The 57,671-nt window shown below is 55.3% G+C and carries 48 protein-coding genes, 4 tRNA genes and 2 pseudogenes (1 of these 54 running past the window's edge); 23 read left to right on the top strand and 31 right to left on the bottom strand.

The features are described 5' to 3' along the window. Nucleotides 1–634: the 5' portion of an MFS transporter gene (locus NUX24_RS13220; protein WP_257832071.1), read on the bottom strand. The gene continues 551 nt to the left of window position 1, outside the view; only the first 634 of its 1,185 coding nucleotides appear in the window; it begins with the start codon at nucleotides 632–634; its stop codon lies off the left edge, out of view. A gap of 259 nt (nucleotides 635–893) precedes the next feature. Here NUX24_RS13220 and NUX24_RS13215 point away from each other — a divergent pair, with 259 nt between their 5' ends. Further along, nucleotides 894–1,811, top strand: coding sequence for a zinc-binding dehydrogenase (locus NUX24_RS13215; protein WP_050887337.1), 918 nt, complete (start codon nucleotides 894–896; stop codon nucleotides 1,809–1,811). 180 nt (nucleotides 1,812–1,991) lie between these two features. Continuing rightward, a complete protein-coding gene (locus NUX24_RS13210; RefSeq protein WP_044614187.1) occupies nucleotides 1,992–2,873 on the top strand; it encodes a LysR family transcriptional regulator in 882 nt (293 codons plus the stop codon). 191 nt (nucleotides 2,874–3,064) lie between these two features. Here NUX24_RS13210 and NUX24_RS13205 read toward each other — a convergent pair whose 3' ends face one another. Beyond that, a complete protein-coding gene (locus NUX24_RS13205; protein WP_044643620.1) occupies nucleotides 3,065–4,327 on the bottom strand; it encodes an integrase arm-type DNA-binding domain-containing protein in 1,263 nt (420 codons plus the stop codon). Nucleotides 4,328–4,992: 665 nt separating this feature from the next. On the opposite strand from NUX24_RS13205, the gene NUX24_RS13200 reads away from it, so the two are divergent. Beyond that, nucleotides 4,993–5,913 carry a LysR substrate-binding domain-containing protein gene (locus NUX24_RS13200; protein ID WP_021313392.1) on the top strand — a complete coding sequence of 307 codons (921 nt, stop codon included), beginning with the start codon at nucleotides 4,993–4,995 and terminating at the stop codon, nucleotides 5,911–5,913. A 44-nt stretch (nucleotides 5,914–5,957) separates the two neighbouring features. Here the strand turns inward: NUX24_RS13200 and NUX24_RS13195 are convergent, their stop codons facing one another. From NUX24_RS13195 to NUX24_RS13185, 3 genes are read right to left on the bottom strand one after another with little or no spacing between them, the layout of a single operon-like run. Next, nucleotides 5,958–7,448, bottom strand: a complete 1,491-nt coding sequence (locus NUX24_RS13195) for an aldehyde dehydrogenase (protein WP_021313393.1) — start codon at nucleotides 7,446–7,448, stop codon at nucleotides 5,958–5,960. Beyond that, on the bottom strand, nucleotides 7,441–9,087 hold the full coding sequence (locus NUX24_RS13190; RefSeq protein ID WP_257832063.1) for a GMC family oxidoreductase: 1,647 nt from the start codon (nucleotides 9,085–9,087) through the stop codon (nucleotides 7,441–7,443). The genes NUX24_RS13195 and NUX24_RS13190 overlap by 8 nt, the downstream gene beginning before the upstream one ends. A 14-nt stretch (nucleotides 9,088–9,101) precedes the next feature. Then, complete coding sequence (locus tag NUX24_RS13185; protein WP_031285270.1) at nucleotides 9,102–10,505, bottom strand: cytosine permease; 1,404 nt, start codon at nucleotides 10,503–10,505, stop codon at nucleotides 9,102–9,104. Between the two features lie 607 nt (nucleotides 10,506–11,112). Between NUX24_RS13185 and NUX24_RS13180 the strand changes: the two genes are divergently transcribed. The 4 genes from NUX24_RS13180 to argE are packed head-to-tail and all read left to right on the top strand — an operon-like array spanning nucleotide 11,113 to nucleotide 14,634. Next, nucleotides 11,113–12,381: an NAD(P)/FAD-dependent oxidoreductase gene (locus NUX24_RS13180; protein WP_070550041.1), complete on the top strand. Its 1,269-nt coding sequence runs from the start codon at nucleotides 11,113–11,115 to the stop codon at nucleotides 12,379–12,381. A gap of 9 nt (nucleotides 12,382–12,390) precedes the next feature. Then, nucleotides 12,391–12,816, top strand: a complete 426-nt coding sequence (locus NUX24_RS13175; RefSeq protein ID WP_021313398.1) for a RidA family protein — start codon at nucleotides 12,391–12,393, stop codon at nucleotides 12,814–12,816. After that, entirely contained in the window at nucleotides 12,813–13,487 is a 675-nt protein-coding gene (locus NUX24_RS13170; RefSeq protein WP_021313399.1) for a DUF1028 domain-containing protein, read from the top strand. The genes NUX24_RS13175 and NUX24_RS13170 overlap by 4 nt, the downstream gene beginning before the upstream one ends. Further along, entirely contained in the window at nucleotides 13,480–14,634 is a 1,155-nt protein-coding gene (gene argE / locus NUX24_RS13165) for an acetylornithine deacetylase (protein ID WP_024264487.1), read from the top strand. The genes NUX24_RS13170 and argE overlap by 8 nt, the downstream gene beginning before the upstream one ends. Before the next feature lie 510 nt (nucleotides 14,635–15,144). Here the strand turns inward: argE and NUX24_RS13160 are convergent. Both NUX24_RS13160 and NUX24_RS13155 read right to left on the bottom strand, forming a co-directional pair. Further along, nucleotides 15,145–16,392 carry an integrase arm-type DNA-binding domain-containing protein gene (locus tag NUX24_RS13160; protein ID WP_021313401.1) on the bottom strand — a complete coding sequence of 416 codons (1,248 nt, stop codon included), beginning with the start codon at nucleotides 16,390–16,392 and terminating at the stop codon, nucleotides 15,145–15,147. A gap of 161 nt (nucleotides 16,393–16,553) precedes the next feature. After that, nucleotides 16,554–16,629, bottom strand: a tRNA-Asn gene (locus NUX24_RS13155). Between the two features lie 161 nt (nucleotides 16,630–16,790). On the opposite strand from NUX24_RS13155, the gene emmdR reads away from it, so the two are divergent. Together emmdR and NUX24_RS13145 are read left to right on the top strand one after the other, a co-directional pair. Next, nucleotides 16,791–18,245, top strand: coding sequence for a multidrug efflux MATE transporter EmmdR (emmdR, locus tag NUX24_RS13150; protein WP_308280945.1), 1,455 nt, complete (start codon nucleotides 16,791–16,793; stop codon nucleotides 18,243–18,245). A gap of 103 nt (nucleotides 18,246–18,348) precedes the next feature. Then, a tRNA-Asn gene (locus tag NUX24_RS13145) sits at nucleotides 18,349–18,424 on the top strand. Nucleotides 18,425–18,567: 143 nt separating this feature from the next. Here the strand turns inward: NUX24_RS13145 and NUX24_RS13140 are convergent. From NUX24_RS13140 to shiA, 3 genes are all read right to left on the bottom strand, one after another. Next, nucleotides 18,568–20,334 carry an aminopeptidase P family protein gene (locus NUX24_RS13140; RefSeq protein WP_257832056.1) on the bottom strand — a complete coding sequence of 589 codons (1,767 nt, stop codon included), beginning with the start codon at nucleotides 20,332–20,334 and terminating at the stop codon, nucleotides 18,568–18,570. Between the two features lie 17 nt (nucleotides 20,335–20,351). Next, on the bottom strand, nucleotides 20,352–21,806 hold the full coding sequence (locus NUX24_RS13135; RefSeq protein WP_047652434.1) for an AMP nucleosidase: 1,455 nt from the start codon (nucleotides 21,804–21,806) through the stop codon (nucleotides 20,352–20,354). Nucleotides 21,807–21,879: 73 nt separating this feature from the next. Continuing rightward, nucleotides 21,880–23,196: a shikimate transporter gene (gene shiA / locus NUX24_RS13130; RefSeq protein ID WP_047652433.1), complete on the bottom strand. Its 1,317-nt coding sequence runs from the start codon at nucleotides 23,194–23,196 to the stop codon at nucleotides 21,880–21,882. A 255-nt stretch (nucleotides 23,197–23,451) separates the two neighbouring features. On the opposite strand from shiA, the gene pagP reads away from it, so the two are divergent. Next, nucleotides 23,452–24,027: a lipid IV(A) palmitoyltransferase PagP gene (gene pagP, locus NUX24_RS13125; RefSeq protein WP_032668488.1), complete on the top strand. Its 576-nt coding sequence runs from the start codon at nucleotides 23,452–23,454 to the stop codon at nucleotides 24,025–24,027. Here the strand turns inward: pagP and NUX24_RS13120 are convergent. The 3 genes from NUX24_RS13120 to NUX24_RS13110 are packed head-to-tail and all read right to left on the bottom strand — an operon-like array spanning nucleotide 24,024 to nucleotide 29,133. Beyond that, complete coding sequence (locus NUX24_RS13120) at nucleotides 24,024–24,989, bottom strand: acyltransferase (protein ID WP_047652431.1); 966 nt, start codon at nucleotides 24,987–24,989, stop codon at nucleotides 24,024–24,026. The genes pagP and NUX24_RS13120 overlap by 4 nt on opposite strands. Further along, complete coding sequence (locus NUX24_RS13115) at nucleotides 24,986–28,048, bottom strand: efflux RND transporter permease subunit (protein ID WP_257832053.1); 3,063 nt, start codon at nucleotides 28,046–28,048, stop codon at nucleotides 24,986–24,988. The genes NUX24_RS13120 and NUX24_RS13115 overlap by 4 nt, the downstream gene beginning before the upstream one ends. Then, entirely contained in the window at nucleotides 28,048–29,133 is a 1,086-nt protein-coding gene (locus NUX24_RS13110; RefSeq protein WP_214576568.1) for an efflux RND transporter periplasmic adaptor subunit, read from the bottom strand. Before NUX24_RS13110 ends, NUX24_RS13115 begins: the two co-directional genes overlap by 1 nt. A 396-nt stretch (nucleotides 29,134–29,529) precedes the next feature. On the opposite strand from NUX24_RS13110, the gene NUX24_RS13105 reads away from it, so the two are divergent. From NUX24_RS13105 to ldtA, 3 genes are all read left to right on the top strand, one after another. Then, nucleotides 29,530–29,961, top strand: coding sequence for a universal stress protein (locus NUX24_RS13105; protein ID WP_121424349.1), 432 nt, complete (start codon nucleotides 29,530–29,532; stop codon nucleotides 29,959–29,961). A gap of 47 nt (nucleotides 29,962–30,008) precedes the next feature. After that, the gene (locus NUX24_RS13100) at nucleotides 30,009–32,702 is read left to right on the top strand and encodes a cation-transporting P-type ATPase (RefSeq protein WP_257832049.1); all 2,694 of its coding nucleotides are present in this window, start codon (nucleotides 30,009–30,011) and stop codon (nucleotides 32,700–32,702) included. A gap of 61 nt (nucleotides 32,703–32,763) precedes the next feature. Beyond that, complete coding sequence (ldtA, locus tag NUX24_RS13095; protein WP_257832048.1) at nucleotides 32,764–33,660, top strand: L,D-transpeptidase; 897 nt, start codon at nucleotides 32,764–32,766, stop codon at nucleotides 33,658–33,660. Nucleotides 33,661–33,721: 61 nt separating this feature from the next. On the opposite strand, the gene NUX24_RS13090 is transcribed toward ldtA, so the two are convergent. Then, a tRNA-Asn gene (locus NUX24_RS13090) sits at nucleotides 33,722–33,797 on the bottom strand. A 319-nt stretch (nucleotides 33,798–34,116) separates the two neighbouring features. Between NUX24_RS13090 and nac the strand changes: the two genes are divergently transcribed. Both nac and cbl read left to right on the top strand, forming a co-directional pair. Next, nucleotides 34,117–35,034 (top strand): nitrogen assimilation transcriptional regulator NAC, encoded by a 918-nt coding sequence (gene nac, locus NUX24_RS13085; RefSeq protein ID WP_047652425.1) that lies wholly within the window; start codon nucleotides 34,117–34,119, stop codon nucleotides 35,032–35,034. 96 nt (nucleotides 35,035–35,130) lie between these two features. After that, nucleotides 35,131–36,081, top strand: a complete 951-nt coding sequence (gene cbl / locus NUX24_RS13080) for an HTH-type transcriptional regulator Cbl (RefSeq protein ID WP_257832046.1) — start codon at nucleotides 35,131–35,133, stop codon at nucleotides 36,079–36,081. A 43-nt stretch (nucleotides 36,082–36,124) separates the two neighbouring features. Here cbl and NUX24_RS13075 read toward each other — a convergent pair whose 3' ends face one another. Continuing rightward, nucleotides 36,125–36,733, bottom strand: coding sequence for a glutathione S-transferase family protein (locus tag NUX24_RS13075; RefSeq protein WP_257832044.1), 609 nt, complete (start codon nucleotides 36,731–36,733; stop codon nucleotides 36,125–36,127). Nucleotides 36,734–36,928: 195 nt separating this feature from the next. Between NUX24_RS13075 and NUX24_RS13070 the strand changes: the two are divergent. From NUX24_RS13070 to NUX24_RS13060, 3 genes and pseudogenes are all read left to right on the top strand, one after another. Next, a pseudogene (locus NUX24_RS13070) lies at nucleotides 36,929–37,609 on the top strand (LysR substrate-binding domain-containing protein); the annotation flags it as partial. A 177-nt stretch (nucleotides 37,610–37,786) separates the two neighbouring features. Beyond that, entirely contained in the window at nucleotides 37,787–38,140 is a 354-nt protein-coding gene (locus tag NUX24_RS13065) for a type II toxin-antitoxin system RelE/ParE family toxin (RefSeq protein ID WP_126330275.1), read from the top strand. A gap of 4 nt (nucleotides 38,141–38,144) precedes the next feature. Continuing rightward, entirely contained in the window at nucleotides 38,145–38,447 is a 303-nt protein-coding gene (locus tag NUX24_RS13060; RefSeq protein WP_029741460.1) for an XRE family transcriptional regulator, read from the top strand. A 75-nt stretch (nucleotides 38,448–38,522) separates the two neighbouring features. On the opposite strand, the gene NUX24_RS13055 is transcribed toward NUX24_RS13060, so the two are convergent. Beyond that, nucleotides 38,523–39,443, bottom strand: coding sequence for a LysR family transcriptional regulator (locus NUX24_RS13055; protein WP_257832040.1), 921 nt, complete (start codon nucleotides 39,441–39,443; stop codon nucleotides 38,523–38,525). Nucleotides 39,444–39,584: 141 nt separating this feature from the next. Between NUX24_RS13055 and NUX24_RS13050 the strand changes: the two genes are divergently transcribed. From NUX24_RS13050 to NUX24_RS13040, 3 genes are all read left to right on the top strand, one after another. Beyond that, nucleotides 39,585–39,974, top strand: a complete 390-nt coding sequence (locus NUX24_RS13050; RefSeq protein ID WP_109845238.1) for a RidA family protein — start codon at nucleotides 39,585–39,587, stop codon at nucleotides 39,972–39,974. Nucleotides 39,975–40,115: 141 nt separating this feature from the next. Then, the gene (locus NUX24_RS13045) at nucleotides 40,116–40,373 is read left to right on the top strand and encodes an antitoxin (protein WP_257832036.1); all 258 of its coding nucleotides are present in this window, start codon (nucleotides 40,116–40,118) and stop codon (nucleotides 40,371–40,373) included. Beyond that, nucleotides 40,374–40,706, top strand: a complete 333-nt coding sequence (locus NUX24_RS13040) for a type II toxin-antitoxin system PemK/MazF family toxin (protein ID WP_257832034.1) — start codon at nucleotides 40,374–40,376, stop codon at nucleotides 40,704–40,706. 276 nt (nucleotides 40,707–40,982) lie between these two features. Here the strand turns inward: NUX24_RS13040 and NUX24_RS13035 are convergent, their stop codons facing one another. The 9 genes from NUX24_RS13035 to NUX24_RS12995 all read right to left on the bottom strand — a co-directional run bounded on the left by NUX24_RS13035 (nucleotide 40,983) and on the right by NUX24_RS12995 (nucleotide 47,376). Continuing rightward, complete coding sequence (locus NUX24_RS13035) at nucleotides 40,983–41,552, bottom strand: histidine phosphatase family protein (RefSeq protein WP_047652421.1); 570 nt, start codon at nucleotides 41,550–41,552, stop codon at nucleotides 40,983–40,985. A gap of 4 nt (nucleotides 41,553–41,556) precedes the next feature. Then, a complete protein-coding gene (locus NUX24_RS13030) occupies nucleotides 41,557–42,315 on the bottom strand; it encodes a CbtA family protein (protein ID WP_257832031.1) in 759 nt (252 codons plus the stop codon). A 10-nt stretch (nucleotides 42,316–42,325) separates the two neighbouring features. After that, a complete protein-coding gene (locus tag NUX24_RS13025; RefSeq protein WP_214576559.1) occupies nucleotides 42,326–42,535 on the bottom strand; it encodes a CbtB-domain containing protein in 210 nt (69 codons plus the stop codon). After that, the gene (locus tag NUX24_RS13020; RefSeq protein WP_257832028.1) at nucleotides 42,532–42,999 is read right to left on the bottom strand and encodes a nitrile hydratase accessory protein; all 468 of its coding nucleotides are present in this window, start codon (nucleotides 42,997–42,999) and stop codon (nucleotides 42,532–42,534) included. Before NUX24_RS13020 ends, NUX24_RS13025 begins: the two co-directional genes overlap by 4 nt. Continuing rightward, nucleotides 42,996–43,649 carry a nitrile hydratase subunit beta gene (nthB, locus tag NUX24_RS13015; protein WP_257832026.1) on the bottom strand — a complete coding sequence of 218 codons (654 nt, stop codon included), beginning with the start codon at nucleotides 43,647–43,649 and terminating at the stop codon, nucleotides 42,996–42,998. Before nthB ends, NUX24_RS13020 begins: the two co-directional genes overlap by 4 nt. A 15-nt stretch (nucleotides 43,650–43,664) precedes the next feature. Continuing rightward, entirely contained in the window at nucleotides 43,665–44,273 is a 609-nt protein-coding gene (gene nthA, locus NUX24_RS13010; RefSeq protein ID WP_257832024.1) for a nitrile hydratase subunit alpha, read from the bottom strand. 24 nt (nucleotides 44,274–44,297) lie between these two features. Further along, a complete protein-coding gene (locus tag NUX24_RS13005) occupies nucleotides 44,298–45,812 on the bottom strand; it encodes an amidase (RefSeq protein ID WP_257832023.1) in 1,515 nt (504 codons plus the stop codon). Between the two features lie 135 nt (nucleotides 45,813–45,947). Further along, a complete protein-coding gene (locus NUX24_RS13000) occupies nucleotides 45,948–46,427 on the bottom strand; it encodes a group 1 truncated hemoglobin (RefSeq protein WP_047652414.1) in 480 nt (159 codons plus the stop codon). Between the two features lie 55 nt (nucleotides 46,428–46,482). Further along, entirely contained in the window at nucleotides 46,483–47,376 is an 894-nt protein-coding gene (locus NUX24_RS12995; RefSeq protein ID WP_047652413.1) for a transporter, read from the bottom strand. A 402-nt stretch (nucleotides 47,377–47,778) separates the two neighbouring features. Between NUX24_RS12995 and NUX24_RS12990 the strand changes: the two genes are divergently transcribed. Beyond that, on the top strand, nucleotides 47,779–48,744 hold the full coding sequence (locus NUX24_RS12990; protein ID WP_047652411.1) for a helix-turn-helix domain-containing protein: 966 nt from the start codon (nucleotides 47,779–47,781) through the stop codon (nucleotides 48,742–48,744). A gap of 163 nt (nucleotides 48,745–48,907) precedes the next feature. Here NUX24_RS12990 and NUX24_RS12985 read toward each other — a convergent pair. From NUX24_RS12985 to NUX24_RS12960, 6 genes are all read right to left on the bottom strand, one after another. Next, nucleotides 48,908–48,983 (bottom strand) — tRNA-Asn (locus tag NUX24_RS12985). Between the two features lie 164 nt (nucleotides 48,984–49,147). Further along, entirely contained in the window at nucleotides 49,148–51,337 is a 2,190-nt protein-coding gene (locus tag NUX24_RS12980) for a TonB-dependent siderophore receptor (protein WP_257832019.1), read from the bottom strand. A gap of 26 nt (nucleotides 51,338–51,363) precedes the next feature. Continuing rightward, on the bottom strand, nucleotides 51,364–52,689 hold the full coding sequence (locus NUX24_RS12975) for a lysine N(6)-hydroxylase/L-ornithine N(5)-oxygenase family protein (protein WP_257832017.1): 1,326 nt from the start codon (nucleotides 52,687–52,689) through the stop codon (nucleotides 51,364–51,366). Then, the gene (gene iucC, locus NUX24_RS12970; RefSeq protein WP_308280944.1) at nucleotides 52,686–54,428 is read right to left on the bottom strand and encodes an aerobactin synthase IucC; all 1,743 of its coding nucleotides are present in this window, start codon (nucleotides 54,426–54,428) and stop codon (nucleotides 52,686–52,688) included. Before iucC ends, NUX24_RS12975 begins: the two co-directional genes overlap by 4 nt. Continuing rightward, the gene (locus NUX24_RS12965) at nucleotides 54,425–55,372 is read right to left on the bottom strand and encodes a GNAT family N-acetyltransferase (RefSeq protein ID WP_257832015.1); all 948 of its coding nucleotides are present in this window, start codon (nucleotides 55,370–55,372) and stop codon (nucleotides 54,425–54,427) included. The genes iucC and NUX24_RS12965 overlap by 4 nt, the downstream gene beginning before the upstream one ends. Beyond that, nucleotides 55,372–57,114 (bottom strand): IucA/IucC family siderophore biosynthesis protein, encoded by a 1,743-nt coding sequence (locus tag NUX24_RS12960; protein ID WP_257832013.1) that lies wholly within the window; start codon nucleotides 57,112–57,114, stop codon nucleotides 55,372–55,374. The genes NUX24_RS12965 and NUX24_RS12960 overlap by 1 nt, the downstream gene beginning before the upstream one ends. A gap of 138 nt (nucleotides 57,115–57,252) precedes the next feature. Between NUX24_RS12960 and NUX24_RS12955 the strand changes: the two are divergent. Next, a pseudogene (locus NUX24_RS12955) lies at nucleotides 57,253–57,671 on the top strand (MFS transporter); the annotation flags it as partial.

Below are 57,671 nucleotides of genomic sequence, written 5' to 3'. Positions count from 1 at the left end.
TTGTAATAAAAGCCCCCCAGATTGATCTGTTTATAATTGAACCAAATTCAGCCTTAATACTACCCTTAACCTCCGCCTTGAATTTAGGAACAATCAGTATAATACCTATTCCAGCTAAAGATGTAAGGACAATAATTAATGCGAAGGAAACTCTCCAGCCATAATACTGGTCAAGTATTGCTGATAGTGGCAGTCCCGCCACCGTCGCTATCATCATCCCGCCCAATACGATGGAGGCTGCAACGCCAAAGCGTTCCGGTGGAACCATTTTTGCCGCTGTCAACAGCGCAAAACCGAAGAAGGCTGCCGAAGATAATCCGGTCGCAAACCTCGCTACTGCTAAAAGATCATAAGTTGCAGAAACGGTTGCGACTACTTGGGCGACAAGAAATATGCCAGTAATAGTCAATAATGCTGCTTTATTGCTAAGTTTAACTAAAAATGTAGCAAGCAAGGGACCACCGAAAACCATACCTAATGAATAAATGGTAATTAAATATCCAACTTTAGGAATGGAAACACCTAAATCAGATGACATGGATGTGATTAATCCTGCGACCATGTATTCAGATGTTGTCATGGCAAATAGAGTAAAACCTAAAACATATATTGCCGCTGGAAGTGGTTTATTCATAAAAATTCACTCAATGTGATTAACAGTAATGAAACTAATACCCTCGATCATCAGTTTTTGTAAACAGAATATGAATCATAATTGTTATGACATTTTTCACCAATATAATCTGCTGGTTTATCGAGTTGTCGTGTTAGGTTAGGAGGTTAAGATATCGAATTTAGGTAATTAAATTGTCATCGGCTTATCTTAAAAATAGATAATGTTATTTATTTAATTGATTTTTCTGAATGTGTGAATATCGAAAAGGAAAATAACAATGAGTGAATACGTGCAAGCAATTGTGAAATCAGATACTGGTGGTTTTAGATTTACCGATGTACAGCGGCCAGTCAGAAGGACGGAAAGTGATATTTTAATCAGAGTTTCCAATATATCACTTAATCGGGGAGAATTAGACTTTCCCTGGGAATCGGATAAGCCTGCCGGATGGGATGCATTTGGTATTGTGATCGAGACCAGCACCGACGGTCAGGGACCAAAAATTGGGGAGCGGGTATTAACATGGAGCTTTTCGGGTGCCTGGAGCCAATATCGCGTTGTCGATCGTGCCAATGTCGCTATCGTGCCAGAGAGTGTATCAGCAGCGGTTGCAGCAGCGTTGCCGGTGGCAGGATTAACGGCGCTGCGTTCTCTGCGATCCCTTCATTTGCAGCCGGGCCAGTCTCTGGCCGTTACCGGTGCAACGGGCGGAGTCGGGCATTTGTTGGTTCAGTTGGCAATGCATGCCGGTATTAAAGTTTCGGCGGTGGTGCACAGTCAGCGTGGATTCGATTGGCTGCAAGCCAGCGACGTTAAACCCAACGAGGTACTATTGGCTAAAGAATACCCTTTTGAGGGAACCTTTGATGCACTGGTCGATACCGTCGGTGGCGATTTACTGGCTCATCTATTAGACAATGTTGTCCCTAATGGCACAGTTCTCATTCTGGGCGTTGCCTCGGGACAGGTGGCGAGCATAGACACCACAATTTTGGTATCACGAGGAATCGATCTGATTTCTTATAAGGATTATTCCCCGGCCGGAGAAGATTTAAACACCTTGCTCACTCTCGTTGACGAGAAGATCATTAAAGTATACGCGGATAATATTGGTAGTTGGGATAAAGTCATTAAACAGGATTTCATGCATCTTCTCGCTCCAGGCAAAGTCACGCTCAACGTACCTCAGGACTAAGCTCAACTCGTACATAGTCCTCTATGCTGTCGCCACGCAAGGATATTGCAATAATTGTGGCGACATAGCGTTATCTTTTAACTAATAACACATTGATATTTAACTTCTGTCAGTTTTTTTTTGTATCTTGATACCTCCACGAGGCATAGATGTTCGTGTAAGAGATGTAAGAGAAGACTTATGGATTTAAACGCGCTTAAAATCTTTATTAAGGTAGGGGAAACGCAGAGTTTTACCAAAGCTGCGCAGGCATTGGGCCTCACCCAATCAGGGGTCTCACGTGCAATTACCAGGCTTGAGCTCGACCTTCGTGTTACCTTGCTTAACCGCAATACCCACTCTGTAAGTCTGACTACCGATGGCGTTTTTTTATATGAATCCTCAAAAAGCCTGATTCATGAAATGGATGAGGTTGGGCATTCGATTACCGGCAGAACGGTATTCCCTGAAGGCGAACTAAAAATAACGACACCTTCTGCCTATGGCCGATTGGTAATTATTCCTATGCTCAAAGAGATTCTGGACAGATATCCGGCATTAACAATTGACGCGGTTATGACTGACCGATTGGTTGATTTGGTGGAAGAAGGCTTTGACGCGGCGATTAGAATTGGCAGCGTACAGGACTCACGGCTTATCGCCAGAACTATTAAGCATTTACGTTTTGTCACCGTTGCGTCACCGGAATATTTAAACAGCCACGGAATTCCAAAAGAGCCAGCGGAACTGGTACAGCATAACTGTCTGGCTGTTAAAGCACAGAGAACTGGGCGTAGCACAAAGTGGTTTTATTCTATAGCGGGAGAACAGCAGGCTTTTGATATTAAGGGTAATCTGGTCGTCGATACTGCGGATGTACTGTTAGAGGCGGCACTCAGCGGGATGGGAGTTGTTCAGATAATGGACTTTGCGGTCGGTAAATATCTGGAAAACGGTAAACTTGTCGAGCTACTACATGAATACTCCGAGGCTTCGATTCCGCTTTCATTAATTTATGCAAAATCGCGCCATCGTTCGCCTAAAATCAGTACATTGCTGGCAGCGTTAGGAATAAATACTTGACCCCCAACACAGATGCAATTGTGCTTGATTTGTGAGGGGCCAAATTCAACATCCTGCTCAATTCTGTGACTAAAAACCAAGCTTTGTATGAAGCTGATGGTGTTTTAAGTATATATGCGAAGTATTTAGTCTTAAACGGGGCTCATTAGCTGAGCCCTTTTTCAAGCTTATCAATCGGTATATACCGTAGTTCAGACTTTGGACTGCTGATGGCCCAAAATATAGGATGGCACGAATTCCTCTCTGCACCTGTCCAGATAATCTGACCACCACTGCATCATCGCCTTGCGGGCTTCCAGATGCTCCGCCTTGTGGATGTAGGCTGCTCGAACGCTATTGCGCTCCTGATGGCTCATCTGACGCTCAACTGCATCCTGTGACCAGAGACCTGATTCTATCAGGGCACTACAGGCCATTGCCCGGAATCCGTGGCCGCAGACATCCTCTTTAGTATTATATTCCATCAGCCGCAGCGCCTTATTAACCGTATTTTCACTCATTGGTCTGGATGGATTATGGATGCTGGGGAACAGCAACTCCTGATCACCGGAGATTTCTCTTATCTGCTTCAGTATGTCGATGGTCTGTTGTGACAGCGGCACAATGTGCGGCGTGCGCATTTTCGCCCCCCTGCTGGAATAGCGGACGCCTGGGAGCGGTTCTCGTGTGGCGGGGATCGTCCAGATTTTATTTGTGAAACTTATCTCCGTCCAGCGGGCAAACCGCAGTTCGCTGGAGCGAATAAAGACATGCAGGGTAAGAGAAACAGCCAGCCGGGTTAATTCCCGTCCCTGATGATAGCCATCAATGCGACTCAACAATTCGGGTAGTCGTTCAAGGGGAAGGGCGGGGTAGTGTCGTTTAACCGGTGCTGCGATGATACCTTCGAGATTCGATGCTGGATTGCTCTCAATCATCCCCTGATGCACCGCATGCTGCATGATGTTGCACATATGCTGCCGGGTACGTGCTGCGACTTCAAGCAGACCTTTTTGCTCAATGCCTTTCAGCAGGTCGATAAAGTGACGAGGTTTCAGTTCAGCTACTGGCAAGTGTCCAATCACAGGAAATATATGATTGTTCATGCTGGCAAGCAGACGGGAGGCGTGGTTCTCAGACCATGTTCTGTTGCTTTTATGCCAGCTCAATGCAACGTGCTTAAATGTTTTTTCCGGTGAGCGGGCAGCTTTCTCTGCGATACGTTGTTGTGATGGATTGATATTCTGCGTTAGCAGCTTGCGTATACCATCACGTTGCTGACGAGCGTAAGCCAGAGAAACATCGGGATAGGCACCTAAGCCGAGGCGAGATTCTTTACCATTGATACGATATTTGAGATACCAGAGACGTGAACCGCCTGGATTGACTAAAAGGTACAGTCCATGAGAATCAGAAACTTTGAAGGGTTTTGCGGATGGTTTTAAGCTACGGATTTTAGCGTCGTTCAGAGACATATGGTGGTCACTCCATAATCGAACTGAAATGACCCCAAATCAGACCACCAATCTTGCCCGATGCGTAGGGGGAAATGAAAATGCATCGAGAAGACTTTTCACGCTAAATTATTGAATCTAAATCACATAAGGATTCGCAAAGAGGCATGAAAACAAGAATTTGGCTCCTCTGACTGGATCGCTTTTGTCAGCAAGAGGTTCGTAAGTAAACTGAATCTAAGGTATCTTCTTATCAAACGAATATGAATGACTGGCTGTTATATCTAATCTTGGGGGGCGGGCTAAAGTGTCATGCTGTTCAAGCCGTGCTCCTTTATGAGTCATCAATTGACACTTATGCTTCCACATTTGAAGCGGTGTGAGACTTTACATTCGAATCTGGAATATACAAGAAGCATGGGTCTCCAGTTGGGTCAGTGTCGGTCATAAATACCGTAGTCAATAGCTTCTCTACTTATGGCATTTTCCTCAGCCAAATTTCAGAGCATGAAGTTACTCTTTTTACAAACCTAGCCTTTTAAACCCTTGAGAAAAGATCTTTCTCCTTAAGCTTAAATTAAGAATAGTCATACAATTAGAAAACATGGCGTAAATATTGCATAAATAAATTGGGTAGGTTGAAACTATTTTGAACATTAACGTTAAGATATTTTATAAGGTTTATCATGACGCATTTCACACTCAAGCAGCTTAAATATTTCGTCACTGTGGTTGAGACCGAAAGCATCGCCGAAGCGTCACGTCAGCTGCACATCGCCCAGCCTTCGATTTCGGTCGCCATCAAAAACCTTGAGGACGCTTTTGAACAGCAGTTGTTCATTCGCCATCATGCACAGGGCGTATCGCTCACCTCCAGTGGGAGACGGTTCTACGAAAAAGCAAAGGAGTTGCTGCGGTTGTCCTATGAGTTTGAGCAAAGTTCACGCGCAGAAAATGAGCTGGTTTGCGGCACCATCGCCGTGGGTTGTTTTGAATCGGCGGCTCCGCTGTATATGCCCAAGCTGATTGCAGGTTTCAAAAAACTCTATCCAGAAATCAATATTCAGTTGTACGACGGTGAACAGCATGAGCTGATGCACGGTTTACATCGTGGCCGTTTTGACATGGCATTTCTCTACGATCTTGACCTGGACAACGCGATTCAGAAAGAACCGCTGAATGCGCCGCATAAACCCTATGCGCTGCTACCGGCGGCTCATCCGCTGGCGAAAAAAAGTGCGGTGACATTACAGGAACTGGCAAGCGAACCGATGATCCTGTTGGATGCGGTGCCCAGCAAAAATTACTTTATCAGTATTTTCAAAGAGAATGGTTATTACCCTGAAGTTGCCTATAGCTCGCCGTCAATTGAAATGGTGCGGTGCATGGTCGGGCAGGGGCTGGGCTTTTCGGTGCTGGTGACCCGGCCCTGTTCGGATATGACATACGATGGGCAGCGCCTGGTGCAACTGGATATAGTCGATGAAATGGCGGCATCGACGCTGATTATGGCTTATCTGCAAAATAATGAACCAACACGGCCGACGCGGTTATTTATGGATTATTGCCGCAGTGTTGAATTAACTCCGGCCGTCAGCAGCCATTAAATTGTTGCTCTACCCGTTGCGGGTAGAGCAAACGTCAGTTGTATTTAACGTAATTCAATCCAGGTGGTTTTTAATTTGGTGAATTTATCAAAGGCATGTAAAGACAGGTCGCGGCCAAAACCCGATTGCTGATTGCCACCAAAAGGAACGGTCACATCCAGCGCATCAACGGTGTTGACCGACACCGTTCCGGCGTTCAGTTTGCGCGCCACACGATGTGCCTGATTCAGGTCGTCCGACCATACTGATGCGGCAAGGGCGTAAATATGATTATTCGCCAGTTCGATGGCTTCCGACTCATCATCAAAGACTTTTACCGCGAGCACCGGACCGAATACTTCATCACGCCATAAGTTAACGTTTTCGCTTTCAATCTCAATCACCGTCGGCAGGATGTAGTTAGCGACTGTCTCGATTTCGCGTTGCTCGCCACCCGCGCGCACAATACCGCCCTGAGTCACTGCGGTCTGAATAAAATCCATCACCTTATCTTTATGCGCAGTCGAAACCATCGCGCCCATCCTCGCATTGGGGTTAAGCGGATGGTCAGGTTGCCAGCCGTGCAACTTCGTGATCAACTTCGCCATAAAGTCGGGATAGATCTTACGTTCAACTAATAATCTGGAGTTGGCTGAACAAACTTCACCCTGGTTGAAACAGATACCGAAGGCGGCTTTTTCGGCGGCTAAATCGAGATCCTGGCAATTGGCAAAAATAATGTTGGCGCTTTTGCCACCACATTCCAACCACACCTGCTTCAAATTGGATTGGCCGGAATAGGCCATAAAGGCTTTGCCCACTGCGGTTGAACCGGTAAAAGTCAGCACATCAACATCGTTATGCAGGCCCAGCGCGGCACCGGCTTCGATCCCCAGCCCGGTAACAACGTTTAACACCCCGGCGGGCAATCCGGCCTCCAGCGCCAGTTCTGCCAGTTTCAGTGCGGTGAAAGGCGAATTCTCCGAGGGTTTCAGGATCACACTATTTCCGGCGGCCAGGGCCGGTCCGATTTTCCAGGCAGCAATATCGAGGGGGAAATTCCACGGTACAATGGCGGCTACAACGCCGACAGGCTCACGAGTTATGGTTGCCAGCGTGCCTGGACGGGTCGGGGCGACTTCGTCATAAATCTTATCGATACTTTCTGCGTACCAGGCAATCACATGGGCAGCCCCCGGCACATCAACGTTATACGCATCGAGTACCGGTTTTCCCATGCTGACGCTTTCCAGCAGCGCCAGTTCTTCCCGATGCTCCAGCATCAGATCCGCCAGCCTGCGCAGCACCGCTTTGCGTTGCGCTAACGGGCACCCGGACCAGATGCCAGAGGTAAACGCCTGGCGGGCGGAATCCACCGCAGCGTCAATATCCTCAGCCTGACAAGCGGTGACTTCCGCTAACACCGCATTGGTGGCGGGATTCACTACCGCCCAGGTTTTCTCCGCTTTGGCGAAGTAAGGTTTACCCCCGATAAGGGCATGCGTGCTAAAGCGTTGTTGGTTCAGCAGACCTTGCCAGTAATCACGATTATGCATACGCGTTCTCCTTATTCGTCTCGGTCTCAGCTACCGGCGTTCCTTGCAGGATCATGCTTGCCGCACGTTCGCCAATCATTATTGAAGGGGCATTGGTGTTGCCGCTGATAAGCGATGGCATGATTGATGCGTCAGCCACGCGCAAATTTTCCACGCCATACACTTTGAGGGATTCCGGTGCGACAACGCTCATTTCATCCCGGCCCATCTTGCAGGTGCCCACCGGATGGAAAACGGTGGCGCAATATTCTCTGACGTATTGATGCAGCTGTTCGTCGGTCTGAATATGTTCGCCCGGCAGCATCTCTTCACCCCGCAATGCGGCGAATTCCGGCTGAACAAGAATGTTCCTTGCCACTTTTATCCCCTCAACCAGCACGCTGGCGTCATAAGGGTCGGCGAGGAAATTAAAATCAATTGCGATTTGTCCATCGCGCGTTAACTGCAACGCGCCGATCGATTTCGGGCGTAACACGCAGGTGTGAATCGCGTAGCCGTGGCCCCATTCAAATAAGCGCCCCCGGTGGCTGCGATAACCCGGCACAAAATGGAACTGAATATCGGGTTCATCGCTGCTGAGTTTCGTCGCGGCAAAACCACCCGCTTCTACATAATTGGTGGTTAACCAACCTTTGCGGCGAAACAGATAGTTGAAGGGTGAGGTCAGGATCGGTTTCCAGGCGGCGAGGGAAAAACCCAGCGTTAGCGGGTTACCGGACCGCACGGTGACCAGACCATCCAGATGATCCTGAAGATTTTTACCCACGCCGGGGAGAGGGTGCACCAGCGGGATACCTGCGGCTTCAAGTTCGGCGGCAGGCCCGATGCCTGACTTCAACAGAATATGTGGTGAGCCAATGGAGCCTGCTGACAGGATGACTTCCTGGCGGCACAAAATTGACGTGGGTTGATCGCGGCCATGCTCATTAATACGCACGCCTTTGACCACTTTGTCTTCAATGATCAGCGTTTGCACGGTGCAGTCGGTCATGACCGTCAAATTGCTTTGACCAAGATGGGGATGCAAAAATGCGCGATAGCTTGATAACCGTTTGCCATCTTTTTGCGTAACGTTATAAATCCCGACGCCTGCCATCGATTTACCGTTAAAGTCGGTGTTCTCCGCTAATCCGACTCGCTTGCCCGCCGCGACAAACAGCGCTGATACTGGATTGGGATCGCGCGGTTTATCGACCAGTAATTCGCCGCTAAAACCATGATATGCCGGATCCTGAGACAACAGATTCTTTTCCGAGCGTTTGAACCAGGGCAGGACATTATTCCAGCCCCAGCCCTCACAACCTTGCTGTTCCCAGCGGTCATAATCAGAAGGTAATCCGCGAATATAAATCATACTGTTCATGGATGAGGAACCCCCCAGCGCCTTGCCGCGCGGGACGTGGAGTTGTCGCCCCCCTAAGCTTTTTTGTGGCGTTGAATAAAAGTTCCAGCTGAACTTTTTGCTTTTATACAGGGTAATGGTTCCCGCAGGAGTCTGGATGCGTGGGGTCTCATCGCGACTTCCAGCCTCAATCAGGCAGATCTTCAGATCTGCCTGTTCAGCCAGCCGGGCGGCCAGCACGGAACCTGCGGAACCCCCACCAATAATGATGTAGTCGTAGGTATTACTATTGTTCATAGTCATTCCGGTAATTATTTAGCAACAGAGGTTTGCGCCACTGCCTGAGTACGGCAGAGGAAATAATAAACAGGCGAGACGATGGCTAAACCAATAATCCAGGAGATATCGGCACCACCTAACATATTCGCTGCCGGACCGGTGTAAATGGCGGTAGACATAAAAGGAATCTCGACCACGATCCCCAGCAGATAACAGAAAATGGCTTTTGAATTGAAGTAACCGTATATGCCACCGTCACGACGGAAGAATGAAGCGACATCATAATTACCGTGGGCCACCAGATAGTAATCAACCAGGTTAATTGCCGTCCACGGCACCAGCACATACAGCAACATCAGAATAAAGTTGGTGTAATTCACCAGGAAGTTTTCCTGACCATAAATCGCAATCAGCACTTCGATAAGGATGGTGACAATTGATACCACAATGCGAGCGCCAGAAAGCGGCGACCACTTAGGCAGGAATGTCTGGCCAAGCGTCAGGGTGCAGAGCACACCGCAATAGAGGTTCATTGCATTGGTCGCGGCAATGCCTAAGGCAAACACAATAATGACGGTGGAGGATAATCCGCCGGTCATATTAACAATACCGGTGATTAAATCACCATCCACGATGCAAATAGAAACCAGAATGCCAAGAATCATCGGGAACAATGAACCCAGTACGCATCCCAGGTAACTACACCAGAAGACGCTTTTTTCGCTGATATCTTTTGGCATGTAGCGGGAATAATCGGATACATAAGGCGCGTAGGCCAGCTGCCATAATGCGGCGATGGAAATGGCACCGAGGAATCCGCTGAGATTAAAGCCATTACGCGCGAGAAAATCAGTCGGCAGACCATGCACGAAAACAATCCACGCAAAGGCCGCGAGCAAAATAATACCGGATACCCACGACATCACCTTGGTGTAGGCATGAATCAGGTTATAGCCGAAGGCACAGGCCACCAGGCTGAGTACCGCAGAAACCAGGATGCCGGTATCCGTAGAAACCGGTGCGTAGATGGCGTGCAGTGACTGACCGCCCAGCACCAGGTTTGATGCCAGAAAGCCGATATACATGATGACGACTAACGCCACCACCAGCACGGAACCATAAGAACCAAACTGGCCGCGGGTTTGAACCATCTGCGGCACACCTAATTGTGGTCCCTGCGCGGAATGCAATGCCATAAACAGCCCACCGGCAAGGTTACCAATCAATACGGCAATGGTGGCCCACATAAAAGATAAGTGGAAAATACTTACCGCCAGCGCGCCGGTAATCACGGTAAGCAACATGATGTTTGAACCAAACCAGATGGTAAAAAGATCCCGTGGCTTGCCATGACGTTCATGCGCGGGAATAGGCTGGATGGTGCTCAACTCTATTGTGGTTGCAACAGCATTATCTTTTGGGTTGTTTGTCATCATAGTTATCTCAACAAAGTCATTTGCAGGCTTGCCGCATGGCTGCGGTTATAACCACCCAAAAAATTGGGAGGGGTGAAAATAACGTTGATGGGATGTTGCAACAGTTGGCTATAGAGAGAAATGAAGAAAAATATAGCCAGCTAATATAAAAAAAAGATGCAATCTCGCTTATGGATTGGTCGCCCCAAATTGAGACGTTAAAGAATGACAGGTGAGATCTTTTTGAATCTAATTAACCTTATGATTATTAACATCTAAAATAAAAGTCTCTGGCTTAATGCTTCATCTTGGTGCGCGCCTGCACATCGATGAAGCATCATTGGCAATATAAGATATCGTTAACTCTGCAAATTAATAAGTAAAAATGTTGCCTGTGAATCGCGTGAATTTGATTTATCTCAGCACCCTTTTATCTTGCCTGTGCAGTGCGGATGCGGCTTTAACAGGGCTTTGTATTTTATTTCGGCGATGAAGGTTGCCGGCAGGTTAAATATTTTCTATCCAGACGCTCACTTTATAATATTTTACCGTCTGCATGCGCTCCAATAGTCTTGGGTCCTTCTTAAGTGGTTAATCCCCTGCGTGATGCGGGATGAAGGACGTTGAAATGACATCATTAAAAACTGAAACAGATACGCTGATTATTGGCGCAGGTCAGGCGGGGGTTGCCATGAGCGAACACCTGACGCGTCTGGGCATTCCGCATCTGGTCGTGGAGAAAAACCGTATTGCCGAATCCTGGCGTAGTCGTCGCTGGGATTCGTTGGTTGCCAATGGCCCGGCCTGGCATGACCGCTTTCCGGGCATGGAATTTCCTGGCTGCTCACCAGACAGCTTTGTGGCAAAAGAACAGGTTGCTGATTATTTTGTCAGTTACGCCGCCATGAACCAGTCACCGATTCATACCGGCGTCGAAGTGTTAAGCGCTGAACGCAATCAGGGGCGCAGTGGTTTTACCGTCACCACCTCCGCAGGCGTGATCAATGTGCAGCGTATCGTGGCCGCTACCGGTCCTTTCCAGCGCCCGGTGATCCCGGCGATTGCTCCTCAACATAGCTATGTACAGCAGTTACATTCGGCAGACTATAAAAATCCACAGCAGTTGCCGCAGGGTGGCGTACTGGTGGTTGGTGCCGGTTCTTCCGGGGTGCAGATTGCCGATGAATTGCAACGATCCGGTAAGCCAGTGTGGTTATCGGTGGGGCCGCACGATCGCCCGCCACGTTCTTACCGTGGCCGGGACTTCTGCTGGTGGCTTGGGGTGCTCGGATTGTGGGATGCTGCGGCCAGTCAACCGGGCAAAGAGCATGTCACCATCGCCGTGAGCGGTGCACGCGGTGGACATACCGTCGATTTTCGTCGTCTGGCGGCGCAGGGCGTAAACCTCGTTGGCTTGACGGAAAGTTTCACCGATAACACAGTACGTTTTCAGGATGACCTGGCGGAGAATATTGCGCGTGGCGATGCGAATTATCTCGCGTTGCTGGATGCTGCCGATGCGTATATCGAGCGCAACGGCCTCGATTTACCGCCAGAACCACAGGCACGTGAATTCCTGCCAGACCCCGCTTGTGTCACCCATCCGCAGCTCTCATTGAATCTGGCAGAGGCCGGAATCACCAGCATTATCTGGGCGACGGGCTACGTCACCGATTACAGCTGGTTAAAGGTCAATGCCTTCAATGAACAGGGCAGACCGCAGCATCATCGTGGCGTGTCCAGTGAGCCGGGCGTTTATTTTCTTGGCTTGCCGTGGTTGTCACGTCGTGGTTCCACCTTTATCTGGGGCGTCTGGCACGATGCCAAATTCATTGCTGACCAGATCGCTATCCAGCGCCAGTACCAGCAGTATCGCGCACCCTCTGACTCGCTTTAAGGAACTGTTATGCCTACACATCAACGTATTCGTATGTTCAACACCAAAGAAACCTATCCGAATCAGACACTGGACAACGATCTCTGCCAGGCGGTACGCGCCGGTAATACCGTCTACGTGCGCGGCCAGGTGGGTACTGATTTTGCAGGGAATCTGGTCGGGCTGGGCGATCCACGCGCTCAAACCGAACAGGCGATGAAAAACCTTAAACAGCTGCTGGAAGAAGCCGGTAGCGACCTGAGCCATATCGTGAAAACCACCACCTATCTTACCGATCCGCGTTATCGCGAGCCGGTTTACCAGGAGGTGGGGAAATGGCTGAAAGGGGTGTTTCCGATTTCAACTGGCCTGGTGGTTTCGGCGCTGGCACAGCCGCAGTGGCTGATGGAAATTGATGTGATTGCGGTGATCCCGGATGACTGGGAGGGGAAATGACGCTTTCGATTGCGGCACGCTGTGCGGAGTCCGGCCAGCTCGGTATCGCCATTAGTTCGTCGAGCATTGCCGTAGGTGCGCGTTGCCCGTGGCTGGTGGCCGGAGTGGGTGCGGTATCCAGCCAGAACATCACATTACCGGCGCTGGGGCAGCAGATTCTGGCGCGTCTGGAAGAGGGCTTAACGCCGGAACAGGCGCTGAAAAGCGCACTGGCAGAAGATCGCTTTAGCGAATATCGCCAGGTGACGGTCATTGACGCCAGCGGTCGCAGCGCCGCCTTTAGCGGTGACAAGACGCTGGGTATTTATCATGTGGTGCAGGGCAAAGAGTGCGTGGCAGCAGGGAATATGCTGGCGGAACAAGAGGTGATCGCCGAGATGGCGGCGGCTTTTGACGCTGCCACTGGTGAGCTTACTGGTCGCCTGCTCACGGCGTTGCAGGCAGGGATCGATGCCGGTGGTGAGGCGGGGCCGGTGCATTCAGCTGCTGTGAAGGTGGTGGATGATTACACCTGGCCGCTGGTGGATCTGCGCGTTGACTGGGCAGAAGAAAACCCATTGGCAGAACTGCACAAGTTGTGGCTGGCGTATGAACCTCAAATGCAGGCTTACGTCACCCGGGCACTGGATCCACGTGATGCTCCGAGCTATGGCGTACCCGGCGATGAGTAGTGCGGTGCGCGATATCCTTGCGGCGTTGCTGGCGTTTGATACCACCAGCCGCGAATCCAATCTGGCCTTGATTACCTGGATTGAGGATTTTCTGGCGCAGCGCGGGATCGCATCGCAACGCATCATGGATGACAGCGGGCGCAAAGCCAATCTGTATGCCCGGCTGGGGCCGGGTGGTGATGGCGGGGTGATGTTATCCGGTCACACCGATGTGGTGCCGGTCGATGGTCAGCAATGGACGCTGCCGCCGTTTGCCCTGACACAACAGGAAGGGCGCTACTATGGTCGTGGCAGTGCGGACATGAAAGGCTTTCTGGCCTGCGTGCTGGCATCGCTGGATAGCTTTCTGGCCCAGCCGTTGCGTCTGCCGCTGCATCTGGCTTTTTCCTATGATGAGGAAGTGGGCTGCCTCGGGGTGCGGAGCATGGTGGAGTTTTTGCGTGCGTCAGCAGAAAAGCCCGCCATGTGTATCATCGGCGAACCGACAGAAATGCGCCCGGTATATGGACATAAAGGCAAGGTGGCGATGCGTTGTCAGGTGCATGGTCGCGCCTGCCACTCGGCCTACGCACCTTCTGGCGTCAATGCCATCGAATACGCGGCAAGGCTTATCAATCAGCTCGGCGAAGCGGCGCAGCAACTGAAGCAGATAGAGGATGCGCGTTTTGATCCCCCCTATAGCACGCTCCAGACCGGTGTGATTCAGGGCGGCAGCGCGCTGAACATCGTGCCGCAGGATTGTCAGTTTGATTTCGAAATCCGCTATCTGCCGGAGGCGCATGTTCAGGGGGTCATTACCCAGGTTGAGCAGTACGCGCAACAGCAGCTGTTACCGCAAATGCAGGCGGTGGCGGCTGAAAGCACGATTCATTTTCTGCCGCTCAGCCACTACCCAGGCCTGCTCACCGATCCTCAATCACAATTTGCCCAATGGCTGGCGCAATGGAGCGGAAGCGACGATTTCTCTACCGTGGCGTTTGGCACTGAAGGGGGGTTGTTTGATGAAGCGGGGGTTGCCACCCTGATCTGCGGGCCGGGCAGTATGGAGCAGGGGCACAAGCCGGATGAGTTTATCGCTATTGAACAAGTAGAACTCTGTATGGTGATGCTTGTAAATTTATGCAAATGGATGCGAACTGTCCTCTAAATAAAAGAATTAATAATGGATTAATTATAATAAAACACTTCGATTATATTGCGGTATTATTTGATGTCAATTGGTCTGATTCCAGAGTGGTCAGTGGTGGTTTATAAATAGTAAATTATAAGCATTTAGTAATTTCAGTGGAAATAAATATTATTATTGGTTGTTATTAGGCAGGCATATATTTTGACTAGAATCACTTTCACTACTCCAGATCTAAAATATTAGTTGGGTTAAATCCTCATAAAACCTTCACGATACAATGGAGATTGGTGTTTTCCTTCATTTTCATCGAAAACCTTGATGTCAGATTACCATTAGTATACCTATACTTGGGATCATAATGTACTTAAAGAAAGGTTCCCATTTATGAATTAGCAGGCCAGTGCTACTGCAAACGACTCAACGTTAGATTTCATCTAGTTGCTCCTTATAAAAAAGCCGTACCTATGAGAGTGGATACGGCTTTGGTATACGATATGGTTTATTTCGACTCGCACAACAATATCGTTTTTATCTCTTCAGAATGAAAGGTGGTACATAAAGTTTGCGACACATATCCAGATAATCGGACCACCACTGCATCATCGCCTTGCGGGCTTCCAGGTGCTCTGCCTTGTGAATATAAGCCATGCGCACGGTATTACGCTCCTGATGACTCATCTGGCGTTCTACTGCGTCCTTTGCCCATAAACCCGATTCCATCAGCGCACTGCATGCCATCGCCCGAAAGCCGTGGCCACAGATATCCTTTTTTGTGTCGTAGCCCATCACCCGCAATGCCTTGTTGACCGTGTTTTCACACATTGGCTTATACGGGTTATGGTCGCCGGGGAAGACCAGTTCATTATTACCGGTGATATCTTTAATCTGTTTCAGAATGGCGATGACATGTTCTGAGAGGGGGACGATATGCGGCATTCGCATTTTGGCCCCGCGCCCGGAATAACGCACGCCAATAATGGGTTCTCGCGTCGCGGGTATCGTCCAGACCCGGTTTTTGAAATCAATCTCTGACCAGCGGGCGAAACGCAGTTCACTGGAGCGAATGAACACATGCAGCATCAGCAGGACGGCAAGCCGGGTAAGTTCGCGGCCCTGATGATATGCCTCAATACGTTCAAGCAGTTCAGGCAGCCGCTCCAGTGGCAGGGCAGGATAGTGCCGTCTGACAGGAGGTGTGGTCACGCCGCCAAGGTTTGCTGCCGGGTTAGTATCGATTAACCCCTGATGGACCGCATGGCGCATTATGTTACTCAAGTGCTGCCGCGTGCGGGACGAAACTTCCAGCAGACCTTTTTCCTCGATCCCTTTCAGCAGGTCAATGAAATGACGGGGTTTAAGTTCTGATACAGGCAGGTTCCCGATAACCGGAAAGATGTGATTGTTCAGGCTGGCAAGCAGACGGTCAGCGGTGTTCTGCGACCATTTCCGGTTACTTTTATGCCACGCCAGCGCCACGTTTTTAAAAGCTTTATCCGGTGTTCGTGAGCCACGTTCAGCAGCCCGCTGCTGTACCGGGTTGATATTCAGCGCCAGCATTTTACGGACACCTTCACGCTGCTGTCGCGCATCAGAGAGGGAGACGGCAGGATAGGCACCCAGCGCAATGCGGGATTCTTTACCGTTAATACGGTACTTGAGATACCAGTGACGTGAGCCACCCGGCTTGACCAGCAGATACAGACCGTGGGAATCGGAGACTTTAAAGGGTTTATCAGAAGGCTTGAGACTACGGATTTTCGCGTCGGTAAGGGACATATGGGGGTCACTCCATTATCGAACTAACCTGACCCCAGATTTGACCACCAATTTTTCCCGATGCGGAGGGTAAAATCAAAATGCACCGGGAAGAGATTTCACGCTAACCTCTTGAATCAATATCAGATAAAGCTTCGTAAGGAGGCATGAAAACAGGAAATTGGCTCCTCTGACTGGACTCGAACCAGTGACATACGGATTAACAGTCCGCCGTTCTACCGACTGAACTACAGAGGAATCGTTGTGGAGGCTTATCTTAGCGGCGAAAAAAGTTTTGTCAAACCTGATCTTAGGGAAAATCGACTGATTGCTGATTCTGTCGTCAGTTTGTTGTAAATCCACACATCTTTTTCAGGAAAATACTTTGCAGGATTAGCATTTGTCCCCCATCATTTGAAATGGAGTTTCAACTTTTCTCGCTAAGGTCCATTTTGAACGTCACTGCCTCCTTACGCCAGGCGATCGCGCGCACGCCATGGTATGCAAAACGTAAAAGCTATCGTGTCCTGTTCTGGCGTGAAATCACCCCTCTTGCCGTGCCTATCTTCCTGGAAAATACCTGCGTTCTGCTGATGGGGGTTCTGAGCACTTTCCTGGTGAGCTGGCTGGGGAAAGAGGCGATGGCTGGGGTTGGGCTGGCGGACAGCTTTAACATGGTGGTGATCTCGTTCTTTGCCGCCATAGACCTCGGGACGACGGTGGTGGTGGCCTTTAGCCTCGGCAAGCTGGATCCCAAACGTGCACGCGAGGCGGCCCGCCAGTCGCTGATGATCATGACCATTTTTTCGATCGTTCTGGCGGCGGTGATCCACTATTTCGGTAAAGAGATTATCGATTTTGTCGCCGGGGAGGCCACGAACGAGGTAAAAGACCTGGCGCTGACCTACCTCGAGATGACCGTCATAAGCTATCCGGCGGCAGCCATTGCGCTGATTGGCAGCGGCGCGTTGCGCGGGGCTGGCAACACCAAAATTCCGCTGCTGATCAACGGCGGGATGAATATCCTGAATATTATTATCAGCAGCGTGCTGATCTACGGCGTGTTCTCGTGGGAGGGGCTGGGGTTCGTCGGTGCCGGGCTGGGCTTAACCATTTCACGCTATATCGGTGCGGCAGCCATCATCGGGGTGCTGATGGCCGGGATTACCCCCTCGCTGCGTCTGACGCTGAAAAGCTATTTCCGTCCCTTTAATTTCGCCATTATCTGGGAAGTGATGGGGATTGGCATTCCCGCGAGCATAGAATCGGTGTTATTCAACGGCGGGAAGTTGCTCACGCAGATGTTTGTCGCCGGGATGGGGACCGACGTTATCGCCGGTAACTTTATCGCCTTCTCTATTGCCTCGCTGATTAACCTGCCGGGTAACGCGCTGGGTTCAGCATCCACCATTATTACGGGTAAGCGGCTCGGGAAAGGGCAGATAGGCCAGGCGGAGCGGCAGCTGCGGCACGTGTTCTGGCTGTCGACCATTGGGCTAACGCTGATCGCCTGGGGAACTGCGCCGTTTGCCGGGCTGATGGCTTCGTTCTATACCCACGAAGACGACGTTAAAGAGGTCGTTAAGATCCTCATCTGGCTCAACGCGGCCTTTATGCCCATCTGGGCAGCCTCATGGGTACTGCCTGCCGGGCTGAAGGGGGCGCGCGACGCCCGCTTTGCGATGTGGGTATCAATGCTCGGCATGTGGGGATGTCGCGTTGTCGCAGGGTATACGCTCGGGGTGATGCTCGGATGGGGTGTGGTCGGCGTCTGGCTGGGGATGTTCCTCGACTGGGCCGTGCGGGGCGCGCTGTTCTACTGGCGGATGGTCAGCGGGCGCTGGCTGTGGAAATATCCGCGAAAGAGTGCCTGACAATTGCGCGAAGTGGAGAATAATTCGGCAAACGATCGGAAATGTGCATTCTGCCTTTGACATCCCGGGGGAGCATCGATAATATGCGCCCCGTTCACACGATTCCTCTGTAGTTCAGTCGGTAGAACGGCGGACTGTTAATCCGTATGTCACTGGTTCGAGTCCAGTCAGAGGAGCCAAATTTAAAAAGCCTGCTTTTAAAGCAGGCTTTTTGCTTTTCTGCGCAAGGCAAAATGCAAAACGGCAACCTTGTTGCCGTTTTTAGTGTTTGCACCCTCTCCCGTGGGAGAGGGTTGGGGTGAGGGCACCAGACCGCACGAAATTACACACCAATCGGCGCCGTCGCCTCAACCAGCCACTCACGCGCATCGCTATCCACCAGCGGTGACAATGCCTTCCGTACCTGCTGATGATATTCATCCAGCCACTGCTTTTCCTGCTCGCTCAGCAGATGCAGCTCAACCTGACTTAAGTCGATCGGGATCAGCGTCAGCGAGGCAAATTTGCAGAACCCCGGACGGCTCTCCACAATCTCCACCTGGTTTTCAATACGAATACCGTGGCTATCGCCCAGATAGTAGCCCGGCTCGATAGTCATGATACTGCCCGCCACCAGCGGCCACGGATTGACCTTTTTGGCGATGCGATGCGGGTTCTCGTGGATCAGCAACTGGTGCCCCACGCCGTGCCCCGTGCCGTGATCGTAATCCAGCCCCATCTCCCACAGCGGGCGACGCGCAAACGCATCCAGCTGATGCCCCTGAGTCCCGGAAGGGAACTGCAGGGTAATGAGCGACAGAAAGCCTCTCAGCACGGCGGTGTAGTGCAGGCGCTGCTGCGGATCGACCTTACCCCACGCCAGCGTGCGCGTGGCGTCGGTGGTGCCGTTAGCATACTGGCCGCCGGAATCGTTCAGGTAAAAATGGTCATGGCCGATGGGCTTATTGCTGGCCTCGCTCGAATGATAGTGGCACATCGCCGCATTGCTCGAAGAGGCTGAGATGGTCGCAAAACTCTGCTCGATGAACCCGGGCTGCTGTTGACGGAACGCAAGCTGCTGCGCCTGCACTTCCAGCTCGGTGAGCGGATTTCCTGCCGCCTCGCGCAGCGGCACTTCGCGGCTCAGCCAGGCGAGGAAGTTGACCCACGCGGCACCGTCCCGGTGATGACACTCGCGATAGCCTGCCAGCTCGACCGGGTTTTTGGTGGCTTTCATCAGGGTGATAGGATCGGTCCGCCAGACAATTTCTCCGCGTGGTTCAATGGCGAAGCGCAGGGCAACCGGCGCGGAATCTGCATCAACCATCACCCGTTTGCCTTCAGCAATCTGCTGGCAGCGTTCAATAAAGTTATCCTGCGGCGCAATGGTGAACGCACTGCGCACATCGTCAGGCAGGGCGCTGAGCTTATTGTCGTTAACAAACCACTCAACGTGACCGTCACGACCGAGAAGGGCAAAGGAGAGCGGTACCGGGCTGTAAGGAATATCCGCACCGCGCACGTTTAACAGCCAGGCGATGTTATCCGGCAGGGTGACGGCGAGATAATCCGCATTGTTTGCGGCCAGCACGGCGGCGACGCGCTGACGTTTGTCCGCGCTGCGTTCTCCGCTGTGGTCAACCGGCATTTCGCGGATAAGCCCCGCCGGCGCGGCAGGGCGATCGGTCCATAAGGTGTCAAACGGCGAGGCCTTCAGAGGCACCAGCTCGCACGGCGTGGCAGACAGTTGCTCAAACTCCGCGTTGGTCATCAGCAGCGGGTCAAAACCGATGCGCGTGCCTGACTCAACGTTTTCTGCCAGCCATTGAGCCAGCGGCTCGTTGTGCAGGTGGTGAATTTCAATCTCGCCCAGATTCACCTGAACGCGGGCCTGGACCTGATAGCGCCCGTCGACGAACAGCAGCGCTTTATCCTTCAGTACCAGCGCGACGCCGGCAGAGCCGTCAAAGCCCGTCAGCCAGGCCAGCTTTTCGTCGTACGGCGCGCAGTATTCGCTCTGCCAGGCATCCGCGCGCGGGACGATCATCCCGTCGAGATGGCTGGCCTCAAGCCAGTGGCGTAGGGCAGAGAGCGGTGATGTGCTGGACATTGTTTTTCCTTACGTTATTAGCGGAACGGCGGCTCGTTGAAGGTGCGCAGCTTGCGGGAATGCAGCCTGTCACCTTCCGCCCGAAGCAGGTCGATGGCGCGAATGCCGATTTGCAGATGCTCTGAGATAGCCCCTTCGTAGAAACGGTTGGCCTGGCCGGGCAGCTTAATTTCGCCATGCAGCGGCTTATCGGAGACGCACAGCAGCGTGCCGTACGGAACGCGGAAGCGATACCCCTGCGCGGCGATGGTGGCGCTCTCCATATCGATCGCCACCGCGCGGCTCAGGTTGAAGCGCAGCGCCGATGCGGAGTAGCGTAGCTCCCAGTTGCGGTCATCCGTCGTGACGACCGTACCGGTGCGCAGGCGCTGTTTAACCTCTTCCCCCGGCATGCCGCTAACCTCTTTGGTAGCGTCATACAGCGCGCGCTGTACTTCGGCGATGCTCGGGATTGGGATATCCGGCGGCAGCACCGCATCAAGCACGTGGTCATCGCGCAGATACGCATGGGCCAGCACGTAGTCGCCAATCAGCTGGCTTTCGCGCAGGCCGCCGCAGTGGCCAATCATCAGCCACACGTCCGGGCGCAGTACCGCCAGATGGTCGCAGATGGTCTTGGCATTTGACGGGCCCACGCCGATGTTGATCAGCGTAATGCCCTGACCGTCGGCTGTGATCAGGTGCCAGGCGGGCATCTGGTGCTTTTTCCACGCCAGGTCGGAAATGGCCTGCTCGGGCGCTTCGGTTTCAGCGGTGATCCAGATCCCGCCCGCGCAGGAGAGCGCGATATACGGGCTCTCCGGGTCGAGGATCTGGCTGCAGCCCCAGCGGACAAACTCATCAACGTAGCGGGTGTAGTTGGTAAAGAGCACGAACGGCTGGAAATGTTCGACTGGCGTACCGGTGTAGTGGCGCAGACGTGCCAGGGAGAAATCGACCCGGCGGGCATCAAAGTGCGACAGAGGAGAAAATTCGGCCGGGTGATAAATCCCGTCTGCCGTCTCATCGCCAATCTGCGAAAGCTCGGTGGTCGGGAAGTGGCGGGTCAGCCCCGCGCTCATGGAGCGGTCAAGGGTTAACGCCGAACCGTCAATCACGTACGGATACGGGATCTCATGCTGCGAGGGCTCAACGGCAATGTGCGCGCCGTAATCCTGATACAACAGCGTAAGCTGTTCTTCTAGATACGGGCGGAACAGCGCAGGGCGGGTGACGGTGGTGCTGTAGCAGCCGGAGTGGGTAAAACGGGCGTAGGCGCGGGTTTTGGGATTACTGCTGGCGCTGCCGTCCCAGGTCACAGAGAGCGATGGATAAACAAAAAGGCCCTCGGTTCTGGCCTTTTGATCGGGGAGTTTCCCTGTTTCGATATATTCGCTAATGGCGCTGCGCAGCGCGTTGACGGACTGTTCATACAGCGCGTCGAGTTTTTCCAGCGCCTGAGCCGGGGTCAGGCTGGAGCCCTTATTATTCATCTCTGTCTCCTTGTTCCACAGGTGTGCGACTCTACCCGATAGTATGTCACACGCCCGTGAAACAAAAGGGAGATCAGCCGTGGCTCGTCTCTTTCATCAGCAGCGCCGTCGCCGCCGACAGCAGGCAGCCGGCCAGCAGATAAATCGCCACGCTGTGCCAGTTGCCGCCGGAGAAGGTCACCAGCGCGGCGGCAATAAACGGCGTAAATCCGCCGCCGACCACGCTTGCGACCTGGTATCCCACGCCCGCGCCGCTGTAGCGGTAGCTTGCGCCAAACAGCTCGGTGAACATCGGCTGCTGCACGCACACCACCATGTCGTGAGCGATGTTGGCGAGCATGATGGCGAAGAAGACAATCCAGAAGATCGACTGTGCCTCCAGCGCCATAAAGAACGGCCAGGCGCTGAGGGTGCCAATCAGCGCTCCGGTGATGTAAACGCGACGGCGGCCAAACCTGTCCGCCAGCCAGGCGAAGCAGGGGATAGTCAGGCAGCTGATCCCGCCGACCAGCAGGCCAATATTGAGGAACAGCTCGCGGGGAAGACCGAGGTTCTGCGTCGAGTAGTTCAGGGCAAACGCGGTGACGATATACATCGTCAGCAGCTCGCACAGGCGCAGGGCGATAATTTTCAGAAAAGCGCCAGGATGCTGAACCAGCGCTTCCATCACAGGCAGACGCTTTTTGGCGAGCGGTTTTTCCAGCTGTTGTTTTTCAAACTCAGCCGACTCCTCCATCCCGTTACGGATCCACAGTGCGGCGATGACCAGCACGATGCTGAAGATGAACGGAATGCGCCAGCCCCAGCTCAGGAACTGCTCGTCGGTGGTAAGCTGGCTGATGAGCGATACCAGCCCGGTGGAAAGCAGCAGGCCTACGCCGTACCCCACCTGCACGCCGCTGCTGTAAAACGCTTTCCTGTGCTTCGGCGCGCTCTCAACGGACAGCAGCGCCGCGCCGCCCCATTCGCCGCCGACGGCGAAGCCCTGGATGGCGCGCAGGGTGACCAGCAGTACCGGCGCCCACCAGCCAATGGCGGAAAACGAAGGGAGAACGCCAATCAGCGCGGTGGCGATCCCCATCATCCAGACGGTGAGCATCAGCATACGCTTGCGGCCAAGACGGTCGCCGAAGTGGCCGAAGATCACCCCGCCCAGCGGGCGAAACAGAAAGCCGACGCCGAAGGTGGCAAACGCGGCGAGCGTGCCCATCGCGGGGCTGACCTGGGGAAAAAACTCGCGGTTAAAGACCAGGGCGGCGGTGATGCCGTAAAGCAGAAAATCATACCAGTCGACGACGGCACCCGCGAAGCTGCCTAAGGCTGCGCGGCGGGCACGGTTGAGCGAAGGTGTCTCCTCGTTGGGACGATCGGAGATGAGGGTGGAGTCCATAGTTGTCCTGTCCGTACTAATTTTTAATTATTGGTATAAGAAAAGGTCACTCACATTGCGCCCGTCATATAAACGGAACCTATGAGACTACCGCGACAAAACGCCTGAGAAAACGTTTTTATCTTTCCGGAAGGTGCTGAATAAATAAATTTCATCTTCGCCTGCGGCGAGATAATTGTGTCTTCTGGTTCCGTTAAAGGCTGAATGGTTTACAGTAATAGTGACCGCCGCGTGAGTTAAGCTGAGGGAATAATGATGCAACGCACCTTTTCGGCATTCTGGATGATTCTGTTTTTATTCGTCGCACCGCTTCATGCGGAGCCCAATGTCTATGGTGAACAGCGTATCAGCGGCTGGTGGAATGCGCTGACGGATGATATTTCACAAACCTGGGAAGAGCCCCAACGTTACGACCTGTACCTGCCGTTTCTGAGCTGGCACGCTCGCTTTATGTACGACAAAGAAAAAACTGACAATTACAATGAAATGCCGTGGGGCGGTGGTCTGGGCGTTTCCCGCTATAACGAAGAGGGCAACTGGAGCGCGCTTTTCGCGATGATGTTCAAGGACTCGCACAACGAATGGCAGCCCGCGATGGGGTATGGCTGGGAGAAGGGCTGGTACCTGGATAATGCCAAAGATTTCCGCCTTGGGCTCGGTGCCGCAGCGGGCATCACGGCGCGAGATGATTTTGCAAACTATGTCCCGCTCCCCTTCATCTTCCCGCTGTTTTCAGCCGGGTATAAGCGCGTTACCGTCCAGTTCACCTATATTCCCGGGACATATAATAACGGCAACGTGCTCTTTGCCTGGCTGCGCTTAGGCTTTTAAAGGGTGATCACCTTTTTTGCCACGGCGTTAGACAATACCAGCATGGAGAACAGAACAGAGGTGACGAAGGTGAGCACAATCAACGCCAGCTTCATACCGAGAGAGGTCACCGGTATCAGCGCCGTCAGCAGATGAAACACCGAGTAGTGCACAATATACACGCCGGTCATCGTTTTGCTGATGGCGGCCAGAATGGACTCCTTAAATTCAGCATTGCGGCGAAAGCGCACGCCGTTCGCCGCAATCACCAGCGCGATGATCAAAATGTAAATTTGAGAGCCGGTGAGGATAAAGGCGTTTCTGTCCGCCTTGAACAGCGCGAAGAAGAAGTGGCGCTCGTAAAACCAGGTGAAGAGGTAGATAAACGGGATGGCGACAACCGCCGCCCTGACGACATTTTTACGGCTAATCCACTCGGCAATTTTCGGGTCGCAAAAGAGTTGCCCCGTCAGATAAAACAGCAGCCACGTCCACAGCCGATACTGCGGTGAAAGCGAAAGGACGTGCGTTTCAGGATAGAGCGCCGATAGCAGATCGTATCCGTAGGAAAAGAGCAGCAGGGCAGCAATCGCGCCGCAGAACAGCGCTCGCCGCTGGCTAAGCCACTCCACCGCCGGGTGGAAGGTGTAAATCACCACAAAGGCGAATACGAACCAGGGCTGGATTAAATACCCGCGCTGATAAGGCTCCCACAGGTAGTAGATCGTTATCCAGAACAGAAAAACAATCACCAGACTTTTAATTTTACCCAGCTGCCAGCGCGTGCCGTGCCGCGATTGTCCGTCGAGATAGCCCGACACCACAAAAAACAGCGGTGTGGCAATCGTCGAGATAAAGGTTAAAAACCCCAGGATCCAGTGATAGTCATAATCATAATGATCCCAGGTGTTGTAGATGGTGAAGAAGGTAACCGCCGTCATACAGCCCAGCGTTTTGATAATGTTCAGCCCTGTCGCATTCATTGTTGTTTGGCTTCGTCCTTACGATGGAAACACGCGTAGATCACGGGGAGTACCAGTAGCGTCAGGATTGTAGCAAACCCCAGTCCAAACATAATGACAACGGCCATGCTCTGGAAGAAAACGTCCAGCAGCAGCGGAGCCAGGCCAAGTACGGTAGTGAACGCGGTGAGCAGGATAGGGCGCAGGCGCGAGGTGGCGGCGTACACGATCGCGCTGTGCTGATCCTTTTGCGTTTTCTGCTGTTCGATCTCTTCCACCAGCACGATGCCGTTGCGGATGAGCATCCCGCTCAGGCTCAGCAGGCCAATCAGCGCCATAAAGCCAAAGGGAATGCCGGTAAGTAAAAATCCCGGCGTGACGCCAATCAGCGCCAGCGGTACGGTCAGCCAGATGGCGACGGCATTTTTCACCGAGCTGAACATCAGCACCGTAATGACAAACATCACCAGATACCCGAGAGGCAGCGTAGTGAACAGCCCCTGCTGCGCTTCGCTGGAGTTTTCTGCGTCGCCCCCCCACTCGATACTGTAGCCGTGTGGCAGGCTAAGGGCATCAATCTGCGGCTTCACGCGGGCGAGAATGTCTCCGGAGGTTTGCTGGCTCAGCGGGTCCGGGTCCGTCTGCACCGTCAGCACCCGCGAGCGGTCGCGTCGAAGGATGAGCGGATCTTCCCACTCCAGCGAGAAGCGGCTGACGACGTTACTCAGCGGGATATACTGCTGCCGCGTCTGGCTCCACACCAGCACGTTGTTCAGGTGACTGGCATCCAGCCTTTCGCTTTCCGGGGGCCTCACCACCACGGGCAGCAGGTCACTGCCTTCCCGATACAGCCCCGCACGGCTGCCGGAGAAATTCATCTCCAGCGCGTTGTCGACGTCCTGCTTATCCACGCCAAGCTCGCGGCCCAGGGCGGCAACGTACTGTGGGCGGATCACCTTGCTGCGGTTTTGCCAGTCGTTCCTGACGCTGCCCGTGGCCGGATCGCGCGTGAGTATATCGTCCACCTGGCTGGCAATCAGGCGCAGCCGGTCAGGGTCGGGGCCTTTAATGCGCACCTCAATGGCGCTGTCGCCGGAGGGGCCAAACATCACCCGTTTGGTGCTGGCGTTGACCTGCGGATAGTTTCGCGCGATGTACTCGTCCACGTGGCGCGTCAGGGCGGAGATGTTGCGCTGGTCGTCCATGCGCACCATGATCTGCGCATAGTTGCCGTACTGCCGCTGTCCGCTGTAGGTGAGAATAAAGCGCATACTGCCCTGACCAATGGTCGAGACGGTGGTCTCCACCCCCGGCTGGCCGTTAATGGTTTTTTCGATATCGCCGGTCATTTTCTCGGTCCACTTGATATCGGTCCCGTAGGGTAGCCACAGGTCGACAAAGAAAATCGGCGTATTAGACGACGGGAAAAAATTTTGCCGTACGGCGCCGAAGCCCCAAATGGACGCCGCCAGCAGCGCAGCCATCACAATGAGCGTCGGTGCCTTATGGTGCAACAGCGTGTTAAGCAGGCGCTGGTAGGCGCGGTAGAGTCGTTTGTCGTAAGGATCTGACTCGTCGGTTTTATCGGGCGCGCTGTCGTTTTTAAACAACCACCACTTAATCAGCACCGGGGTGAGGGTGAGCGCAGAGAACCAGCTCAGCATCAGGGAAATCAGCAGCACCTGGAACAGGGATTTACAGTATTCCCCGGTGGAATCCTGCGACAGCCCGATTGGGGCAAACGCCAGGATGGCAATCACCGTCGCTCCCAGCAGCGGCAGGGCGGAGCGGCGGATGATGTAGTTCACGGCGGTTAACAGCGGGGAGCCCTGCTGTCGGGCAATCAACACTCCTTCGACAATCACGATGGCATTATCCACCAGCATGCTGAGGGCGATAATCAGCGCCCCGAGCGAGATCCGCTGCAGCTCAATGCCACACAGGTACATAATCAGCAGCGTGCCCAGCACGTTAAGGGCGAGAGAAACCGCAATGATGATCCCGCTGCGTACGCCCATAAAGATCAGCAGCACGCCGATGACGATCGCCAGCGCCATCAGGAAGTTAATAATAAAACCGTTAACGGAATGGCCCACTTCGGCTGCCTGATCGTAAAACAGGTCTATCTGTATGCCTGCCGGTTTTTCCGCCGACATCTGGTTTAGCTTTGACTCCAGCGCGTGGCCCACGTCGATCACGTTCACGCCGGGAATAAACGAGACGCCCATGGTGACGGCTTTTTTGCCGTTGGCATGGTAGATACTGGCCGGCGATTCGTTCAGCCCGCGCGACAGCGTGGCGATATCCCGCAGACGCGTCGCCGCCCCGGTGCCGGAGGGCGTGATGATGAGATCCGCCAGTTCATCAAGATTTTCGAACTCACCGGTCGGGTGCAGGCGAATGGATTCGGTGCCGGAGGTGATTTCTCCGGCGCTGGAAACGACGTTAAGTCTGCTGAGCAGGGCGGAAAGCTGGTTCAGCGTAATGCCGCGCGCGGCCATTTTGGTCAGGGAGATATCGATGTTGACCTGTTGACCAATGGCCCCGCCGATGGCGACCTTCGCGACCCCGGGGACCAGAATTAACTCGCGGCGCAGCTGCTCCGCATATCTCACCAGTTCAGGATTACTGAATTCGTCTCCGGAAATGGCGAAGAAGAAGCCGAACACGTCGCCGAAATCGTCATTTACAAAGGGCGTGACGACGCCGGGCGGGAACAGACGCGAGGCATCGCCCACGCGGCGGCGCAGTTCATCCCAGATCTGCGGCAGCTCGTTCGAGTGATAGCGCGAGGCAATGTTCACGGTGATTTGCGACAGGCCGTTTGAGGAGATAGAGCTGACGTTATCCAGATAAGGCAGCTGCTGAAGGGCATTCTCCAGCGGAAGCGTCACCTCTTCTTCCACCTGCTGAGCGGATGCTCCGGGGTAGTGGGTGACCACCACTGCGGTTTTAATGGTAAAGGCGGGATCTTCCAGCCTGCCGATATTCAACAGGGCAAAAATACCCCCGATGCCCAGCAGCAGGATCGTTAGCCAGACGCGAACGGGGTTATTAATAAATTGACGAGAGATATCCATTACAGTCCCCGTTCACGCGTCCAGATACGCACCGGCTGGTTAGCATGAAGCTCCCCAACGCCAGCGGCCACCACGCGCTCGCCCGCCTTAAGCCCGCTGGTAATCATCACGCCTTCGGTACTCACTTGCCCCACGCTGACCTTGCGGTCTTCAAGATGGAGCGCGTCGCCTTCGCCCGTTACGACCCAGACGTGCGGCTCATTGCGCGGGCTGTTGTCCGGGTTAAAGACTGCCTCAACCGGTACGACCAGCGCCTGATCGCCCGCGCCCGCCGGGAGGTTGCTTAAATTGATGGTCACCGTACCGCTTACGCCACCGACGGCGGGAAAATCATCCGGGCGCGGCATGGTCAGTATTACCTGCCAGGTCAGGGTATTGCTGTCGCTGCTGCCCGAATGCTCTTTGTAGACGGCGGTAAACTCCCGATCCGGCATGGCGTTGATTTTCACCACCGGGCGATACTGGGCGTTACGGATATCAAAGGTCTTAAACAGGTTTTCAGGGATGCTGAACACCACGTCAAGCAGGTCGGTGCGGGTTAACGTGGCGATGGGCTGACCGGCAGACACCACCTGATGGTTTCGGACATGCACGCTGGCCGCCGTCCCGCTGAAGGGGGCGACGAGCGTCATCTGATTCAGCTCTTCTCGGGCAATTTGTAGCGCCGCATTCGCCGAATCGCGGTTCGCGCGCTGCACGTCCATTTCTGCTTTCGAAATCGCCTGGCGGCCCGCCAGCGTCTGGAATCGATCGAATTGCCTCTGAGCCAGCGTCGCCGCCGTTTGTCTGTCGTTAACCCGCTGCTGGGCTTCACGGGCGTTTAACCTGGCTAGCTGTTGCCCCTGCTTGATGGCTGCGCCCTGACGCACATCGAGCGCTTCAATTTGACCTGCGCGCTTGAATGAAAGGTCTGTGGCATCGCCCGATTCAATGCGGGCGGGAAAAATTCGCTGCTGGGCGTGACCGGGAACCGTCACCTCCGCCACTTTTACCATCCTGGGCAGGGGGGCGGCTTGCTTCGGTTTCGGGTCGCACGCCGTGAGCGTTAACAAAACGAACGGTAAAAGAGAGAGGTAGCGGTTCACTGTATTCCCCTAATAAATAACTGTTTTATTTATTCCATAGCCTGGACAGGGGTGACACTATTCTGCCAGAACAGTGACGACCATATAGGTAAATAAACCAATCGCCGTGCTGGCGATAATGGCAAGCGCAATAAACATACCCAGACGGATCAGGCTTAAACCATACATACATTCCTCCATGAGCCGGAAGCGGTAGCTGACTATGAGCATAGTCGGCGAAAAGATAAATGTTAAATAACCATTATCTGTGGGGAAGCGCTAAACCTGATATTCCTGTGCTACGTTTAATATTAATCATCTTTTTTTACCGTAACTGGCATTAAGGGCAAGTCCCTGCATTTAATGCGTTTTTTTGCTTCATTCACTCTCGTGTTGGTTATAAAAAGGATGCTCGATATGTATAAAAACATTCTCGTTCCGGTGGATGTCTACGAGACAAGCCTGGCGGATAAAGCGTTGCAGCATGCACAGTTTCTGGCGCAAAGCGCATCGGGTGACATTCATCTGCTGCACGTCATGCCCAAATTTTCAGCCGAACTGACGCGTGGTTTTATTTCAGATGCGCGCAAAATGGATGAATATATGATTAATAATTCGAAAGAAAAGCTGTCTGACCTGGTCAAAAAATTGAATCTGCCAGAAGAACGGGTTCATCTCCACGTCCGTAGCGGAAATGTTCGTGATGAGGTTATTAAGCTGGCGGATGAACTTACCGTCGGCGCGATTATCGTCGGCTCCCGCAATCCCAATATTCAAACCCATTTGTTAGGTTCAGAGGCGGCAAGTATTGTTCGTTACGCACATGTTCCTGTTTTCGTTATTCGTTAATTACAGAGAAGCAAGGTGATTTCTGAATAGAACCTGAGGAAGGAACGATGAAAACAGGAAAACCTGAACGTCCGTACTATCAACAAACCGTTGACGAAACCCTGTCGAATATCCACTCCACCCTGGAAGGCCTTAGCGGCACAGAGGCATCAGCCCGACTTCAGCAGCACGGTGAGAATGCGTTACCGCAAAAAAAGGGCAAACCCGCCTGGCTGCGCTTCCTGGCGCATTTTAACGACGTATTGATTTACGTTCTGCTGGTGGCCGCGTTGCTTAAGCTCTTTATGGGCCACTGGGTAGACATGTTTGTGATCCTTGGGGTTGCCATCATTAACGCGCTGATTGGCCATATTCAGGAGAGCAATGCTGAAAAATCGTTGCAGAGCATTCGCAATATGCTCTCCAGCGAAGCCGTGGTGGTACGACAGGGGAATCATGAAACGATCCCCACTACGGCGCTGGTCCCGGGAGATATCGTGGTGATCCGCGCCGGGGATCGTATCCCTGCGGACCTGCGCGTGATTGAAGCGCATAACCTTCGCGTGGAGGAGGCCATCCTGACCGGCGAATCCACCGTTGTTGAGAAAAACAGCGATGCGTTAAGCGGGGAACTGCCTTTAGGTGACCGGTATAATCTGCTCTACTCAGGCACCACCGTCAGCTCCGGCGGCGGTAAAGGCGTGGTGGTGGCTACCGGGGGCGAGACCGAGCTGGGTCACATCAATCAGATGATGTCCGACATTGAAAAGCACCGCACGCCGCTGATGGTGCAGATGGATAAGCTCGGTAAGACCATCTTCATCACTATCCTGGTGATGATGGTGGCGCTGTTTGTCTTTAGCCTCCTGTTCCGGGATATGCCGGTTTCTGAACTGGTACTGTCGCTTATTAGCCTCGCCGTTGCCGCCGTACCGGAAGGCCTGCCGGCCATCATCTCCATCATCCTTTCGCTTGGCGTACAGGCCATGGCGCGTCGCAAGGCCATCATTCGCAAGCTGCCTACGGTGGAAACGCTGGGCGCGATGACGGTCATCTGCTCGGATAAAACCGGCACCCTGACGATGAATGAAATGACGGTCAAAGCGGTGATTACCGCTGACACGACCTATCGCGTGGAGGGTGACAGCTACGAACCGGTGGGGAATATTCACCCCGTAGATGACCCGACGCCTATCAGCGTGACGCAGGGTTCCCTGCTGGAACGCTATCTTCGCACCATCGATCTCTGTAATGACAGCCAGCTGATCAAAGACGAGCAGGGGCTGTGGAAAATCACCGGGGGCCCAACCGAGGGCGCGCTGAAGGTGCTGGCGGCGAAAATTCCGCTCCCACCGCTCGATACCGAAATGCGCAGTAAAATCCCGTTTGATTCGCAGTATAAATACATGTCCACGCTTTACCGGCTGGGCGATGAAGAGGTTATTTTAATCACCGGCGCGCCGGACGTCCTGTTCCGCCTCTGCCAGTACCAGCAGACGAATGACGGGCTGCAGCCGTTCGATCAGCCCTATTGGGAAGGGAAGATTGAAGAGTATGCCCGGGAAGGTCTGCGCATGGTGGCCGCGGCCTGGAAACCTGCCCACGAGGGACAGCGCGAGCTGGATCACCCGGACCTGCATGACGGCGTGATCCTGCTGGGCATTGCCGGAATGATGGATCCACCGCGTCCGGAGGCCATTACCGCCATTGCCGACTGTCTGCAGGCCGGGATCCGCGTGAAAATGATCACCGGCGACCACCCGCAAACGGCCATGAGCATTGGGCAAATGTTGGGGATTGGTAACGCCGCAAGCGCTATCACCGGACGTGAGCTGGAGGCGATGGACGATCGTCAGCTGAGCGACGCCGCCCAGCAGTACGATATTTTCGCCCGAACCAGCCCGGAGGATAAATTCCGCCTCGTGCAGGCCCTGCAAAGTAAGCAGGAAGTCGTGGGCATGACCGGGGATGGCGTAAATGATGCCCCGGCGCTCAAGCGGGCGGATGTGGGTATCGCCATGGGAATTAAGGGGACGGAAGTGACCAAGGAAGCCGCCGACATGGTGTTAACGGATGACAACTTTGCCACCATTGCCAGCGCGGTGCACGAGGGACGCCGGGTTTACGACAACCTGAAAAAGACCATTCTGTTCGTTATCCCCAGCAACATCGCGCAGGCTCTGCTGATCATCATCGCGCTGCTGGCGGGGAACCTGATCCCGCTGACGCCGGTCCTGATCCTGTGGATGAACATGGCGACGTCGGCGACCCTGTCGTTTGGCCTGGCATTTGAAGCGGGTGAGAAGGACATCATGAACCGGCCACCGCGCAAGGCGAATCTCCATGTGATGGACGGCTATGCCATCTGGCGCGTGGTGTTTGTCGGTCTGATGATTGCCATTAGCGCCTTCGTGCTGGAAGCCTGGCTACAGCCGCGCGGCTACTCGGCAGAATTTATCCGCACCGTGCTGCTGCAAACCCTGGTGACCGCGCAGTGGTTCTACATGCTCAACTGCCGCGTTAATGATGGCTTCTCGCTGAGCAAAGGCCTGCTGGCGAACAAAGGAATTTGGATCGTGAGCGGCGTACTGCTGGCGTTACAGCTTCTTATTATCTACGCACCGTTCATGCAGATGCTGTTTGGCACCGAAGCGCTGCCGTTCCGCTACTGGGTCATCACCTTCCTGATTGGTTTTGTGATGTTCCTTATTGTCGAGGCGGAGAAAGTGCTGACCCGCAGGTGGCGCAAAACCGAGGCGTGATAGCGTAAACTGAGAAAGCCTGCCTGAGTCCGGGCTTTCTCTTTTTTGAGCGCAGAAAACTATGATTCGACTGACCTGGTTCGTCCTTACGCTGTGTGCCGCTGTACCCGGCGCGTTTGCCGTAACCTATACACTCCCGCCGGAAGGCAGTCGTCTGGTGGGAACCCCGATTGTCATCACCGTTCCCGAAGGCAATACGCTGCCTCTGGAAGCCTTTGCCGCGCAGTATGGGCAGGGGCTGAGCAACCTGCTGGAAGCGAATCCGGGCGTGGATCCTTTTTTACCCAAACCCGGCACCCGGCTGGTTATACCCCAGCAGCTGATTTTGCCTGACACCGTCCGCGAGGGCATTATCGTGAATGCGGCGGAAATGCGCCTCTACTACTACCCGCCTGGCGGCACTACCGTTGAAGTGCTGCCCATCGGCATCGGTCAGGCCGGGCGTGAAACCCCGCGTAACTGGGTGACGGCCGTTGAGCGTAAGCAGGAGGGGCCAACCTGGTCTCCGACGCCGAATACGCGCCGTGCCTATGCGGCGGAAGGTAAAACGCTGCCGGCATTCGTGCCCGCCGGGCCGGATAACCCGATGGGCCTGTATGCGATTTATATCGGAAGGCTGTATGCCATTCACGGCACCAACTCGAATTTCGGCATCGGGCTGCGGGTGAGCCAGGGCTGTATCCGTCTGCGCAATAACGACATCAAGTATCTTTTCGATCATGTTTCCGTAGGCACCCGCGTGCAGCTTATCGACAGGCCGGTTAAAGTCACCAGCGAGCCGGACGGCAGCCGATGGGTGGAAGTTCACGAGCCATTATCACGTAACCGTGCGGAGTTTGAATCAACCCGCAAGGTGCCGCTGCCCATCTCCGCCGCGCAGCGGACGCAGCTGATAAATGAGGGGGCAGGAGCCGAACTGGAACGGCGGTCGGGGATGCCGGTTAAGATTGGCATGTGAGGGCCATCTTTCCAGGCACAGAAAAGCAAAAAGCCTGCTTTAAAAGCAGGCTTTTCAAATTTGGCTCCTCTGACTGGACTCGAACCAGTGACATACGGATTAACAGTCCGCCGTTCTACCGACTGAACTACAGAGGAATCGTGTGAACGGGGCGCATATTATCGACCTGCGTTCGCCTTGTCAAAGGGTGGATCAACGCCTTTTGATCGTTTGCTGACAAAATCGGCAAAGTGATGTTTTTGGCAGCGGAATGCACCGTCATGGTGCGGGTATACCCCTAATGGGGCAGATCATAAACTGCTGTTTCGGTAATAATACCCCCTCCATGATTAGGTTTCCTTATTTTCAGGCGCTTAGCGAACAATTCAGACCGCCTGGTAAAAGTGGCATTCATATTGCAAAACCTGTTCAACAACGACAGCCGGTTCCGGCACAGCATTTCGAACAGGGGGCAAAATGAACTTAAGACGACTGAAATACTTCGTAAAAATCGTCGATATCGGCAGCCTGACTCAAGCGGCAGAAGTGCTGCATATCGCGCAGCCTGCGCTGAGCCAGCAGGTGGCTACTCTGGAAGGCGAGATGGATCAGCAGTTACTGATTCGTACCAAACGCGGCGTTACGCCAACGGAAGCAGGTAAGATCCTGTACACCCATGCGCGCACCATCCTCCGCCAGTGTGAACAGGCGCAGCTGGCGGTGAATAACGTGGGCCAGACCCTGAGCGGGCACGTTTCTATCGGCCTGGCGCCGGGAACGGCCGCGTCCTCTATTACCATGCCGCTGCTGCAGGCCGTCCGCGCCGAGCTGCCTGAGGTGCTGGTATACCTGCACGAAAACAGCGGCTCCATGCTGAATGACAAACTGCTCAACGGCCAGCTGGATATGGCGGTCCTTTACGATCGCTCCCCGGTCGCCGGCATTACCAGCCAGCCGCTGCTGAAAGAAGATCTCTACCTCGTGGGCACCCGCGACTGTCCGGGCCAGAGCGTAGACCTTACCGCCGTGGCAGAGATGAACCTTTATCTGCCGCGCGACTACAGCGCCGTGCGGGTGCGCGTGGACGAAGCGTTCTCCCTGCGCCGTCTGACGGCCAAAATCATCGGTGAAATCGACTCGATCTCCACGCTGACCGCAGCCATTGCCAGCGGAATGGGCGTGACGGTTCTGCCAGAATCTGCAGCCCGCTCGCTGTGCAGCGCGGCGAACGGCTGGATGGCACGCATCACCACGCCTTCCATGAGCCTGCCGCTGTCGCTGAACATGTCTGCACGCGGTTCGCTGACGCCGCAGGCGCAGGCGGTAAAAGAGATTTTGATGTCGCTGGTCAGCAAGCCGTCACTTGAGAATCGTGAACTTCAGCTCGTGAGCTGATATTCCATAAAAGCATAAGATGCTGGTTTTTATTATTTGTTCTGCAGCGCGGCTGACTCTAACAATAGAGCTATGTCAGATGCGCCGGAGTGAATCGTGAATTTCCAGCAACTTAAAATTATCCGTGAGGCGGCCAGGCGGGACTACAACCTGACCGAGGTCGCCAATATGCTTTATACCTCTCAGTCCGGCGTCAGCCGCCACATCCGCGAGCTGGAAGAGGAGCTGGGCATAGAGATCTTTATCCGTCGCGGCAAGCGGCTGCTCGGCATGACGGAGCCGGGTAAGGCTTTGCTCACCATTGCAGAGCGGATCCTTAACGAGGCCAGCAACGTGCGTCGTCTGGCGGATCTCTTCACCAATGACGCCTCGGGCGTACTCACCATCGCCACCACCCACACCCAGGCGCGCTACAGCCTGCCGCCGGTGATCAAAGCGTTCCGCGAACTTTTCCCTGACGTCCGTCTGGAGCTCATCCAGGGCACGCCGCAGGAAATCGAAGTGCTGCTGCAAAACGGTGGGGCGGATATCGGCATCGCCAGCGAACGCCTGAGCAACGATCCGCTGCTGGTGGCTTTTCCCTGGTTCCGCTGGTACCACAGCTTATTACTCCCGGTTGACCATCCGCTGAATCAGGTTTCCCCTCTGGCGCTGGAAGACATTGCGAAATGGCCGCTGATTACCTACCGCCAGGGGATCACCGGACGCTCACGCATTGATGAAGCCTTCAACCGCAAAGGGCTAACGCCGGACGTGGTGCTGAGCGCGCAGGATTCTGACGTGATCAAAACCTACGTCGAGCTGGGTCTCGGCATTGGCCTGGTGGCGGAACAGTCCAGCGGAGAACGCGAGGACGGGAACCTGGTGCGTCTTGATACGCGTCACCTGTTTGACGCCAACACCGTATGGCTTGGCCTGAAGCGCGGGCAGTTGCAGCGCAACTACGTGTGGCGCTTTATCGAGCTCTGCAACGCCGGGCTGTCGGTGGATGAGATTAAACGCCAGGTGATGGAACCGGAAGAAGTGGCGATTGATTATCAGATTTAGGCGCTGGTTTGCCCGGTAGCGCTGCACTCACCGGGCTCGTCATTTAGTTGAACGGATATTTTTTAAAAACTGCCTGTGATTCGAATGATTCGGCAAACGCCTGAATCTCTCTAAAATCCGCTACGTTAACGACGTGCGGGATCATCGACTGAATAAACGTCCAGACAACCGTGCTCGTGACGGCAACCTGATCGGGAGTTGCGGTCGCCGGACGCGTCTCCAGTAAGGTATTCCATTCCCTGCAGGCCGCCAGCAGCTGAATTGTAATGCGTTCGACCCATAAGGCGTGCTGCTTTTCCGCCGGACGCTGGTTGTGCTCAATCACATTTTGCACCGCTTTTTCAGCGGCGGCGAGGATAAAGCCCAGCGTCTGAAGATCCTTTGCCAGCGCATCCGGCGCGACGGGCAGGAGTTTCCGCTCGGGGGCAGCCTGAGCCTCAAAATAATTCAGTATCAGCGAGGAGTCCATCAGCCGTATTCCGTTATCCAGAATCAGCGTTGGCGCTTTTACCGCCGGGTTGATCCGGGAGAACGCGTCGAAGGTGCTAAAGACTGACAGCGGCTGGCTTTCAAACTCAACGCCATAAAGCTCAAGGGAGATCGCCACGCGCCGTACATAAGGTGAATCCATCATGCCAACAAGCTTAATCATCTTTCCCGTTTTCCTGTCTCTGTGAAAGAACGCGTCATTGAAAAGGATGACCCGACATTACAATACAATTTGCATGGCGAATATCTTCAGTATCTTACCGTAAGGGTTAGTATTACTGACATATGGTCAGGTTGCGGCTGTATATCCAGCGCAGATAAGGAAGTGCTTTCATGTCGGATTTTCCACCCATCGCCAGTTTGCGAAGCGTTGAACCACATCGCGGATGCTACCCGGCTCGTACAGGTGAAGCCGAGAATGCAGGAGCTGACGCTGGCGATGGTGCCGTCATTTGGATGCCACTGGTTATTACCGCGTCTGGCTCGTTTTCGGGCGAAATATCCGCTTATTACCCTGCGGATCCAGGCCAGCCTGACGGTCACCAGCCTGCAGCAGGAAGGGATAGACATCGCGATACGGATGGGGCAGGGGAACTGGGAAGGGAGTGAAAGCCATTACCTTTTCTCCGACGAACTCACTGTGGTGGCCGCACCTGGCTATAACGACGGTGTGCTGCCCGCTACGCCAGCGGAGATTGCAAAGAGTCATATTATTTTCTCTATGGAGTCGTGGAAAACGTGGTGCATGAATGCGGGTCTTGAGAAAGAGATCGTGCCTGACGGTTTATGCATTAACGACTCCAATATCATTATCGAAGCCGTTCGGCTCGGGAAAGGTATCGCGCTGGAGCGTCGCTCTCTGGTTCAGGATGCCATCACCCGGAGCGAACTGGTCCAGCTAACCTCCATCACCGCACCATATCCCTGGCCTTACTGGTTGGTAACGGCGCAGTCAATGGAGGCGAAGCCGGAGGTGACACTCTTTAAGGCATGGCTGGAGGAGGAAGTGGCGGCCTGGAGGCAGTTGGTGGGCTACTGAACTTTTTTCGATGCTGCTCGTAACAAAATGAATTTCAGATAAGGGATACATCGAATTACTCCGGCACGCATTCAGTATTTCCGTAACCCCACAAGATTCCGCTTTTCCATCTCTGCATAATCATCGCTATAGCTTTGCATGTATATAGCTTTTGATCTATACTGAATGGGAGGTCTTGTGTGGGCAATTAACACGACGGACAGGTTTGATCGCTGGTTCACTTCGCTTGACGATACCGAACGCGCCAGCGTACTTGCAGCGCTGCTGGTTTTGCGAGAGAAGGGCCCGGGTTTATCGAGACCCTACGCTGATACGCTTAAAGGCTCTCGTCACAGCAACATGAAAGAGCTACGTATTCAGAGTAAGGGCGATCCCTTGCGGGCGTTTTTCGCCTTTGATCCAAACCGAATGGGGATCGTGCTTTGTGCGGGCAATAAGGTCGGCAATGAAAGGCGATTCTACGATGAGATGCTTCTCGTTGCTGACCGGGAATTCACTCACTGGCTGAATACATTAAAAGAGAGGGAATAGCGCGATGGGAAGAACCCTTGAGCAGCTTATAGCGGATGAAAAGCCGGAGGTTGTCGCCAGCGCTCAGGCGATAGCAACGGATATTTTGCTCAACATTCATCTTGCTGAGTTACGCGAGAAAGTACAAAAAACGCAGGTAGAAATGGCGCAGGCGTTGGGTATCAGGCAACCTACCGTTGCGGTAATGGAAAAGCCCGGGCGCGATTTGAAACTCTCTTCTCTCAAGCGCTACGTTGAGGCTGCGGGCGGAAAGCTGCGGCTTGATGTGGAGCTGCCGGATGGCTCGCACTATGAGTTTGTGCTGTAGGGCAGAAAAGCATAAAGCCTGCTTCAAAACCACCAGCATGACCGTCACTCGGCGGTGATGAGCGAATAGATGCAGTTACTTATGGGTAGAAGTGGGGACATGCTGCCGCATCAATTCAACGATCCAATCAATAAAAACGCGCAGCTTGGCGTTAACGTGGCGGTTCGGCGGAAAGGCCAGATACAGGGGCATTGGATCAATACGCCAGTCTTCAAATAGCGGAATCAAGGAGCCACAAGCCTGATGTGCTGCCGCCATATAAACGGGTAGCGCAATCACGCCTAATCCCGCGAGCCCAGCTTCGAGGTAGGCGTTGCCATCATCCACAGCAAGCACGTAGCTGCCCGTGATTTCCAAATGTTCACTCTCACAGCGCAGTACCAGAGGATCAACCTTACCGGTGCGTGAGGACAAGAATCCCACTATGCGATGGTCCGTGTTCTCCAGCTCTCGCGGATGCGCAGGGACTCCCAGGCGTTCCACATAGCTCGGCGCGACGTAAACACCGATTTGCAAATCGCCGACATGGCGTGCGATCAGGGACTGATCGTTGATTTCCCCGCCGCGCACGACGCAATCCACGTTATCGCCGATCAGATCCACCACCCGGTCACTCACCCCCATGTCGAACTGGATATCAGGGTAGCGCGCGTGAAAAGCCGGTAGCGCGGGCACCAGCACAAGGCGGGCGAGGGGAGTGGGCACATCTACCCGTAGCCGTCCCCTGGGCGCTTTCGCCGAACTGGACAGGCTGTTTTCAGCATCTTCCATGTCCGCCAGCAGGCGGATGACGCGTTCGTAGTAGACCGCACCATCAGGAGTGACGCCGAGCCTGCGGGTGGTGCGATGGAGCAGCTTTACGCGCAGGCGCGCTTCAAGCTGCTGAATAAGCTGCGTCACCGTGGTTTTGCTCATGTGAAGCGTTTGGGCAGCCCTGGTGAAACTGCCTGCCTCCACCACGCGAGCAAAGGCGCGCATCGCATCGAAACGATCCATCCCAAGTCCTCTCTTTTCGCCGATTGTTTGGATATTACAAACAATGATGGACAAAGTCGCTTGTTTATCCGCCCGAGCTGGCACCTGTAAAGTGTCTTTATGTTCACCGGGCAGATTTCGCCCCATTACAGAGGCACAAACATGACAACACGCGAAGCCGTTTTTCCCTTCGGTCGGCAGGCGCTCTACGAGCGCAACCGGTATTCACCGGCCATCAAATCTAACGGCTTCCTGTTTGTTTCGGGGCAGGTTGGTAGCCGGGAGGATGGTTCGCCTGAAGAGGATCTCAACGCGCAGATCCGGCTGGCATTCGATAACCTTAATGCTGTCCTCACGGCTGCGGGCTGCACGTTCGATGACGTGGTTGACGTTACCCTCTTTGTCGTCGACCCCGAGTCAAACCTCGACGCTATCTGGAGTATCCTGCCAGAATATTGGGGGGAAGCGCCTTACCCGACGTTGACCGGGATCGGCGTGACGTGGCTGTACGGATTCCAGTTTGAGATTAAGGTGATTGCCAGGCTGCCCTAAGGGTTATGGGTCTTTGCCCTTCGATGGATAAGGGCTTTATGGACACTTAAATACGAAAAGGAAATCACCATGAATCTGATGAATAATTGCGCACCTCCCGCCATGAATGTTATATTAAAATATAATATTCGGAGGTGCGCTATGTATACAACTCGTCTGAAAAAGGTCGGCGGATCCATCATGCTGGCGGTTCCTCCCACCGTACTGAAAACGCTGGAGCTGTCGACGGACAGCGAAGTCGGCATGACTATTAATAATGGCTGCCTGATTATTGAACCCCAGAAGCGGCCTCACTATTCGCTTGAGGAACTGCTGGCGCAGTGCGATCCGCACGCTGAAATGAGCGAAGAGGATCGGGAATGGATCGATGCGCCTGCGGTGGGCAGGGAGATCCTGTAAATGGAAAGAGGGGAAATCTGGCTTGTTTCACTGGATCCGATTGCTGGCCACGAGCAAAGTGGAAAACGTCCGGTTCTTATCGTATCGAAGGCATCGTTTAACAAGCTGACCCGGCTACCGGTGGTGGTTCCCGTTACCAGCGGCGGAAACTTTGCACGTACAGCAGGTTTCACCGTTTCACTGGAAGGGGCGGGGACAACAACAACGGGCGTTATTCGCTGCGACCAGCCCAGAACTATTGATATGGCTGCCCGGAACGGCATGCGGCTGGAACGCATACCTGACGCCGTTGTAAATGAGGTGCTTGCCAGGCTGGATGCGATTCTGAATTAACATCAGTGACGCAGAAAAGCAAAAAGCCTGCTTCAAAAGCAGGCTTTTCAAATTTGGCTCCTCTGACTGGGACCGCCTTTGAAATTAAATGTCTGATAAATAAGGTAAATGAGGAATCCTTGTCTGTCAAGACCACCAAAATGACCACCTTTTTGCATGCTGAACAGGCATGGGGCTCCACAATAAACGTCTGGTGTCCATTAAAGATCATAAAACGTTTACGCCTGTCACCGAATAACACGTATGGCTGACATTCATCTGCTGGTGGAAAGTTGTCTATTTGCCAGTTGCGCGGTCTTTCAATACACAAAAATGCCAGCGCCTTCCGTCGCTGCGTAACTCGGTGATGCTTAGCGGGTGAATGTCGATGCGTGCAAATGACTGGGGTGGTGCGCCGAGAGCATCGACGATCATGGCGCGGATGACGGCTGCGGGTACAACTGCACAGTGAAGACCCGGAATAGCAACACGCTGAGCCAGCCATGCGGCACAGCGAGCCAATAACTGAGCACGAGACTCGCCGCCGGGTGGCGCAGCGCCCTCAAGCCAGGCGTGGAACGCGTCGGCATCCTGCGTCATCACCTCGCGTAAGGGCCGGCCGGCCCAGAGGCCATAGTCGGTATCCGCCAGTTCAGCTGTTGGGGTAGCATGTAAAGAGAGCGCCGTCGCGGTTTGTCGGGCGGCGGTTTCCGGGGCGGTCCAGACACTATGATAACGGGCGGCAATGGCGTGTAACTTCTGCGCGCGTTGCCATTCTCGTGTCTCCAGAGGATCATCACAGGGAAAATGTGAACTTCTGGACGCTGCCGTTTCTCCCTGACAAATTAGCGTAAGCGACGCTCTCATCACATTAACCGCGACGTAAAACCGGCTGCTGTCTGTGTGTCGCCGGGGCGCGCTCGGCTAAGGCGCCGAACGCCACGCCGATGACGCCCCAGAGCACCAGATGCGTGCCGAAGGAACTCATGCGGAAATTCCAAAGCAGATCCGCCGGGAAGTGGTCGGACACTTCGTTCACTGTCGGCATCAGCGCACAAACCACCAGCATTAGCGCGATGCCGAACAGTACAGCCCACATCAATGCATTGCCGCTGCCCAGGCGCGGCGTTAGCTGACGTGATAACCACGTGGCTGAGATGACAATGCCTATGGAAAGCAGCATCATGACGAAGTACAGCCCGGTGCGATAGCCGATGGTATCCGGGTTGCCGACTGCGGGCGGATTGGGCGGATATTTCAGTCCTGGCATCAGGCTCATCGCCAGAAAACCCGCCAGCGCCAGACAGAGTGCCAGCACACGCGGGTTCGATGGCCCAATGCGCTGGTAGCTAAAGGCCCACACCAGCGCCAGCCCCCCGCCCAGTGCGGCACCAAATAACGCCATGCCAGCCATCAGACCGATGCCGGACTGCGTCTGTCGGCTAAAGACTTCTTGCTCTTCTCCGCTGTCCGCCGATGTACTGTGTTGGTGCGTGTGGGCGGACAGGCTTTCTTCCAGACCAATCGCGCGGTCAACCTGCGGCTCGCCGAAATGATGGGCAAAGGCAAATGCCACCAGCCCGGCGAGAATGCCAGCCATCATTCCTTTCAATAACAGTTTCCCAATCATGTTCGCCTCCTCAGTGGCAGGGAAAGCCCAGCAGATGACGCGCGTCGTGGAAGAATTCATGCACCTGCGTGCCGGAAAACAACGACGTTGCGCCTTGTTCTGCGCCAACAAAATAGATTGCCAGCAGCGCCAGCAAGGTAGTGAACAGCGCCCAGGGCAGCAGTTCCGCGACAGGAATTGGGGCAGCCGGGGCGTGGGCATTAAGGGTGATATCACTCATGGTGTGACTCCATTGTTGATTTTGTTATTAGTAACATGCGCCGGACTCACCGTTACCGGCACGCCCAGCGGAAGGTGATGATGGCTATGTGCTGGCGGGCAACTGGCGTTCGCCAGTACAATCGGCTGGCCGTGAGGCGTGTTGAGATACGCCTGGCGCCATTCCTGTGTGCGTCGGTTGATATCATCCGGCACCGCCAGGTTGAGCGTGGTCATCATGTTTTCCATCGCTGCGGTCCACTGGCGATAGTAGGCATCATTCACGCTTTCGCCCGGTTGCGCTGGTGCCGCTTTAATCTCTTTGCTGAATGTCTGTACCCACTCTGTCCACGGGAACAGCCCGGCCTGGTGCAGATGGACTATCAGGGAGAATGCTTTTGCCTGCCAGGGCTTATCAAATACCGGCCCTTCTTCGTCGCGCGGTAGCCCGACGGCAGCATAATCGTGTTGCGTCGCGGTGTTCATGCTTCCTCCAGATAGTCATCCCACAGATCGATGAACACTTTGTCCGGGCGTGGCTCTCCCCACAGCTCCTGCGCGGTGAAACTGACGCTGTAGACATGTTGAGGATGTTCGCCCAGACCGTGCGCCGCAGTATCTGGCGTGATAAACACGCCGTGGGCGACCTCAATGCGACCGACTTTGTCGCGTGCGTAGCGTGGCAGTCGGGTATGGGTGGTCGGATTGAAATTTTTCGTCCGAACCAGATCCCCTGGCCGAAAACGGGGCGCGACATCATGGCTGACCCGGGCAGACCCGCCGGTGCTGACGACCATGGATACCATGTCCTGCGTCAGGACTGCTGTGCCAGGCTTACAGAGGGTTGGTTTCGCACCCCCCCACAGTTCTTCAACCGTGATCACGCCCTTTTCCAGCAGTAAGGTTTCGAACGCGTGCAGCCAGTGCTCGTAGTAATCCGACTCCAGATATTCGCTCGGCGCCATACGTTCAATAGCGTGGCGGAATTCATCAACGTTAAAATGCCCGCCGACGAACAATGAGGCGAACAGAGGAAAGACGCGGCGTTCCCACTCATGATGGAAACAGGGCTCGTTCTCCTCTATAAGGATTGGGCCAAGGCCGTGCATTCCCCCCAGATCGTGTATCCCGTTCATGATTTTCTCCTCACATTAGGGTGCGCTAACCACACCGGTGCCAATCATCGAATCGCGCGTGATCAGTGCGCTCAACTGCGCCTCGCTCCAGCCGTCGGTGCCTGCCGGACGTTCAGGCAGTACCAGATAACGCAATTCGGCGCTGCTGTCCCAGACGCGAATCTCTTTGCTTTCCGGAATTTGTAACCCGAACCCGGCGAGAACGCCGCGCGGGTCAATAACAATACGCGAACGATAGGGCGCTGATTTGTACCATACCGGCGGCAGACCCAGTACCGGCCAGGGGTAGCAGGAACAGAGCGTACAGACGGTGACGTTGTGCACGTCCGGCGTGTTCTCTACGACCAGCATGTCTTCGCCCTGTATGCCGGAGAAACCCAGTTCCGCAATGGCAGCGGTGGCGTTTTCCATCAGGCGACGCTTGTATTCCGGGTCGATCCACGCTCTGGCGACAACCTGTGCACCGTTGCGGGGGCCGACTTTGTGCTCGTAGGTATCAATCAACTCATCCAGCGCAGCCGGGTCGATCAGGCCTTTTTCCTGTAACAGGGATTCCAGCGCGCGGACGCGCAACTCGATGTCCGCTGGTGGTTCGGTATGTTCGTGGTCGTGTTTATGGCTCATGTTATGTTTCCCGAAAGTTAAAGGTTAAAACGTCCGCCAGTCACCGCAGGCTTCGAAAGCGGCGGCGGCCTGATAGATCGTGCTTTCAGCGTAGTGCCGTCCTACCAGCATCATGCCCACGGGGAGTCCATCGACCATGCCGCAGGGGACAGACATGGCCGGGTGACCGGTGACATCCTGTGGGGCCGTGTTGCCGATCATCTCGAAAGCGCGCGCGATATATTCGGTGATGGAACAGTCAGGATCTGGCATCGGCTGAGCCACAATAGGTACGGTCGGCATCACCAGCAGATCGAAATCGCTCAGGGCCCGGTCGTAGCCAGCACGTGCCTGACGCGCGATATTCTGCGCCCTGGCGTAGTAGCGGCCGTTATAGCGTTCCAGCCCATACTGGCCGACGAACATGCACACTTTAAGCGACGGGGAGAGCGCATCCGCGCTGTCGCGCCATTGCGCGTGTTTGTCCAGCAGGCTGACGTCGTACTGACCTTCCCAGTTAAAGCCCATGCCGTTGCCGTGCATCATCTGGGCAGTCAGACCTTCGCAGCCGATTGGCGACCAAAGCGCGCCCGCCAGATTGTGTTCCGGCACAGAAATTTCGCTCACGATGGCGCCCAGTTCCTGCAGGCGGGTGATGGCGGCCCGCACCTTCGCTTCTACCTGCGGGTCCAGATTCGGCAACTGGAAGCCTTCTGTCAGAATGCCGATTTTCAGACCGCCTACACCTTTTCCGAGGGCGGCGGTATAAGCCTCTGCAACAGGCGCATACTGACGCGGATCAAGCCCGTCACTGCCGGCGATGGCTTCCAGCATCAGCGCGTTGTCGCGCACGCTGGCAGTGATGGGACCGGCGTGGTCGAGGGTCGCCTCAATCGGCATGATGCCGGTATAAGGCACCAGACCGTGGGTCGGTTTCATGCCGTAGGTACCACAGAAGGCGGAAGGGATACGGATTGAACCGCCCTGATCGCAGCCTATCGCCATGTCGACCTCACCAGCCGCTACCAGCGCGGCGCTGCCGGAAGACGAACCGCCAGCGGCATAGCCATGACGGTGAGGATTATGTACCGGGGCAGGATCAGATGTGTGGCTGCCGCCGGAGAGGCAGAAGTGTTCGCACGTGGCCTTGCCCAGAATCGTCGCCCCGGCATCCAGCAGGCGAGTGGCCACAGTCGCATCGTAGGATGGTACAAAACCTTCGAGTGTGGAGGTACCGTTCATCATCGGTACGCCGGCCAGCGAGACATTGTCTTTAAGGGCAATGGTCCGCCCGGCCAGTGTGCCCGTCGCCGCACCTTTGACCTCGGTTTTGTAATACCAGGCGTTGAGCGGATTCTCCTCGTCAGTCGGACGATAACCGGCAGCACGTGGATAGCGGACCTCAGGGATATCATCAGGCAGGGAGTCGACCAGATCGTAGGCATCGAAGTTAGCCTGCATCAGCGCCAGATATTCCTCAGCCTGCGCCGGCGTCAGGCTGATATACAGCCGACTGGCAAGCTCTTGTAGTTGTTCGGTAGTGGGACGTTGAATAGCCATGCTGTTTCCTTTTTCTTTTGTTTGCTCATGCACCTGTCCTGAACATAAGCCCGGAATGCCATCCCGACCTGGTTATCCGGGTCAGTCGTTTGGCTGAAATGGACACCCACGCATTCAGTGGGTGTCTGTCAGGTGTTAAGACGGCTTATCGGCCTTGGGCCAGTGGATACCGACACTTTTCATGCCCTTGGTCACGTCCATGTCTGGGTGTGAGAGCACCACGTCGCGATACGAAGGACTGCCGATGACAGCGGGCTTGAATTGGGCCAGGAAGGCTGTGACTTCTTCGCGAATATCCTGCGGTACGTTGAAGTTTTCGTAACACTCGTCGATAGACTCGAATACGGCCTTCCAGTGCACCTCGGTCAGACCCATACCGCGATGTGCGGTAACCATATCTCGTCCCCGATAGACGGTGTTGCCACCCCAGTGTTTGCACAAGAAATCAACGAAGTTAATGTGCTCTTTCTGGAATGACGACTCGGACATATGCGCCCAGATATGGCCGATGTCGGGATGCTTCATACAGGTTTTCAACACTTCTCCGGCGAAGGCATACACGGCGTCATAACCGCCAAGACGTTCATAGAGAGAGGGTTTTTGTTGTTCGTTCATCGTGAATTTCTCCGTTGCAAGTGAATGGTCGGGGAGGTCGTGGTCTCTGTCCTGATCAGAACAGCTTCATCACGCGCAGGGTGGTGTGTAGATCTTCTTTAAAACCGCCATCGACATTGACGTCGCGCTGGACCAAGCCCTGAACTTGCACCGTGGGGGTGACGAACTTCGACAACTCCAGGCGAACTTGATCCGAACGTGTCGCTTGTCCGCTATCGACGCCGTCGATCTGCTGTTTGCCGCCCCACGATTTGGCGTAACCGGCGGAGACGGTCCAGGTCTTGTCAGCCGGTGGCGTCCAGCTTAGCCAGCCCTGAAATTGGTAGGTGTTATCCTGTTTGAGACGACCGGTACCGATACCCGTGGCATCGTCGTTATCGCCATACCACAGCGCATCAGCAGATAACTGTGTGGCGAAGCCATGACCCAGCTGTTGCACGCCGCCGACCTGCAAGTCGAACTTCCAGCGGTTCTCACCAACGTTGAGTGTGCGTCCGGCATCAAAGGAACCGGCAGGAACGTACAGGTAGGGCACGATAGCGAAGGTAGTGCTGGGGTTATTCACCAGCCAGACCGGGGCGGCCAGAATGGGATCGCCCAGGCCGCTGGCGGAGTCGAGGTGGATACCGCTCAGGGAGCCGTTATAAAGACGTCCGTACGGCAGCAGCACCTGCGGCGCGACGGTAAAGCCCCCGACATCCATGTAGTGGACATAACGAAAGATGCTGACGAAGGAGTCCAGTCCGGTGCCTTGCTTGATTTCATCGCCACCTGTGGGGGTAAAGCTGTCTCGTGTGGTGTAGGTGAAATACCCCAGAATGGCATTGGTACCGGCAGGAGCCGGAATGAGATCCTGCGAGTTAAGATCGACTGCATGGACCTGGTCGGCTGCCAGCCAGAGTGTGCAGGCGACCAGGCTGATGCGAAATCGGGTACCGCTAAAAGTCATCACGTTCTCCCTTTTATCTTTTGTCGCTTAAGTCCGGCACCGGGTGCGGCCGGAAGATTTTTCGCTTATTGATACTAGGGAGAAATTTGCTGCGAACTTGTTTCATAAGGACAGTCGTTTGGCTGGCAGGGACAACGGGCGCGAAGCCCTGAAAAGTTCCATAGCGTGGTGCTCCGTCTTAGTGCAGTTGCACATGCCTGGCGTAACGTTTCCGCTTTCCGACGCCACCAGCAACAGGATGGCAGGCGAGCTGAGACGACAGGTTTCAAGACGTATTTTGAGTGAGTTAGTGAAGATGCAGGTAAGAAAGGGAGGGGGGGATCGACCTGCTGGCACGATAGTTGCTGCCTCTGAACATGTTTCTGTTGTTTATGCGGGATTCACGTCGCGAGGTGAGCAATTATGAATAGCTTCATGCAGTCTGCGGGCAGCACCCACTATTCGACCGTTGGCGTTGCCGAGTCACGACGCTTCGAATACTGGAACGACGTCGTGTTACGTCACTGCATTCCGGCCGCCAGCGTGCCCATGGCAGGGGTCGACTTTGACGCCCGGCTTGCGGTGCGTGGCGTGGGAATGGTGGATATCTGTTCGTTGTCCGCACCTTTGCACCGCTGGGATCGCACCGCCCGATATCTGAGACAAGGCCCCGATGATGATCTGTGGCTGGGCTATATGCAGGGAGGATACGGCCAGCTTGAGCAGGGTGGACGCAAGGCGGCGCTGGTGGCGAATAGTCTGGTGCTCTACGACGCCGCACAGACTTTCCGTTTCAGTCTGGGTGGACACGAGAACCATCTGGTGCGGGTCCCACGACATCTGCTGAGTGGGCGTTTGCCGGGGATTGAAAACCTCACTGCTGTGGTGCTGGATGACCGCCGCCCCGGCGTGATCCCGCTGCGTGAAATGCTGCGCCAGGCGACGGTAATGCCCAGCTATCTGGACAACCCGGATATTTCTGGGCGTTTCTCCCAGACGCTGCTGGATCTGCTGGTGTTGAGTCTGGAATTACAGGATTCTGACAACGTCAGTGCTGAGCGCGATCTCTATGCCCGCATGATGAATTACATCAGGCGGCAACTTGTCGAGCCTGATTTGAACATCGAAAGTCTGGCACGGGCTCACCACGTTTCCGTTCGTACCGTCACGCGCGCTTTCGCCCGCCATAAAAAAACGCCGATGGCAGTGATTTGGCAGGAGAGACTGCGGGCGAGCCGCGAGGCTATCGAACGCGGAAAGGTAAAAAGTGTGTCACAGGTGGCACTGGATTTCGGTTTCTCTGATTTCTCTCATTTCAGCCACGCCTTCCGCAAAGCCTTTGGCGTCTCACCTCGCTCCCTGCTGGCAAAGGAAAAGCAAAGTTTGTGATGCGTTATCTCAACGCCACTCTGTCGCAGCATCTGGCTGATTGCCGCCACTGCGCCGCTGCGCATCCAGGCAGGTTAATGCATGGTGCCGGGGCAACCCGGTGCTGATGATCTCTGAATGCTGAAAAGCAAAAAGCCTGCTCGTAAGCAGGCTTCTTTAAATCTGGCTCCTCTGACTGGACTCGAACCAGTGACATACGGATTAACAGTCCGCCGTTCTACCGACTGAACTACAGAGGAATCGTGTGAACGAGGCGCATAGTAGCGACCTCGGTACGCCTTGTCAAAGGGTGAAAACGCACTTTTCTTTCGTTTGCCGACATTTTCAGCAAATCGCTGATTTTATAGCAAATTCGTGTTGAAATTACACAGCAAAATGCGCCGCCCGCAGGCGGCGCTCAGGATCAGAACAGTACGGAGTAGTTCAGACCAAACGTACGTCCGCGGCCTTTATAGGTATACAGGCCCGGTGCACCGTAGGTTGGGCTATACAGCCCCGGTGCGCGCTGGCCCCAGGCGGTGGTGTAGTCTTTGTCCAGCAGGTTTTCCACGCTGAAGCTGACCTTACCCACCGGCAGGGCGTAGCTGCCCAGGAAGTCGACCGTGTTATAGCCATCGATCTTCTTGCCGTCGGAGTCAGAGACGTCAAAGGTCTGCGTGCTCTGCACGCGCAGGGTCCAGTCGCCCGGCGCCCAGTTGACCCAGGCGCTGGCTTTTGACGGGCTGGCGCTGTCAACCGTCAGCTTCTCCCATTTGCCGTTTTCGCGCGTTTCAGACTTGATGGCGTTAAAGTTCGCACCGGTGCTCCAGTCGCTGTCGGTGAAGAAATAGTCCACCTGACCTTCCACCCCGTAGATACGACGCTTGTCGTCTTCCAGGTTGATGGTCATATCCGTCTTGTTGATGGTGATGGTTTTATCCGAGAGCGAGTAATACGCCGCGACCTGCGTGCGCAGGTTATCGCCGGTATAACGCCAGCCCAGCTCGTAAGCGTTGACCTTTATACCGTCCAGCGTCGAGTCGTTCACGTTGACGCTGTTCAGCAGGCGATAGTGACCGTTGCTGAGCTGATAGGTACCGGAGCCGTAGTACTTCGCCAGGTCCGGAATTTCGAAGCCCTGGGAGAAGTTAAACCACAGCTGCTGCTGTTCGGTCAGGCGACCGAGGATCCCGGCGTTAAACAGGAAGTTGTTGTAATCGGTTTTCCCGCCCGGCACCGCGTCGGCGGAGGTGGCTTTCCCGGTGGCGATGGCCTGCTGCTGGGTGTAACCGACAAAGTCGTCCACCTTGTTTTCGGTGTACTGATAACGCACGCCGCCGCTCAGGGTAATGGCGTCAATGTCGTAGCTGGCCTGCAGGAACGGGGCGAGGTTAGTGATGCTGTAGCCCGGATAACGGCCCACGTTGTAAGCGTTGTCCAGCTTCATGCCGCCGCTCGCCGCGGCCTTGCTCAGGTTGAAGAACTGCTGGTTGGCATCGAAGGTTTCGTGGTCGGCATCCACACCCCAGGTCAGCGTCAAATCGTCCACCGGCTTGCTGTTCAGCGTCAGCTTGCCGCCGTAAAAATCGGTTTTCTGCTGGGACGCGCCGATGCTGCTCACCACGCCTTTGGTCAGGGTCGGGAACGGATAATAGGTCAGGCTCTCGTCGCGATAGTAAATCTGCGCGACCAGATCCTGGCCCCAGAAGTCGGTATTGGAGTACTGCAGGTTAATCAGATGGCGCTCGGTGCCCGGTACGCGGTCAGAATCGAGATTACCTTTGTTGTACGCGGTCGCATCGCCCGTTACCGCCGAGAAGTTCTTCCCGAGATACAGCCCATGCTTGCCGTCGGACTCGCTCTTGTAGTACTGCGTCGTCAGCTGCAGCTGCTGGCTATCGTCAATGTTGATGGTGCCTGTTCCCATCACATCAATACGGTCGGAATACTGGAGGCCGGTCTGGGTGTTATCAATAATCACCTCGTTGCCTTTGCCGTCATACCAGCCGCCGTAGCGCTGATACGACACCGACAGGCGACCTGAGGCGTTGTCATTACCGCCGCTTACGGCGGCCGACACGTTCTCATCGTGATCGTTGTGGCTGTTAAACCCGCTCTTTGTCCCGGTCTGGAACTCAACTTCGGTATCCGGCTGGCCCTTTTTGGTGACGATGTTCACCAGGCCGCCGGTGCTGCCGCCGCCGTAGAGTGACGTGGCGCCGGAGATCACTTCGATACGGTCAATGTTGAACGGATCGATAGAGTCCAGCTGGCGGCTGTCGCTGCGGGACGAGTTCAGGCGAACGCCGTCCACCATCACCATCATGGAACGGCCGCGCAGGTTCATACCGTAGTTGGTACGGCCCTGGCTGCTGACGTCCATGCCCGGGATCAGCTGCGCCAGCACCTCTTTAATCTCTTTCCCGCCCTGAACCTGCTGTTCAATTTCAGCCCGTTCAATGACCCAGGTGGTCTGCGCCATCTCCGCCACGCTGCGGTGCGCGCGGCTGGCGGAGACCACGATATTTTCTTCCTTTTGTTCTTCCGCCCACGCAGAGGTAGAAAGCATTGCAAGCAAGCAAGGATTTAAAACCCAAAGATGAGAACGTTTCATTGTTATGTTGATCCTGATTGTGTGTGTCAGTACTCGGTGGTTTTTGCTAACGATTTAAAAACCGGGCTGTTCTCCGGGCTGGTGGTGCTGCGCCAGTGGATAACGCCGGGTGTAGTAGCCAGCTCAAACGGCTCGTCGGCATGTGCGCGATTAAGAATTCGCGCCGCGCGCCAGGCCATCAGGCTGAGCTGGGGTTCGGCAATGCCGAGACGGTGCATCCCGGCATTCACGGCGAACAGGCGGTTGCTCTGCGGACCGTCCCATTCGAGGGTGAAATCGTTGTTAATGCAGAAGGCTTCGTCCGTATCCAGATGCAGGCGGTGAGACAGCGGCGCGAGGAACGCGGGCTGCACGGCGCGGTAGCCGGTGGCGAAAATCACCACGTCGCTCTCCAGCTGCTCGCGGCCGCCGTCGAGGTGATGCTGAATGCTCAGGCGATGGCTGTTTTCCTGGCGCGTCAGCGCCGTCACCGAGCGGGACGGCATCAGGTGTGCCCAGGGTTTTTCACGCAGCACTTCGAAGCGGTGGTACATGGCGCGATAAATCGCCAGCAGGGATTCGGTGGTGATCCCGTCGGACGTCATCTTCTGCTCGTGCAGCATCTGACGACGGGCCTCATCGCCGAGGGTGGAGAAGCTGTCCACGTACTCCGGCGTGAAATACTCGTTGGCAAAGGCGGCTTCATCCAGCGCGTTATAGTTATTGCGGCGCGATACCCAGTTCAGGCTCAGCGGCTGGCCCCATTCGCCGCGGAAGATATTCAAAAACAGGTCGGCCCCGCTCTGGCCGCCGCCGACGACGGTGACGCGCTTGCCCGCAAGATCCGGCGTGCGCAGCATCATCTCGCTGGCGTGGAAGCAGGTATCGTCCTGCGTTGTAACGCAGTCAGGCAGGTTGATCTGTTTGCCAATCCCCACGCAGACGTGGCGCGCCAGGAAGCGGTCGCGCTGGGTCACTACCTCAAACAGGCCGCTTTTCTCATCAAAGCTCACCTGCTGCACCTGCTGGCTGAAGGACAGATTGGTGAGGTTTTCCGCCGCCCAGCACAGGTAGTCCGCAAACTCCTCGCGGGAGACGGTGCGCTGCTCGGTGGTCAGGAAGCGGTAGAACTTTTTGCGCTGCACCAGGTAGTTCAGGAAGCTGTGGCGATTGGTGGGCTCCACGGCGCTGACCAGATCCTTCAGGAAGCTGGTCTGCATGTGGCAGTCCGGCACCATCATTCCCGGGTGCCAGGAGAAGTGCGGTTTACGCTCAAGGAACAGCGAGCTAAAGCCGTCCAGCTCTTCGGCCAGAGCGGCGATGCTAAGGTTAAACGGGCCAATACCAATGCCGATGAAATCATAGGTTTTCATTGCGCTGACTCCCGGGAGGCGAGAAAAAGAGGGTTATCAAGGTCGGTGACGTAGTTAGGCAGCATGCGGCTGCCGCCGTCGTGTTCGGAGAAGGTCAGTTTGACCGGGTTGAGGATCACGCGAATAATCTGCGGCTTGAAGAGGTCGAACTTCGCGAAGCGTTCTGCCAGATCCGGGTGCGCCGCCATATACTCCCGTAAAACTTCGGCCAGAAGCTGGTAGAAGCGCGTTTCGCTCACGCCGCATTGCAGAGTGAGGCGCGAGATAAAGCGCAGCACCGTCACAAAATTACCGGTTTGCAGGTCGTGAATAATGTAATCCGCGTTCAGGCGCGCCGTGACGGCCTTCACCTGCTCCGGCAGGCTCTGGGCCTGCGGGAAATCCTCATCTACCAGGCGCATATCGCCCTGGAAGTCCTTCAGCAGGATGCGCTGCGGGACGTAATCCTTCATCACCAGCGTCACGTTCTGGCCGTGGGCGATCAGCGCCACGCCGTAGCGGCAGAGCAGGTGATAGAACGGGATCACCGTTGCCTCAAACAGCTTTTCCAGCCACGCGTCGGCGCTTAGCCCCGAGCGTTTAATCCACGCGTCGATCAGCGGGCGCCCGGCGTTATCGGTCTCCATCAGCGCGGCCATCAGCACCGCCTGTTCACCGTCTTCTAAATAACAGGACGGGTTCTCGCGCCAGATCACCCCCAGCATCTCCTGATAGCGGTAGGGCGCTTTCGGCAGAGCCGCATAGCCCGGATGCGACAGATAACCGGCGGCGGGTTCGCCAAGCACCTGAGCACCGGAGCGGGCAAGCGTGGCGTCGGTAGCGAACTGCTGCTGCAGCCAGCGCGAGGCCAGCGGCCCGGCGGCAATATATTTGCCCGGAATGCCGCGATAGCAGGAGGTGTTGTAGATGGTCAGCGGAAGCTTGATGTCATACGGCGCGCGACGGCTGGCGTTGGTGAGCGTGCGCAGGGACTGCTGCGCCAGATACTCGTCGCCAAATTCGCCCAGCTCAACCATCTCTCCGCGCGCCAGCTGGGCCAGGAAATGAACGGCAATCTTCTGCTGCCACTGCCACGGGTGCAGCGGCACCGGCAGCCAGCCTTCGTTGAGACCCAGCGCCTGCCAGCGGGCGTCAAAGCGGGCGCGCTCGGCGTTGTCCATGGCGCTCGCCAGCAGAGTGTGAATGTCGCAATCGGCGTCGCTGCTCCAGACCAGATGCTCCCGCTGAACGGCAACCCAGTGCAGACGAAAACGTCCGCGATACTCAGGCGCGTACTGACGCAGCGCGTCCAGGCCCCAGCCGCGGCGGCCTTTGTTGAAAATAAATTTCGGGTGACCGCTCATCAGACACTGTAATTCGTCCGGGTCGAGCTGGATCAGCGCGTCCGCGTCCATCGCTTCACGGGCCTGCAGCAGCTGCATGTCGCCGCGCAGCGTGGCGTAGAGATCTTCCATATGCTCTGCCGTTTGCGCGTCGCTCATCTCCAGCACCGTCGCCAGCTGCAGGAGTGCGCTTTCCGCTTCCACGGCCTCGCCGCTGGCGGCGATCAGGCTGTCCGGGTCGATATGCAGCCAGCCCCAGATCCCGCGCGTGGCGCGAAACTGCCAGGACTCGTTGCCCATGGCGATGCGCCAGACTCCCGACGAAACCGGTTCAGCGCGCAGGGTGCGTTCGTACTCCAGCTCAGCGAGGATCTTCGCCACCATCTCGCGGTTCACTTTCTGCCAGAGCGCGTTCACAGGCCCACCTCGCTGAAGAAGCGGTGACGCTGGCTCATGATCAGGCGCGAGCGCTTGTGCGGGAAGTCGAACTCTTTCATCGTCTCAAAACCGGCGGAGGCCAGATGGCGGAACAGACGCTGGTTGTCGAAGCGCGGCTCGGCCACGATGCGCGCGGTGCGCGGTTCATCGAGATACAGATAGTGGCTCAGGCCGCACAGCCAGCTGCGGATGTACTGCGCGCCGCGCCAGTTCTCTTCGCCCACCAGCATGTGCAGCCCGCGGTCAAACGGCTGCCAGCGGTAGTGGCGGCCAATGCGGTCTTCCGCCGCCCAGTAGAGCTCAAAATAGCCGAACGGCTGGCCGTCGAAGCAGCCGATCACCGGGTAGCAGTACGTCGAGTCAAGCTGACGGCGCAGGTAGTTTTCCTGCTCGGCCTGCGGGCCCGCCATCTCCCAGAAGGCGTTCACGCGCGGGTTGTTCATCCATTGGGTGAAGCGTTCGCCGTCCAGCGCCACGTCGGCCACGCGGAAGCTGAGGGTGCGCTTAATTTGCGGATCGTAGCGACGGTACACTTCGCCCTGCGGGCGGTGAGGGCGCAGCGGGAAGTACAGCTGACGGCTCTCATCAAACTGCATACCGCCGCTGGCCTGCGGCCGTTCGCCTTTCAGCCACAGCGGCAGCTGCCAGAAGGTTTCGCGTGCCAGATAGTCGCCGTGGGCCAGGCTAAATAGCGCCTGCGCCTGGGGTTCATCCTGCCAGGTCGCCCAGGGCAGGGTAATGCCGGTCAGCGCGGGGGCGGCAACAAACAGCTGATCGAGTGCTTCGACCAGCCAGCCGTCCGGGATCCCATTCGGACGCTCAAGCACCGCGCTGCCGTCGAGACCCAACGTCAGCGGCAGCGCGCGATCCGTTGCGGTGCAGCGAAAGCCGTAGCCGGAATGGACGATATTCGCGATGGTCATTACGCCTTCTCCTTGTAAAACGGGTTGCTAAAGTCGAAATAGATCACCGCCGGATCGACGATGGTGTTTTCATTGCGATCGTGCAGGTAGCAGAAGAAGTTGCCTTTGCAGTTCCAGGTCGGGCTGTCGAGAACGTAGTCGAGGCAGCGGGTCTGCTTCGCCGTGCTGCGCAGTTCGGCCAGCGCGTCGCGCACGCGGGACATCAGGCTCTCCTCGCTGTCAAAACCGGCGGCGGCAAGGGCGGCGGTGACGGCAAGGGTAGAGTTCAGCAGCAGGTAATAAGGGAAGTAGCGCAGCAGCTGGCTCTCACCGAAGCGGTTTTCCACCTCCGTTTCGCCCGTCTCTTTCAGCCACGCGTCGGCCCCTTCGGTCCACGCGCTGCCCTGGCAGTCGCGGTAGATAAGCCCGACGGGGAAATCCTGCTGCATCTCAACGAGGATATTTTGCTGGTGCGCCAGCAGGACCAGACCGTAGTCCGCCTCGGCGCTGAACAGCGGAAGTAATACGCGGTCGCAGTAGGCGTCCAGCCAGCAGCGGGCTGCCTGGGCGAGCGGTAAATTGAGACGCTGGCTGAGACGGCGCACCGCCGCGGCCAGCAGGCTGTCGCCGCCGTCCGGCGCGGCCTGGGTCAGGCTTACCAGCACGTTGGTCTGGGTCTCTGGCGTATCGAACAGCAGATTAACGCGCAGGGCCATCAGGCTCTCTTCCTGAATAACGCCCCTTTCGTCACGCAGCCCGGCCCAGCCGTCCTCCTGCATCACGCGCATGGTCGGGTAGCGTGCCTGTAAATCTTGCCAGCGTTCCGTTTTCGCCAGGCGCGCCAGGCGCATTCCGCGCTTAACTTCTTTGACCGACAGCGTGCGCACGGAGTTGGTCAGGCGCACGCTGAGGGAGAACTTAATCATGTCGCTGTTGGTTTCGCTGTACAGCGAGCGGGAGGAGCTGGTGGGCAGCCACTGTGCGCCCGCTTCACCCAGGTCCTGCAATGAACCGATTTCCGCCAGACGCTGGCACCACTCCTGCTCCAGCAGATAGTCGGCCTGCCACGGGTGCATCGGCAGCAGCCAGCGGGTGTCGGTGAAGTGGCCGAGCAGCTCAGGCGCGCTCTGGGCCGCGAAGCGCAGCAGACGCTCGCGCAGGGAGACGTTCAGGCTGTCGCCGGCAACGAGCGTGCTCTCAACGGCAAACCAGCGCAGCGGGAAACGCGAGGCGAAATCGGGCAGATAGCGACGCGCCTCGGTTTCGTTGAACGGCTCGTGCGACTTCGGCGCCGGGTGAAACGCATGGCCGACCAGCAGCGCCTGTTCCGCTTCGGCAAACGTCAGCGGCTTATCGCGCAGGTTTGCCCAGCCGTGGCGCAGATCGATCGCCTGCCAGGTGTGCGCATGGCTTTCGAGAACGCGCTGCTTAAAACGCCCCAGCGTATCGGCATCCAGCGATCCTTTTACTGACGGCTTTTCAAGAATTAAATCAACAAGTTGAGCGAATGTGACAGCGTCACCCTCGTCGCTGTTGCTCTGAATAAGCGTGGCCGGGAAACGGTACTGATGATGCTGGGTGGGAGAGAAATAGCGTACCGGAACCCGAAGCGCCTGGGTTTGGGACAGCGGGATATGAATGTTCGGTAACGCATCCGCATCGGTAGCGGGGAGATAGCGCCAGTCCTTCGTTTCGCGCAACAGGGCGTTCAAAAAACACTGGGCTGCAACGTCTGTACCGGCAGAGCGGGGCAGAGCACGCATAGATGTACCTCATTCCGTGATTGATAATAATTCTCGTTATGATATTCATTCTGTTTACAGTCGCAACCATTTTTGCAATATTTGTTTTCATAAACTTCATAATTTCCACACATTTATTGACACTATGTTCACATTCTCATGCGCACAGACTCTGAAGTATTGACCGAAAACGTCACCTCAAAAGCCAACTGGCCCCTGGCGTTATGTGCGGGTTTATTAGGTATCGGGCAAAACGGCCTGCTGGTGATGCTCCCGCAGTTGGTGACCCTGACCGGGCTGTCGCTCTCGGTCTGGGCCGGGCTGTTGATGTTCGGATCCATGCTCTTTTTACCGGCCTCGCCCTGGTGGGGGCGCCAGAGCGAGCGGCGGGGATGTAAGGCCGTGATGCTGGCCTCGCTGAGCGGCTATCTGGCCAGTTTTGTTGTGATGGCGCTGGTGGTCTGGGCGATGGCGGCCGGGAGGCTGGATACCGTCTGGGGACTGGCGGGGCTGATTCTTTCACGTCTGCTTTACGGACTGACGGTCTCGGGGCTGGTGCCTGCGGCCCAGACGTGGGC

It is taken from the genome of Enterobacter sp. HG048, assembly GCF_024702055.1.
In the GTDB taxonomy this organism is placed as follows: Bacteria; Pseudomonadota; Gammaproteobacteria; order Enterobacterales; family Enterobacteriaceae; genus Enterobacter; species Enterobacter dykesii.
Note: the sequence above shows the minus strand (reverse complement) of the source record. Positions and strands in the feature narration are given on the sequence as shown.

Bases quoted from the DNA above. Each gene is read 5' to 3' on its own strand.
- NUX24_RS13105 (WP_121424349.1), top strand. From the start codon at position 29,530: ATGTATAAAAACATTCTCGTTCCGGTGGATGTCTACGAGACAAGCCTG.
- nthB (WP_257832026.1), bottom strand. From the start codon at position 43,649: ATGAACGGGATACACGATCTGGGGGGAATGCACGGCCTTGGCCCAATC.
- argE (WP_024264487.1), top strand. From the start codon at position 13,480: ATGAGTAGTGCGGTGCGCGATATCCTTGCGGCGTTGCTGGCGTTTGAT.
- NUX24_RS13060 (WP_029741460.1), top strand. From the start codon at position 38,145: ATGGGAAGAACCCTTGAGCAGCTTATAGCGGATGAAAAGCCGGAGGTT.
- NUX24_RS13215 (WP_050887337.1), top strand. From the start codon at position 894: ATGAGTGAATACGTGCAAGCAATTGTGAAATCAGATACTGGTGGTTTT.
- NUX24_RS13025 (WP_214576559.1), bottom strand. From the start codon at position 42,535: ATGAGTGATATCACCCTTAATGCCCACGCCCCGGCTGCCCCAATTCCT.
- pagP (WP_032668488.1), top strand. From the start codon at position 23,452: ATGCAACGCACCTTTTCGGCATTCTGGATGATTCTGTTTTTATTCGTC.
- NUX24_RS13120 (WP_047652431.1), bottom strand. From the start codon at position 24,989: ATGAATGCGACAGGGCTGAACATTATCAAAACGCTGGGCTGTATGACG.
- NUX24_RS13195 (WP_021313393.1), bottom strand. From the start codon at position 7,448: ATGCATAATCGTGATTACTGGCAAGGTCTGCTGAACCAACAACGCTTT.
- NUX24_RS13000 (WP_047652414.1), bottom strand. From the start codon at position 46,427: ATGAACGAACAACAAAAACCCTCTCTCTATGAACGTCTTGGCGGTTAT.
- NUX24_RS13020 (WP_257832028.1), bottom strand. From the start codon at position 42,999: ATGAACACCGCGACGCAACACGATTATGCTGCCGTCGGGCTACCGCGC.
- NUX24_RS13100 (WP_257832049.1), top strand. From the start codon at position 30,009: ATGAAAACAGGAAAACCTGAACGTCCGTACTATCAACAAACCGTTGAC.
- NUX24_RS12960 (WP_257832013.1), bottom strand. From the start codon at position 57,114: ATGCGTGCTCTGCCCCGCTCTGCCGGTACAGACGTTGCAGCCCAGTGT.
- NUX24_RS13135 (WP_047652434.1), bottom strand. From the start codon at position 21,806: ATGAATAATAAGGGCTCCAGCCTGACCCCGGCTCAGGCGCTGGAAAAA.
- NUX24_RS13180 (WP_070550041.1), top strand. From the start codon at position 11,113: ATGACATCATTAAAAACTGAAACAGATACGCTGATTATTGGCGCAGGT.
- NUX24_RS13040 (WP_257832034.1), top strand. From the start codon at position 40,374: ATGGAAAGAGGGGAAATCTGGCTTGTTTCACTGGATCCGATTGCTGGC.
- nthA (WP_257832024.1), bottom strand. From the start codon at position 44,273: ATGAGCCATAAACACGACCACGAACATACCGAACCACCAGCGGACATC.
- NUX24_RS13050 (WP_109845238.1), top strand. From the start codon at position 39,585: ATGACAACACGCGAAGCCGTTTTTCCCTTCGGTCGGCAGGCGCTCTAC.
- NUX24_RS13045 (WP_257832036.1), top strand. From the start codon at position 40,116: ATGTATACAACTCGTCTGAAAAAGGTCGGCGGATCCATCATGCTGGCG.
- shiA (WP_047652433.1), bottom strand. From the start codon at position 23,196: ATGGACTCCACCCTCATCTCCGATCGTCCCAACGAGGAGACACCTTCG.
- NUX24_RS13055 (WP_257832040.1), bottom strand. From the start codon at position 39,443: ATGGATCGTTTCGATGCGATGCGCGCCTTTGCTCGCGTGGTGGAGGCA.
- NUX24_RS12990 (WP_047652411.1), top strand. From the start codon at position 47,779: ATGAATAGCTTCATGCAGTCTGCGGGCAGCACCCACTATTCGACCGTT.
- emmdR (WP_308280945.1), top strand. From the start codon at position 16,791: ATGGAGTTTCAACTTTTCTCGCTAAGGTCCATTTTGAACGTCACTGCC.
- NUX24_RS12995 (WP_047652413.1), bottom strand. From the start codon at position 47,376: ATGACTTTTAGCGGTACCCGATTTCGCATCAGCCTGGTCGCCTGCACA.
- NUX24_RS12975 (WP_257832017.1), bottom strand. From the start codon at position 52,689: ATGAAAACCTATGATTTCATCGGCATTGGTATTGGCCCGTTTAACCTT.
- NUX24_RS13160 (WP_021313401.1), bottom strand. From the start codon at position 16,392: ATGTCCCTTACCGACGCGAAAATCCGTAGTCTCAAGCCTTCTGATAAA.
- NUX24_RS13175 (WP_021313398.1), top strand. From the start codon at position 12,391: ATGCCTACACATCAACGTATTCGTATGTTCAACACCAAAGAAACCTAT.
- NUX24_RS13200 (WP_021313392.1), top strand. From the start codon at position 4,993: ATGACGCATTTCACACTCAAGCAGCTTAAATATTTCGTCACTGTGGTT.
- NUX24_RS13140 (WP_257832056.1), bottom strand. From the start codon at position 20,334: ATGTCCAGCACATCACCGCTCTCTGCCCTACGCCACTGGCTTGAGGCC.
- NUX24_RS12965 (WP_257832015.1), bottom strand. From the start codon at position 55,372: ATGACCATCGCGAATATCGTCCATTCCGGCTACGGCTTTCGCTGCACC.
- NUX24_RS13075 (WP_257832044.1), bottom strand. From the start codon at position 36,733: ATGATTAAGCTTGTTGGCATGATGGATTCACCTTATGTACGGCGCGTG.
- NUX24_RS13205 (WP_044643620.1), bottom strand. From the start codon at position 4,327: ATGTCTCTGAACGACGCTAAAATCCGTAGCTTAAAACCATCCGCAAAA.
- NUX24_RS13035 (WP_047652421.1), bottom strand. From the start codon at position 41,552: ATGAGAGCGTCGCTTACGCTAATTTGTCAGGGAGAAACGGCAGCGTCC.
- NUX24_RS13210 (WP_044614187.1), top strand. From the start codon at position 1,992: ATGGATTTAAACGCGCTTAAAATCTTTATTAAGGTAGGGGAAACGCAG.
- NUX24_RS13115 (WP_257832053.1), bottom strand. From the start codon at position 28,048: ATGGATATCTCTCGTCAATTTATTAATAACCCCGTTCGCGTCTGGCTA.
- NUX24_RS13185 (WP_031285270.1), bottom strand. From the start codon at position 10,505: ATGATGACAAACAACCCAAAAGATAATGCTGTTGCAACCACAATAGAG.
- ldtA (WP_257832048.1), top strand. From the start codon at position 32,764: ATGATTCGACTGACCTGGTTCGTCCTTACGCTGTGTGCCGCTGTACCC.
- NUX24_RS13030 (WP_257832031.1), bottom strand. From the start codon at position 42,315: ATGATTGGGAAACTGTTATTGAAAGGAATGATGGCTGGCATTCTCGCC.
- NUX24_RS13005 (WP_257832023.1), bottom strand. From the start codon at position 45,812: ATGGCTATTCAACGTCCCACTACCGAACAACTACAAGAGCTTGCCAGT.
- NUX24_RS13170 (WP_021313399.1), top strand. From the start codon at position 12,813: ATGACGCTTTCGATTGCGGCACGCTGTGCGGAGTCCGGCCAGCTCGGT.
- nac (WP_047652425.1), top strand. From the start codon at position 34,117: ATGAACTTAAGACGACTGAAATACTTCGTAAAAATCGTCGATATCGGC.
- NUX24_RS13190 (WP_257832063.1), bottom strand. From the start codon at position 9,087: ATGAACAATAGTAATACCTACGACTACATCATTATTGGTGGGGGTTCC.
- NUX24_RS12980 (WP_257832019.1), bottom strand. From the start codon at position 51,337: ATGAAACGTTCTCATCTTTGGGTTTTAAATCCTTGCTTGCTTGCAATG.